Annotated in this window: 44 protein-coding genes, 1 other RNA gene and 1 pseudogene; 6 read left to right on the plus strand and 40 right to left on the minus strand. The window is 45.9% G+C overall.

Annotation, left to right across the window (positions count from 1 at the left end; all coding sequences use genetic code 11):
- Window positions 1-432: 432 nt before the first annotated feature.
- From rnpB to rsgA, 26 genes are all read right to left on the minus strand, one after another.
- Window positions 433-850: RNase P RNA component class A (gene rnpB, locus ASG93_RS17800), an RNA gene on the minus strand.
- Between the two features lie 101 nt (window positions 851-951).
- Window positions 952-2,061, minus strand: coding sequence for a Nif3-like dinuclear metal center hexameric protein (locus tag ASG93_RS17550; protein ID WP_056833847.1), 1,110 nt, complete (start codon window positions 2,059-2,061; stop codon window positions 952-954).
- The gene (locus ASG93_RS17555) at window positions 2,037-2,801 is read right to left on the minus strand and encodes a tRNA (adenine(22)-N(1))-methyltransferase (protein WP_056833848.1); all 765 of its coding nucleotides are present in this window, start codon (window positions 2,799-2,801) and stop codon (window positions 2,037-2,039) included. The genes ASG93_RS17550 and ASG93_RS17555 overlap by 25 nt, the downstream gene beginning before the upstream one ends.
- Before the next feature lie 3 nt (window positions 2,802-2,804).
- Window positions 2,805-3,635: a hypothetical protein gene (locus ASG93_RS17560; protein ID WP_056833849.1), complete on the minus strand. Its 831-nt coding sequence runs from the start codon at window positions 3,633-3,635 to the stop codon at window positions 2,805-2,807.
- Between the two features lie 113 nt (window positions 3,636-3,748).
- On the minus strand, window positions 3,749-4,864 hold the full coding sequence (gene rpoD, locus ASG93_RS17565) for an RNA polymerase sigma factor RpoD (protein WP_028558036.1): 1,116 nt from the start codon (window positions 4,862-4,864) through the stop codon (window positions 3,749-3,751).
- 37 nt (window positions 4,865-4,901) lie between these two features.
- The gene (gene dnaG, locus ASG93_RS17570) at window positions 4,902-6,749 is read right to left on the minus strand and encodes a DNA primase (protein WP_056833850.1); all 1,848 of its coding nucleotides are present in this window, start codon (window positions 6,747-6,749) and stop codon (window positions 4,902-4,904) included.
- Window positions 6,750-6,798: 49 nt separating this feature from the next.
- The gene (locus ASG93_RS17575) at window positions 6,799-7,263 is read right to left on the minus strand and encodes a YaiI/YqxD family protein (protein ID WP_056833851.1); all 465 of its coding nucleotides are present in this window, start codon (window positions 7,261-7,263) and stop codon (window positions 6,799-6,801) included.
- A gap of 89 nt (window positions 7,264-7,352) precedes the next feature.
- Entirely contained in the window at window positions 7,353-8,168 is an 816-nt protein-coding gene (locus ASG93_RS17580) for a pyruvate, water dikinase regulatory protein (RefSeq protein WP_056833852.1), read from the minus strand.
- Window positions 8,169-8,346: 178 nt separating this feature from the next.
- Window positions 8,347-9,096, minus strand: coding sequence for a DNA repair protein RecO (recO, locus tag ASG93_RS17585; RefSeq protein ID WP_056833853.1), 750 nt, complete (start codon window positions 9,094-9,096; stop codon window positions 8,347-8,349).
- Window positions 9,097-9,148: 52 nt separating this feature from the next.
- Window positions 9,149-9,301, minus strand: coding sequence for a YqzL family protein (locus tag ASG93_RS34220; protein ID WP_082562144.1), 153 nt, complete (start codon window positions 9,299-9,301; stop codon window positions 9,149-9,151).
- Window positions 9,302-9,397: 96 nt separating this feature from the next.
- The gene (era, locus tag ASG93_RS17590; protein WP_056833854.1) at window positions 9,398-10,297 is read right to left on the minus strand and encodes a GTPase Era; all 900 of its coding nucleotides are present in this window, start codon (window positions 10,295-10,297) and stop codon (window positions 9,398-9,400) included.
- A 6-nt stretch (window positions 10,298-10,303) separates the two neighbouring features.
- Complete coding sequence (gene cdd / locus ASG93_RS17595; RefSeq protein ID WP_056833855.1) at window positions 10,304-10,717, minus strand: cytidine deaminase; 414 nt, start codon at window positions 10,715-10,717, stop codon at window positions 10,304-10,306.
- Between the two features lie 32 nt (window positions 10,718-10,749).
- Complete coding sequence (locus ASG93_RS17600) at window positions 10,750-11,454, minus strand: diacylglycerol kinase (protein ID WP_056833856.1); 705 nt, start codon at window positions 11,452-11,454, stop codon at window positions 10,750-10,752.
- A complete protein-coding gene (gene ybeY / locus ASG93_RS17605) occupies window positions 11,454-11,981 on the minus strand; it encodes an rRNA maturation RNase YbeY (RefSeq protein WP_056833884.1) in 528 nt (175 codons plus the stop codon). Before ybeY ends, ASG93_RS17600 begins: the two co-directional genes overlap by 1 nt.
- Before the next feature lie 42 nt (window positions 11,982-12,023).
- Complete coding sequence (locus ASG93_RS17610) at window positions 12,024-14,234, minus strand: HD family phosphohydrolase (RefSeq protein WP_056833885.1); 2,211 nt, start codon at window positions 14,232-14,234, stop codon at window positions 12,024-12,026.
- 58 nt (window positions 14,235-14,292) lie between these two features.
- Window positions 14,293-15,258: a PhoH family protein gene (locus ASG93_RS17615; RefSeq protein ID WP_414858875.1), complete on the minus strand. Its 966-nt coding sequence runs from the start codon at window positions 15,256-15,258 to the stop codon at window positions 14,293-14,295.
- Window positions 15,259-15,263: 5 nt separating this feature from the next.
- Window positions 15,264-16,457: a sporulation protein YqfD gene (yqfD, locus tag ASG93_RS17620; protein WP_056833858.1), complete on the minus strand. Its 1,194-nt coding sequence runs from the start codon at window positions 16,455-16,457 to the stop codon at window positions 15,264-15,266.
- 34 nt (window positions 16,458-16,491) lie between these two features.
- Window positions 16,492-16,770, minus strand: a complete 279-nt coding sequence (yqfC, locus tag ASG93_RS17625; protein WP_056833859.1) for a sporulation protein YqfC — start codon at window positions 16,768-16,770, stop codon at window positions 16,492-16,494.
- Between the two features lie 154 nt (window positions 16,771-16,924).
- Window positions 16,925-17,386 (minus strand): hypothetical protein, encoded by a 462-nt coding sequence (locus tag ASG93_RS17630; RefSeq protein ID WP_056833860.1) that lies wholly within the window; start codon window positions 17,384-17,386, stop codon window positions 16,925-16,927.
- Window positions 17,387-17,407: 21 nt separating this feature from the next.
- Window positions 17,408-18,397, minus strand: a complete 990-nt coding sequence (gene floA / locus ASG93_RS17635; protein WP_321166689.1) for a flotillin-like protein FloA — start codon at window positions 18,395-18,397, stop codon at window positions 17,408-17,410.
- Between the two features lie 73 nt (window positions 18,398-18,470).
- Window positions 18,471-19,130: an NfeD family protein gene (locus ASG93_RS17640; protein WP_082614945.1), complete on the minus strand. Its 660-nt coding sequence runs from the start codon at window positions 19,128-19,130 to the stop codon at window positions 18,471-18,473.
- Window positions 19,131-19,642: 512 nt separating this feature from the next.
- A complete protein-coding gene (locus tag ASG93_RS17645; protein WP_029195881.1) occupies window positions 19,643-20,086 on the minus strand; it encodes a GatB/YqeY domain-containing protein in 444 nt (147 codons plus the stop codon).
- An 8-nt stretch (window positions 20,087-20,094) separates the two neighbouring features.
- On the minus strand, window positions 20,095-20,268 hold the full coding sequence (gene rpsU, locus ASG93_RS17650; protein WP_029195880.1) for a 30S ribosomal protein S21: 174 nt from the start codon (window positions 20,266-20,268) through the stop codon (window positions 20,095-20,097).
- 114 nt (window positions 20,269-20,382) lie between these two features.
- Entirely contained in the window at window positions 20,383-20,733 is a 351-nt protein-coding gene (locus tag ASG93_RS17655; protein WP_056833862.1) for a histidine triad nucleotide-binding protein, read from the minus strand.
- 159 nt (window positions 20,734-20,892) lie between these two features.
- Window positions 20,893-21,195, minus strand: a complete 303-nt coding sequence (locus ASG93_RS17660; RefSeq protein WP_056833863.1) for a hypothetical protein — start codon at window positions 21,193-21,195, stop codon at window positions 20,893-20,895.
- A gap of 88 nt (window positions 21,196-21,283) precedes the next feature.
- Entirely contained in the window at window positions 21,284-22,345 is a 1,062-nt protein-coding gene (gene rsgA, locus ASG93_RS17665) for a ribosome small subunit-dependent GTPase A (protein WP_056833864.1), read from the minus strand.
- A 192-nt stretch (window positions 22,346-22,537) separates the two neighbouring features.
- Here rsgA and ASG93_RS17670 point away from each other — a divergent pair, with 192 nt between their 5' ends.
- Entirely contained in the window at window positions 22,538-24,460 is a 1,923-nt protein-coding gene (locus tag ASG93_RS17670) for an FAD-dependent oxidoreductase (RefSeq protein ID WP_056833887.1), read from the plus strand.
- Between the two features lie 165 nt (window positions 24,461-24,625).
- Here the strand turns inward: ASG93_RS17670 and ASG93_RS17675 are convergent, their stop codons facing one another.
- The 10 genes and pseudogenes from ASG93_RS17675 to ASG93_RS36405 form a co-directional block, all read right to left on the minus strand.
- A complete protein-coding gene (locus tag ASG93_RS17675) occupies window positions 24,626-28,480 on the minus strand; it encodes a TIM-barrel domain-containing protein (RefSeq protein ID WP_056833865.1) in 3,855 nt (1,284 codons plus the stop codon).
- 55 nt (window positions 28,481-28,535) lie between these two features.
- Window positions 28,536-31,817: a TIM-barrel domain-containing protein gene (locus ASG93_RS17680; protein ID WP_056833866.1), complete on the minus strand. Its 3,282-nt coding sequence runs from the start codon at window positions 31,815-31,817 to the stop codon at window positions 28,536-28,538.
- A gap of 156 nt (window positions 31,818-31,973) precedes the next feature.
- Complete coding sequence (locus ASG93_RS17685) at window positions 31,974-32,600, minus strand: thioesterase II family protein (RefSeq protein WP_056833867.1); 627 nt, start codon at window positions 32,598-32,600, stop codon at window positions 31,974-31,976.
- Complete coding sequence (locus ASG93_RS17690; protein ID WP_056833868.1) at window positions 32,597-36,310, minus strand: TIM-barrel domain-containing protein; 3,714 nt, start codon at window positions 36,308-36,310, stop codon at window positions 32,597-32,599. The genes ASG93_RS17685 and ASG93_RS17690 overlap by 4 nt, the downstream gene beginning before the upstream one ends.
- 92 nt (window positions 36,311-36,402) lie before the next feature.
- Window positions 36,403-37,752 (minus strand): ABC transporter substrate-binding protein, encoded by a 1,350-nt coding sequence (locus ASG93_RS17695; protein ID WP_056833869.1) that lies wholly within the window; start codon window positions 37,750-37,752, stop codon window positions 36,403-36,405.
- A gap of 100 nt (window positions 37,753-37,852) precedes the next feature.
- Window positions 37,853-38,683, minus strand: a complete 831-nt coding sequence (locus ASG93_RS17700; RefSeq protein WP_056833870.1) for a carbohydrate ABC transporter permease — start codon at window positions 38,681-38,683, stop codon at window positions 37,853-37,855.
- Entirely contained in the window at window positions 38,673-39,557 is an 885-nt protein-coding gene (locus ASG93_RS17705; RefSeq protein WP_056833871.1) for a carbohydrate ABC transporter permease, read from the minus strand. The genes ASG93_RS17700 and ASG93_RS17705 overlap by 11 nt, the downstream gene beginning before the upstream one ends.
- Window positions 39,558-39,589: 32 nt before the next feature.
- Complete coding sequence (locus ASG93_RS17710; RefSeq protein WP_056833872.1) at window positions 39,590-40,615, minus strand: LacI family DNA-binding transcriptional regulator; 1,026 nt, start codon at window positions 40,613-40,615, stop codon at window positions 39,590-39,592.
- Between the two features lie 1,124 nt (window positions 40,616-41,739).
- On the minus strand, window positions 41,740-42,873 hold the full coding sequence (locus tag ASG93_RS36400) for an aldose epimerase family protein (protein WP_082614949.1): 1,134 nt from the start codon (window positions 42,871-42,873) through the stop codon (window positions 41,740-41,742).
- Window positions 42,853-43,605 (minus strand): annotated as a pseudogene (locus ASG93_RS36405) (ThuA domain-containing protein); the annotation flags it as partial. The gene ASG93_RS36400 and the pseudogene ASG93_RS36405, both read right to left, overlap by 21 nt.
- Before the next feature lie 131 nt (window positions 43,606-43,736).
- On the opposite strand from ASG93_RS36405, the gene ASG93_RS17725 reads away from it, so the two are divergent.
- A complete protein-coding gene (locus ASG93_RS17725) occupies window positions 43,737-45,404 on the plus strand; it encodes a GMC family oxidoreductase (RefSeq protein ID WP_321166690.1) in 1,668 nt (555 codons plus the stop codon).
- A 6-nt stretch (window positions 45,405-45,410) separates the two neighbouring features.
- Here the strand turns inward: ASG93_RS17725 and ASG93_RS17730 are convergent, their stop codons facing one another.
- Window positions 45,411-46,301, minus strand: a complete 891-nt coding sequence (locus ASG93_RS17730; protein ID WP_056833873.1) for an SDR family oxidoreductase — start codon at window positions 46,299-46,301, stop codon at window positions 45,411-45,413.
- Between the two features lie 152 nt (window positions 46,302-46,453).
- Between ASG93_RS17730 and ASG93_RS17735 the strand changes: the two genes are divergently transcribed.
- Genes ASG93_RS17735 through ASG93_RS17750 form a run of 4 tightly spaced genes read left to right on the plus strand, consistent with a single transcriptional unit; the run spans window position 46,454 to window position 50,648 of the window.
- Complete coding sequence (locus tag ASG93_RS17735; RefSeq protein WP_082614947.1) at window positions 46,454-48,052, plus strand: spore germination protein; 1,599 nt, start codon at window positions 46,454-46,456, stop codon at window positions 48,050-48,052.
- A 27-nt stretch (window positions 48,053-48,079) separates the two neighbouring features.
- Window positions 48,080-49,246 carry a Ger(x)C family spore germination protein gene (locus ASG93_RS17740; RefSeq protein ID WP_056833874.1) on the plus strand — a complete coding sequence of 389 codons (1,167 nt, stop codon included), beginning with the start codon at window positions 48,080-48,082 and terminating at the stop codon, window positions 49,244-49,246.
- Between the two features lie 17 nt (window positions 49,247-49,263).
- Window positions 49,264-49,503, plus strand: a complete 240-nt coding sequence (locus tag ASG93_RS17745) for a hypothetical protein (protein WP_056833875.1) — start codon at window positions 49,264-49,266, stop codon at window positions 49,501-49,503.
- Window positions 49,504-49,538: 35 nt separating this feature from the next.
- Complete coding sequence (locus tag ASG93_RS17750) at window positions 49,539-50,648, plus strand: GerAB/ArcD/ProY family transporter (protein ID WP_056833876.1); 1,110 nt, start codon at window positions 49,539-49,541, stop codon at window positions 50,646-50,648.
- Window positions 50,649-50,736: 88 nt separating this feature from the next.
- Here ASG93_RS17750 and ASG93_RS17755 read toward each other — a convergent pair whose 3' ends face one another.
- From ASG93_RS17755 to ASG93_RS17765, 3 genes are all read right to left on the minus strand, one after another.
- Window positions 50,737-52,683 carry a stalk domain-containing protein gene (locus ASG93_RS17755; RefSeq protein ID WP_056833877.1) on the minus strand — a complete coding sequence of 649 codons (1,947 nt, stop codon included), beginning with the start codon at window positions 52,681-52,683 and terminating at the stop codon, window positions 50,737-50,739.
- Window positions 52,684-52,841: 158 nt separating this feature from the next.
- The gene (locus ASG93_RS17760) at window positions 52,842-53,939 is read right to left on the minus strand and encodes a hypothetical protein (protein WP_063891901.1); all 1,098 of its coding nucleotides are present in this window, start codon (window positions 53,937-53,939) and stop codon (window positions 52,842-52,844) included.
- Between the two features lie 209 nt (window positions 53,940-54,148).
- Window positions 54,149-57,637, minus strand: a complete 3,489-nt coding sequence (locus tag ASG93_RS17765) for an AAA family ATPase (protein ID WP_056833878.1) — start codon at window positions 57,635-57,637, stop codon at window positions 54,149-54,151.
- Between the last annotated feature and the right edge of the window lie 34 nt (window positions 57,638-57,671).

Consider the following 57,671-nt stretch of genomic DNA (forward strand, 5'->3'; position numbering starts at 1 on the left):
AGTGCAGGTATTTTATTAAAATCTCGTTTCAGAAGTGGAAAACCCTGCCATTATGCAGGAATCTTCCGCCTGTAAAGAAGAACGCTTGACAGGCTCACTTTGGTGATGCCGAAATAAGGAACTCCGTGCTAGGAGTTGCAGGTTTCGTTCATATCAGCGCACTGACGTTCCATTCTTAGGAACAAATAGGAGTCTTTAAGGACTCTTATTCCGCCATTTTAGCCACTTTCTGTGGAAATAGGAGCTTCTGGAGACTCTTATTTGCACGAATTTATCTAAAAGCTGGGATGGGTAATAATAGAAGTCTTTATGGGACTCTTATTCCGCTTCTTTACCCACTTTTTATGGGAATAGAAGCTTCCAAAAGCTCTTATTTTTCTTCCAGAAAAATTAAATACCCGCAAGGCCTAAGCCTTGCGGGTAACCGACAGTATGGAAAGTTTGCCGTAAGCCGGGTTCTGTACTTCCAGTGGTCGTAGCGGGCGTCTGTCCCCTGCCACCATTGAAGTGACAATCATCTATCTAGGCCATACATTGCTGCACAGCTCAAGCGACCAACCCGAACGCGTCTCAGGCTAAGACTGCCGCCTCGAAAGCGGCTTGCGTTCCTCTAGGTCTTGCTCCAAGTGGGGTTTACCAGGATCTATGTCACCATAGAACCTCGTGGTCTCTTACACCACGGTTCCACCCTTGCCTGTGAATCCCTTGCGGGAAACCATCGGCGGTCCATTTCTGTGGCCCTATCCTTCAACTCGCGTTGACTGGACGTTATCCAGCACCCTGCCTTATGGAGCCCGGACTTTCCTCTCGCTGTGGCTTACCCACAGCCAGCGATTGTCTGTCAAACTTTCCGTTGCATTTGCTAGTATACTAGGAATGCCTTCGAATTACAACTGCTGTTCGTTTCCTCAATTCCCAGTTGCAAATCAGCAAGTAATCAATCATCCATCCCTACAGGAACTGGAATGGTTCTGTATTTACCTCGGATGCCAACACCTGCGTGTCCGTCTTAATCAACTGCGCGGCGAGATAATCGGCCACGCCGCGCTTCATGACCTTCTCTACGTTATGTCCAACGTCGATCAAAGTTAGCCCCGCCGCAAGCGCATCGTGCGCGGTGTGATAGTCGATGTCGCCGGTGACCAGCACATCGGCACCGGCAAACAAGGCGTGCCGCATGTAGCGGCCGCCAGAGCCCCCTAGAACGGCCACCTTGCGGATGGGCCGTTCCAAATCGCCGACGACGCGCACCGCCGGCACGTCGAACACCTGCTTCGCGAGCTCCGTCAGCTCGCGAAGCGTCGTGGCCGCGGGCAGTTTGCCCACGCGGCCCAGACCGAACACTCTACCCTTGAGGTCCATCGGGTAGAGATCATAGGCCACCGCCTCGTAGGGGTGGGCCTTCAATAGAGCCTGAACCGCCTTGCGCTGAACGCTGGCGGTTACGATCGTCTCTACGCGTACTTCCTGTATGCGTTCAAGCTTGCCTGCTTCCCCGATAAACGGGTGAGTCCCTTCCTGCGGCAGGAACGTCCCCGTTCCGGGGATGTTGAAGCTGCAGTGGCTGTACTGCCCGATTCCCCCCGCTCCAGCGGTGAAAAGGGCATCCAGCACAGCCTGATGATGCGTCTCAGGGACGAAAACAACCAGCTTTTGCAGCTTCTCCGTGTGCACATCCTCTAGATGAGTAAGCTCCGTCAAACCGAGCTTATCCGCCATCATATCGTTCACGCCGCCCTCAGCCACATCCAAATTCGTATGAGCGATATAAACAGCGATATCGTGCTTAATTAATTTTTCATATAAACGGCCTGCAGGCGTATCTGTTTGCAGATGAGCGAGCGGTCTGAAAATAATCGCATGATGAGCAATAATAAGATTAACACCTTGCTGAATCGCTTCATCAACCACTTCATCGGTGACATCCAAGGCAACAAGGACCTTCTTAATTTCCTTCTGCAAAGACCCTAGCTGTAAACCTATTTTATCATCAGGCATCGCATAATGCTTCGGCGCCAGCTGTTCAAACAGCTGGATTACGGTTTGACCTTTTGCAAACAAGCGAGTACCTCCTTTATTTCCTTCATTTCTTGATCAACCTGCTCCGCCTTCGCCATAGAAGCTTCAGCTGAAGATAGTTGGAGTTGCCCTTTAATCATGGCAAGCTTTTTCAGCTCGCTTTCCCACTTGGTGAACCAAACTTCTGGAGCCTCGCTTAGGAGGTATGGCCCCATTTGAAGCAAACGTTCCTTCGAAACCCTTACCCCACCTGGCAGTAGACGTTCAGCGTAGAGAACCTCCAAAGTCTGTTTTTCCTCATCTGGCACAGCTATGGCTGTCAAGATCTCATAGATCTTGCCGTCTTCCTCAAGAATCGTTTCGGATTCCAGCTTCCAGCCTTGCTCAAGCAACCAGCGCCGCACATGATCTTCACCGACATTAGGCTGCAATATGAGATGAGTGACGCCTTGAAGCTTATGCTTTCCGGCTTCCAAAATACTCGCCATCAAACTTCCGCCCATTCCGGCGATCGTAATAACATTCACTTCTCCTGCCTCAATAACGGCGAGTCCATCACCGGATCTTACACTGATTTTCTTAGACAATCCGCTTTCAAGAACCTGCCTTGTTGCGGCTTCAAAAGGCCCTGGATTGACTTCTCCAGCTACAGCAAACAAAATAATACCCTGTTGAGCCAAATTCGTTGGCAATAGGGCATGATCAGAACCTATGTCCGCTAACTTTGATCCTACAGGAACACGATCTGCAATCATTTGCAGTCTTTTCGATAATTTCACCATATGTTACATTACCCACTCTACCCATTTTTTACGCAGCAAAAATAATGCCACGCCTGCAGAAACTAACTTGCCTGTAAACGATAATTGAATGACACGGAAGCTCATATCGACATCTGTTAGAAATGTCATTGCCTCAGGAGCAAACCAAATGATAGTCCCAACTAACAGAAGCACACCAGCAGCTTGCTTATTCGTATGATGCGCAAGCCAAGCCATCCATATAAGTACAATACTAACCGGAATCCAACTAATTTCAAGTGAGAACCATCCAAGGCTGCTCAGCTTATGCAACAAGAGCCACCCATATGTACCGACTAGCCCCAGCCACCCACATATTTGGAAAATAACCATGCGGCCAACTAACCCATTGAACAGCCATACACTGCTGCAAAAGGCTAAATAACCAACATATGCATTAGCAAAACCCACAGCGTATAAATCTAATAAATACAAACCAACAAAGAGTAAAGCAATCGAAGAAATACCACAGAGCAAATAAGAAATAACAGGTGCTTTCTTATATTGCCGATACGCAAATCCATAACAAATGATGACAAAAAGCGCGGAAATTCCAATTTGCATTGGCAATCCAAAAGAGTTAAAATTAAGAGCAGATAAGGCCAGAACGGCAATAACTGCCATGATGGCCAACCATATTTTCCAATTACTGTTTGCTACCGAGGATGCGGATACTCCCATTAATGAAGCAGGTTGAGGCGTTGATTCATCTACATACAAATTCATTAGGAAATCGCAATAATGCTCAGGAAGCAATTTGCTTCTGCGCCAATGATGGATTTCCCTTACAATCAATTTTCGTTTCTCTGCATCCATTTATTCGCTCACCTTCCTAGCTACTTTATCGGTGAATTCGTCCTCTGGTTTTAGTGGTAGTTTTAAAATGAAAAAGACCCCGCCGAATTTGGCAGGGCCCTCTCACAGCGTCTTTATTCCAAGAAATCCTTTAATCGTTTGCTGCGGCTAGGGTGTCTTAACTTCCGCAAAGCTTTAGCTTCGATCTGACGAATCCGTTCACGTGTAACACCGAATACTTTACCTACTTCTTCTAGCGTACGTGTACGTCCATCATCCAAACCAAACCGCAAGCGAAGTACATTCTCTTCTCTTTCCGTCAACGTATCTAGAACGTCCTCAAGCTGTTCCTTCAGAAGCTCATACGCGGCAGCATCAGCTGGAGCCAACGCTTCTTGATCCTCAATGAAATCTCCCAAGTGGGAATCGTCTTCCTCACCAATCGGTGTTTCTAACGACACAGGCTCTTGTGCAATCTTCATGATTTCACGTACTTTATCTGTGCTCAAATCCATCTCTTTGGCAATTTCTTCTGGCGTAGGTTCACGCCCCAATTCTTGCAGCAATTGACGGGAAACACGAATTAGTTTATTAATCGTTTCGACCATATGTACCGGGATACGTATCGTTCTCGCTTGGTCAGCAATGGCACGAGTAATTGCTTGACGAATCCACCAAGTCGCATACGTACTAAACTTATATCCTTTGGTATGGTCAAACTTTTCCACAGCCTTAATAAGCCCCATATTACCTTCTTGAATCAAATCTAGGAACAGCATGCCGCGGCCTACATATCTTTTGGCAATACTGACAACGAGTCTAAGGTTAGCTTCTGCTAAACGTCTCTTCGCTTCTTCGTCCCCATTTTCGATCCGTTTGGCTAACCCTACTTCATCTTCCGCGGAAAGAAGCGGTACTCGACCAATTTCCTTCAAATACATCCGAACTGGATCATTAATCTTAATCCCTGGCGGTAAGGCCAGATCATCATCGAAGTTAAATTCATCGCGCTCATTTTCTTCTGGATTCATGGAATCCTCATCGGATTCGTTCCCTACGTCGATTCCTTGCTCCGAAAGCTGTTCGAAAAATTCATCGATTTGTTCAGGATCCTGATCAAAGGGAGCTAATTTCTCCATAATATCCTTGTAAGTTAGTGAGGACCGCTTTTTCCCCTGCTCAATAAGCTGGTCTTTCACCTGGTCCAGGGTCAATTCTGTCTCTAGTTCTGTACGCTGATCATTCGCCATGGTACGGACTCCCTCCTCCCTAGTCATTGCAGTAATTCTAAGTTGACTTCAATCGTTTTTCTAGGGCAATAATTTCAATAGCAATTTGTGCAGCTCTAAGATGGTCGCCCGCGCGTTCAGCGCGAACTCGTTCTTCTTTCTTACGTTCAACTTCTTCTTGCATTGGAACTTTGCGAATTTGGCGAATATAGTCGTCAATCACTTGTTCGTTCATTCCATGACCAGCACCCATCATAACAATGGAACTAGCCAAGCTCTCCAGCTGTTCGTCTTGCAGCATGGCAATGTATCGGCTTGCATCCGGCTCAGCATTCTGAGCGTAGTAAGCATATAAATAAGCAGCTAAGACTGCGTGAGCTTCAACATTGAATTGATCACCTAATTGTGCTTCCACTTGTGTGCAGACCTCGCGGTCATGCATCATTACCGCCAGTATTAACCGTTCTGCATTATGATAGGCAGGCAATAGCGAAGGTGTTTTTTTGAGTGTTCGTTCCGCTGTTCTCCCATTATTCATAACATTATTCCACAGAATTGGTTTATTATCCCCCTCTGGCCGGTTTTTTTCCGATTGCAGCAAGATTTCGTGAAGGTCTAACTTCATCGCTTCATACGAAGATTCCGGGAATTCAGAAGCCAACTGTTTCAAATAATGTTCACGTTCAATCGGAGATTGAAGTTGACTGATTAATTTCACAGCGGATTGCAGATAACGAAGTCTGTCACCGTCCTCATGCAACTTAAAATTTTTGCGGATGTACAATAGCTTATATTTCATCGATGGTACGGCTGGCTCAATAATCTCCCGTACGAATCGGTCAAAACCATAGTTTCTTACATAATCATCTGGATCCTTGCCGTCTGGCAGCATGGCTACCGTGACTCGGCTACCTGTCTCTTCTAGAATAGGGATACTTTTGAAAGCAGCCGATTGTCCTGCGTTATCCCCATCGTAACAAACAACAATTTGGTCGGCGTTTCGGTTGAGCAGAGCGGCATGTTCCTTCGTTAATGCTGTCCCCATTGTGGCGACACCATTACTGATTCCCGCTTCCCATGCTTTAATGACATCCACATAGCCTTCAAAGAGAACGGCTTGTTGAAGCTTACGCATATTAGGTCTAGCCAGATGTAGGTTGTACATCGTCCGACTTTTATTAAAAAGAATGGTTTCCGGACTATTTAAATATTTGGGCTGCACATCGCCCATTGATCTGCCTCCGAATGCGATAACTTTGCCAGTAGAGTCGCAAATAGGGAACATGATGCGTTCCCGGAATTTATCCACATAGCCGTTACCTTCATGTTTGGCAGAGATTAAACCGCCCTTCTCCATCAGGGCTAAGTCAAACTCTCGTTTATCTAGCTGTTGAACGAGTGTGTCCCACATGGCCGGTGCATAACCAATTTGGAAGGTATCGATGAGCTTATCCGATATCCCTCTTGAGGCCAAATAACCTTTAGCCACTTTCCCTTGTTCCGTGTTGCCAAGTATATAATTATACAATTTTGCTGTAAAATCATAAGCTTTTAACAAGGTTGCTTTCTCTTGCTGCTGCTCATTTTGCTCTTCGGATGCTTCTTCCCAAGTGATTGGGATATCCGCTTCTTCAGCCAATTTGCTAACGGCCTCGGAGAAACTAAGTCCTTCGATTTCCATTACGAATCGAATCAAATTCCCACCCACATTACAACCAAAGCAACGATAAATTTGTTTTTCTGGTGTGACAGTGAAAGAAGGACTTTTCTCAGAATGGAACGGGCATAGCCCCTTCATATAATGCCCTTGCTTGCTCAAATGTACGTGCCTACCAATGACATCAACAATGTCATGGCGCTTAAGTACAGCCTCAATGACCTCTTCAGGTATGCGTCCGTACCTCATTTTTGTTCCACCTACAATTCAGGTCGCTTTTCCGACTAATTACTATTCGCTACTTGTTTTCGATTTCCTGCAATTTTTTTAAAAGTTTTGTCAAACCATGTAGAAAATTTTGACGATCTGCCTCTGTAAAAGGTTTTGGCCCCTTCGAATGCTTTCCGCTTCTCCGCATTTTCGCCGATACGTGGCGACGATCCAATAGGAAATCAATCGAACTATCGGTATATTCCTGCCCTCGATTCGTTAAGCAGATAGATCCCTTAGCCAATCCTAAGGCGGCGAGTCCAAAATCCTGTGTCACCAAAATATCACCTTGCTGAATCTGATTGGCAATATATAAATCGACAGATTGATCGGAACGGTCCACTTGAACGACCTTGACGCCAGGGTTCTCCTTCATCCGATGATCGAAAGAAGCAACTAGCACAACTTGTACACCAAACTGCCTACCTGCTTGCTCAATTTCAGATTTTACCGGACAAGCATCAGCATCAACGATAATACTTCTCGCTCGCATACAGTCAGCCCTGCTCTCTAGACGAAATCTCACCGTACTATTATATACGATGAACTTGCAAAAAATCCTGCAAGGGATAACATAAAACCTTATTGGACTCGTTCGATATGGTCCATGATTAAACTTGCTGTCTCCTCAACGGCACGGTTGGAAACATCAAAGATGACACAACCGATTTTGCTCATAATTTTGTCAGCAAAAGCCAGTTCTATTTTAATACGTTCTACATTGGCATAGGTTGCATTTTCTGCAAGCCCAAGTGTCCGCAGCCGTTCTTGGCGTATAACATTTAGTTTATCCGGGTCGATCCGCAGTCCAATGATCTTATCCTTTGGAACGGTATAAATCGCAGCAGGCGGCTGCATTTCGGGTACTAATGGTACATTAGCGACTTTAAATCTTTTATGCGCCAAGTACATCGATAAAGGTGTTTTGGACGTACGAGAGACACCCAACAAGATGATATCCGCTTTTTGTATGCCGCTAAAATCTCTACCGTCATCATATTTGACCGCGAATTCAACTGCTTCAACTTTCTTGAAATAATCCTCATCGAGCGGATGAATCATTCCAGGTTGTCTACGAGGCTCTTGGTGTAATGCTTGCCCTAAGGTAGCAACAACCGGCCCAAGTAAGTCAATATGGGGGATATCATATTCCTTCGCCTTGGCAATCAGATCATCTCGCAATTCAGGAATAACCAAAGTAAACACAACAATGCCGCCATGTATTCTAATCGCATTGATGACTTTATCTATTCCTTCAAAATCATGGATAAATGGAGCTCTCATAATTTCAACGGGTACAGGATGAAACTGCATCGCAGCGGCACGCACGACAGATTCTCCCGTTTCCCCAACAGAATCCGAAACAACATATACGCGAGTAGGTAGTGAGTGGTCCATTTCCCTTAGCTCCTTTCAGCAGGGACGAGGCCCTACATTAGTCATTTGTATGTAAAGTAGACGAGAACAGAACGAAAGCATGAGAAAAACCTCACCGATATGCGGACAGCACAAGGGCGAGGTGATTTCCACCACATCATATCAAAGCCGAAATCACATGTCAAATTAGACATCAACTCTATATATTGTATTTTTCCATCTGTTCAATAAAGCCTCTGGATTTCCACTGAACACCAACATGGATGTCCATGTAAGCCCGCATACAAGTTTTTAGCTGCGCTTTCGTTTCATCCTTTACCTGAACGGCACCAAGTCTGCGCATATCCATGCGAGGGAATATTTTCAGAAGCTTTAGCGCTCCTTCACCGATAGGAATAGCCGCAGCATCTTTATATCGGCAGCGAGCACATAAAGTCCCGCCCATTGCAGGACTAAAGGTGGTAATCCCCGAGGTTTCTCCACAAGCAACACAAGCATTTGTCACTGGGAGATAACCGGCTAGATCAAACATTTTCATTTCATAGAGGTGAACGACAATCTGCATGTCCTTACCCTCTTCAATGGCCATTAGTCCAGCTTTCAGTTGCTCAAATATATATGTGCTGCCCTCTTCGTCACCAAGCATCCGATCCGTCATCTCTACCAAATAGGAAGCATGCGCAGACATATGTAAATCTTTTCGTAAAGCATGATGGGCTTCGATAATCTCCGCACTATTCAGAGATCCCATCTGACCCCTTTGTTTGAAAAAAACAAAATCGCCGTACGTAAAAAGCTGCGTAACGGCGGCATGTCGACTTTTCACTTTCTTCGCACCCCGAGCCATGACACCAACCTTACCCAACTCGGGGGTGAATAGACTAATGATCTTGTTACCCTCTCCATAGTCCATACTACGGAGTACAATTCCCTGTACGCTGCGCAGCAATTGACTTCCCCCATGAATGCCGCTCTGAACTTATGAGCTTATGAATATGAATTTACATATTCAGACCTTCGAGCGGCTCTTCGTTACTTTGATCCTCTTCCTGTACATCAGTGTCCATACCCGGTTCTCCGGAAACTTGTTTATACAGCAGATAGGCATCTACATCACCGGTCTTTGAAAAATACGTCCACGAAAAATCTTTCATGTTCAGCATCCTCCCCATTGAACGTGATATTCTTAGGATGCGCAGAGGAAGCTACTCTATGCGGTATAAAAACTGGAACTGTTAGGGAAAAATCGATTACTCGTGACGGAAGCCAAGATCACGCAGAACTCTTTCTTGATTTCTCCAGTCTTTTTTCACTTTAACCCACAGCTCCAAGAAAGTTTTGGAACCAAGCAGCGTCTCGATATCACGTCGAGCCTGCCTTCCGATTTCTTTCAGTAAACTTCCTTGTTTGCCAATGACGATACCTTTTTGCGAATCTCGCTCAACAAATATGACCGCTGAAATATGAACCACACCATTGGGCTCGACACGCATATCTTCAATCTGGACAGCAATGGAATGCGGAATTTCTTCCCGCGTCAAATGCAAGATTTTTTCACGAACAAGTTCAGCACATACGAATTGTTCCGGATGATCTGTAATTTGGTCGGCTGGGTAGTACTGCGGACCTTCTGGCAAATAGCGAACAATTTGTTCCAACAATGTTGTTACATTGTTACCCTTGAGAGCAGAAACCGGTACGATTTCAGCAAAGTTATACAAATCTTTGTAATTTGTAATAATCGCCAGAAGGGCTTCAGGCTGAACAAGGTCAATTTTGTTTAACACCAATATAACAGGCGTTTCAATATGCTTTAGCTGCTCGATAATATAACGGTCGCCGCCGCCAATCCCCTCGGCAACATCCACCAAAAACAGGACCGCATCCACTTCCCCAAGCGTCCCATGCGCTACTTTGCTCATGTAATCGCCTAATTTGGAAGTCGGTTTATGAATACCTGGCGTATCCAGGAAAACAATTTGGCCGTTATTGGATGTATAAACCCCATGGATTTTGTTTCTTGTTGTCTGAGGCTTATCTGACATGATAGCAATTTTTTGCCCGATAATTTGGTTCATTAGCGTTGATTTCCCAACGTTGGGGCGTCCGATGATCGCGACAAAGCCTGATTTAAATTCTTTTTTAGCCACTTCTAGTTATCCTCCATTTGCATGCAAATCTTTCGTTGTGAAAGCACCCGGCAATAAGGCAGACACGGTCGTTTCTGCAAAGTCGCCTTTCATATTGCCAAGGTAAACTGGCATATCCGGTTCACATAGTTCCACCATTACTTGGCGGCACACACCACATGGGGAAATTGGACCTTCTGTGTCCCCCATAACCGCTATAGCTTGAAACGAGCCTGCCTTATGACCATCCGCAATTGCGCGGAATAAAGCAGTACGCTCAGCGCAGTTGGTCGGTCCGTATGCGGCATTTTCTACGTTACAGCCATAATGTACATGACCGTTCGCATCCAGCAGCGCCGCACCTACTTGAAAATTCGAATAAGGCGTATAGGCTCTTTTCATCGCTTCCTTCGCGTGTTGAATGAGCTCTTGTTGATTCATAGCCAGCAACCTACTTTCATTTTATATTAACGTTATAGCATGTTAAGGCAGGAAAAAGCGAGGATTGTGACCATGGTGCCAATGAGTGCTCCAAGAATTAGTGCTGAAAACGGTCGCTCTTTTTTGTCATACAGCATAATAAAAATAAGTGCAGAGAGCGTATATGCAAGTAGGGCAACTATCGTTTGTGAGACGAAAATCGTAATAACCGTAGCAATTGCGAAGGCAATAGCCGTCAACAAGCTGGGGCGAACCAATTTCCCTTTATCTGAGAAACGAGTCTCAATCACGATAACCGTCAAAACAACAAGGGCAATCAGGACCCATATCGTTCCCGCGGATACAGGATTATCCTGCATTCTTGAATTTCGCAGCAAGTGGTCGATCGGCTCATAGAATACAATCATGCCTACAATCACTGCAAAAACAGCAGACACCAATACGGACGCCGCGGCGACGTCCTTCGCAATTTTGGCCAACGGATGGCGATCTGGCATAGCCAAATCCACTGTTTTCTCCACAGCCGTATTGATGAGCTCCGTAACAATCATAAGCGTTACTGCCAGCAGAATAAAAAGAATGTCCGTTTTGGGCAGATGAAGAAAAAGCGCTGCTAACAAAACAAGAAAAGCAACGCAAAAATGGAATTTCATATTGCGCTGCGTATCTAGAGCATATTTGATTCCTTCATAGGCATAACGGAAGCTCCTGCGCCATTTACGGAAGCCGTCCGACATTAGCGTGTCAAACCTGCCTTCTGCAAAATGTCCTCCTGCTTAGCAAACATAATCTTCTCTTCCTCTTCACTTTGGTGATCATAGCCGATCAAGTGAAGGAACCCATGAACGAATAGAAATCCAAGCTCACGCTCAACGGAATGTCCATAGTCTTCGGCCTGAGCGATGGCACGGGGAACCGAAATGATAATATCGCCTAAAGGCTCAATGAACCCTTCAGACACCGTCTCACCGTCTTGCAGCTCATCTAGGAGGCCATCCGTATCATCCTCGTAGTTGATCTGAATCTCATCCTCTCCGAACTCGCTCATCGCAAATGAGAGGACATCCGTCGGTTTATCTAAGTCACGGTACTGTTTATTAAGTTCTTGAATCGTTTCATCGTCTACGAATGTAAGGGCAACTTCCCCTTCCTTAACGCCTTCAAGCTCGCCTGCTAAGCGCAGCAGCTCTTCAAGCTTTTCGATAAAAGCAGACGTGATTTCTTTCACTTCCTGCTCACTGCTCCACTCTAACGTTAAATCCATACTTGCCATGCTGTGCCCTCCTTCAATTTGTCGTTGATCTCTTTAAGTCCCTGACTTCTTGGGAGCAAGTTCACTTGGATATTCTATCCTTGAGTGAAAGATCCCTAATAGGGTTTCGTTTAATGTTTTGGCAATCTTATCGAGTTCTTTGAGCGTGAGATCGCACTCATTAAATTGGCCGTCGTCCAATCGGGACTTAATAATTTTGTGCACCATCGAATCGATTTGTTCAAGCGTCGGATTACGCAGTGATCGAACAGCAGCTTCCACACTATCCGCTATACCCACAATTGCTGCTTCTTTGGATTGTGCTTTGGGCCCTGGGTAACGAAAATCCTCTTCGCGGATTTCTTTCTCACTGCCCTCATCTTCGGCTTGTTTCACCGCTTTATGATAGAAATAATGCAGAAGCGTCGTCCCATGATGCTGCTCAGCAATGTCTCGCAGCGGCTTGGGCATTTTGAAATCCTTAAGCATTTCAACACCATCACGTGCGTGCGCAATGATGATAGACTTACTTAAATTGGGATCAATTCGATCATGCGGATTCTCAATATTCGTTTGATTTTCAATAAAGTAGCTTGGGCGCTTTGTCTTACCAATATCATGATAATAAGAACCAACTCGGCACAGCAGCCCGTCGGCTCCGATTGATTCAGCCGCGGCCTCCGACAAATTACCCACCATGACACTGTGATGATAAGTTCCCGGTGTCTCCGTAAGCAGTTTACGCAGTAGAGGATGATTCGGATTAGAGAGCTCCACCAATTTGAGCGGTGATAGAATACCGAATGCAACCTCGAAAAAAGGCAGCAGCCCAATTACGAACACAACCGTTAATAATCCGCCTGCTGCCGCAAATGAAAGCGATAGAAGGGCTTCTTTCTTCTGAAAATGATCTTCCATCAACAGCATCGATGCAATCGTTAGCATGGAGAAGAAGGCAATCATGAGACCAGCTTTTAGAATGGTAGCCCGTTGGCTTGCCCTTTGAATCGTAAACACTGCACTAAAACAAATAGCCAAGCTAACTAGTCCGAAACGGTAGTCAAAAAGTAACACGTGCTCTGTGTTAAAGATAATACTAGCCATTAAGGAGAATAAGACCGATGCAATGAACGCTAGCGGAGCATCCAGTAAAATAGCAATCAGGATACTTCCTAAGGCGGTCGGAGCCAGATAACCAATATAAGGATAATCTAGATTTTGCACGAGAGAGATCAATTTCATTCCAATAACATTGATAAGAAATATAAGAATGAGCATCACGAGCTGAGAATTATTATATTTGATCGGCAATGCGCTTTGTCGAACAAACATATAAATGGCGAATGACAAGAGAGCCGAAAGAATACTGAGACCTAATTGCGGTAAATAATTCGCTTTATCCTTCAATAGCTCTAGTTTATCCAGCCTAGCGTATATCTCTTCCGTTATGACATCCCCAACTTTAACGAGAACATCATTCTTATTGATGTATACCGGTTTCACGCTCTCTCTAGCTTGACCTTTGGCATCCTCGGTGCCCTTTTGATCAAAAAATTTATTCGGCGTTATGAGGGCCCTGGAGATTTCGGTAACCATTTCACGGGATGTATTCTTCGTAAGGTTCGATGTATTCACCAGCTCAGCGACTTTAGCTCTGGCCGTCTGCGCATCTAGGATTTGATCATTCATCAATTTGTTAACGATGTCTTTCGTCACAGGACGCATGGCCGCTAAATCATCCTTGGTCAACCTTGGAAGCTTAAAATAAGTTTCCTCCGGCAGCGGGTAATTCTGTTCGGCAAGCCCCTGCTCAATCTGTTCAAGCAATGAATCGTTATATTGACCGCTGATACGAAGTGATTTGATAGATTGATTTTGCGTATCGCTGATCAGCTGCGGAATAACACGGCGATAAATGCTGACTTTATCATCAAATTTCACTTCTTCATCCGCATTGATTTGCAATAATTTATCATAAATAACATCAATAAGCGTATCATTTTTGAGATTCACAATGCGATAAACAGGTTGGACGCGCTTAGCAGCGTCTTCTTTCGCTTGTTCAGTAGCAATTGCGTTTTCAATTTGTCTAGGCGCATAAATGGTTTTTTCACTCGTCGTTCCTAACACAATATCATAAACTTGAGGCACCAGCTTGACGTAAAGGGACATATAAAAAATTAAAGCCAGCAAGAGAAACAACAATATCCGTATACCCGTACTGTATTTCCATCCGTTTAGCTGGTAATGAAATTTGCCTTTCATTTGCACTTCATTTCTCTTCACGGAAGGTCATTCCTCTCTGCCTAACAACCCTGCTCAGTTATTTATCATTTTCGGCATTGTACGCAACAATGATTTTCTGAACAAGTGAATGTCGAACCACATCCTGCTCATCAAAATAAATAAAACCAAGTTCCTCGATACCGCCGAGAATGCGGTTTGCTTCTACTAAACCAGACGATTTGCCACGCGGCAAATCAATTTGCGTAACATCCCCGGTAATCACCATTTTGGAGCCGAAACCAAGTCTTGTCAGAAACATTTTCATTTGTTCTGGCGTTGTATTTTGGGCTTCATCCAGAATGATGAAAGAATCGTCTAACGTTCTCCCGCGCATATAAGCCAGTGGTGCAATCTCAATAAGTCCTCGTTCTAATGACTTGGCAACCTGCTCAGGTCCCAGGACATCATTAAGAGCATCATACAATGGGCGTAAATAAGGGTCAACTTTTTCCTGCAAGTCCCCCGGCAGAAAGCCCAGACTTTCCCCAGCCTCAACAGCAGGGCGCGTTAATACAATCCTTTTGACAGCCCCTTCTTTAAGTCTCGTCACCGCAAGCACAACCGCTAAATAGGTTTTACCTGTACCTGCTGGTCCAATTCCGAAGACGATATCTTTCTTCTTAATCGTCTCGACATACTTCCGTTGTCCGATCGTTTTGACACGTATAGGCTTGCCCTTATGAGTTGTCGTAATTTCACCTTTGAACAAATCAAGCAATTGGTCGGTTTTCATTTGCTTCGCAAGTTCAATCGCATACAAAACATCCCGCTCTGTCAACGTATAATTATTACGGATAAGCTGTAGGAGAACCTCAAAAAGCTGCTGAAGTGAGTTCACTTCCGCAGCAGCCCCTTGTATCGTTATTTCAGCTTCACGCGTATAGATTTGGGCAGGAATCTCCCGTTCGATGACATGCAGAAATTTATCCTGCGGTCCGAACAAGGCTAGTCCTTCAACCGGATTTTTCAATGTAATTTTCACAGATTGCGCGTATTCTACCAAAAGCCTCATTCTCCTCGTATCACAATTGGTTGTTCTTCGGCGATATTTTCTTCGACTTCAAAATGCACGTCTATATAAATTTTACCATTCTCTGTTTTTTCATGCAAAATTTTTTCGCCGACAATTCTAGCATCTGCTCCTTCGGTTCCAAGTAATTTAGCTTTAGCCTGCTCTATGCCTGCCTTTTTAGCACTCGATGGATCAATAGGCTCCTCAACAATTTGAACTTCCATCACCTTTTCATGAAGCCAACCGAGAGGAAGTGAAAAAGACCGCCAAGCCAGCGTTTTACGCTCTGGAATCGTTTCGAAATGTTCGAATTTCTGCTTGCCATATCCGCTTACTTGCAGTGCTCTTGTCCCAAACACAAGATAATTGCGAGTCGTAGTTTCACCTGAATAAACTCTATATGTTTTTGTGAGCGGAGTTTCGATTCGGGAAGTATACCAAACGATGCCCTTTACTTTACCACTTGCAACCACCACTTGACTATTTTGTTCATCGCCAATGGTTCCAGAGATAAGCAAGTCCCCTTTTCGCACATACGTATTCGGCTTCACCATAGGTTTGCCTTTAACTGATAAAATCTCGGTAACGAGCGCGTTTTTGGCAGCAACCAAATTCCGAGGATTCATAAGCGGTCCCTTATCAGGAATCGTTGCCTCGACAACCTTGATCGTGATATGGGTACCTCGAATTTCCACACCAACCCAAGCTGCATTCGGCAGCATGCCTTGAATCTCGCGCGATAAATCCGCTTCTTTCTTCAATTTAAATTTCCATTGGAACGTATGTATGCCCTGTTTGGATGCAGCTTGCAAAATCTCCGACTCAGAGATACGATCATTCCCTTCCACACTAACTTGCCATACGAGCGAAGTCAATAAGTATAGACCTATGATGAAAGCAGCCATTCCTGCAAAAAAAACCTTTCTATGGCCCAGTCTGTCCATAAAAAAAGGCAGCCCATGCCTTTCCGTAACATGCACCCGGCAGCCTGTCCGTTTCAGGAGCGGTCTAAGTCTGAAAAAGTCTTTGATCAGGATATAAAGTTCAAGCTTCCCGTTATCTCCAGCTTGAATATCCCATATGGAGAAGCCCTTCTCCATCATGGGATTAATTAATCTCTCACAACCTTCACCTCGTATTTGAATGCGCACATAACCTCGCAAACGAGCAATGAAAAGGGATTGTTTCATGACTCAGCCTCCTGTTCTCAGTCCATTCTTTCATCTATGGTTCATATTTCACATGATCGATCAAGCCTTCAATAAATACTTCTTCTGAAAGAATAGCTCGAATAACTAATTGCTTCCCGAACACTTCTAGCGTTCCTTTCGTTAATTCGAGCTTCAAATTTTCACTGGAGAAATGAAGTACACCCCGATGATTCTCTACATAAAGCTGTACGTTGCCGATCATCGTAATTCGCGGCAAGTCCTGTACCACATCCTGAGGAAGATCAAGGATTTTGGCCGTGAACAGATTCCATTTGCGGGTCAAGCGACGCATAGCTGGGAGTACCCCCTCTAACTAGATGATCATGAATACAGAAAAAGCGCAGAGACTTTCTACCAAATTATGCGGAGAAAGCCAGTTATATGTGAAAAACCTGTAAAACAAAGAACGCCCTCTCGATCCATCGAGAGGGCGTTCTTACATGCTATTATCTGCGATAAGGCTTCTTCGATCTAGGCGGTCCGAGAACTTCAGCCCATACAATTCCTTGCAGGAGCTGATCTTGGTTCGGTTGTTCTGGAAACGGACTCTGCGTAGAAATCGCATCTGTATATACAGACGAGCTTTCAGTAATAATCTGTGTAGGTGAGCTGAATGGAGAAGCTTTCTGAGCGGGCATCGTCGAGACTGCCTTAGCTTTGTTAGGACGGCCATAATCGTCTTTCACGCGTCCCGATTGCAAGGTCGATCCTAACCCCTTCTGGTCGGATTTCTTCGCTTCTACTGGTCGCGTAGCGCCATTAGGAGCATCACCAAAGGAAGGCATCTCCGGCCTCGCCTTGGTTTCCTGATTCGCTCGCCGGCTCTTACTTCTTATTTGATAAAAAAGGGCGAATGCAATAATAACCAGATACCAGTTCTTTAAAACAATTCCAATGAGCTGTTCCATCTGATCACCTCTTCAAAACTACTATTCTTTCTCATTCTTACCATCATTTATTTTGCCAAGTGAAGACCGCATTTGTGTATCTGCATCAATATTTTTTAGATTCATATAGTCCATGACACCCAGTTTACCATTTCGAAGCGCTTCAGCCATCGCAAGCGGCACCTGTGACTCCGATTCGACAACCTTCGCACGCATTTCTACAACTCTGGCTTTCATTTCTTGCTCGGCAGCAACAGCCATCGCACGTCTTTCCTCAGCTTTAGCCTGAGCGATTCGCTTATCGGCTTCCGCCTGTTCCGTTTGTAAATGGGCGCCAATATTTTTACCAACATCCACATCCGCGATATCAATCGATAAGATTTCAAAAGCTGTTCCGGCATCTAACCCTTTACCCAGAACCGTTCGAGAAATCAAATCCGGATTTTCTAATACATCTTTGTGAGAGTCACTGGAACCAACTGTAGTAACAATCCCCTCACCTACACGTGCGATAATTGTTTCCTCGCCCGCGCCCCCTACAAGCCGGTCAATGTTGGCTCGAACTGTAACCCTGGCAATAACCTTTACTTCAATGCCGTTCTTAGCCACTGCTGAAACATTAGGTGTTTCAATGACACGTGGATTTACACTCATTTGAACGGCTAACAACACATCCCGCCCTGCGAGATCGATAGCCGCTGCACGCTCAAACTCCAAGTGAATCTTCGCGCGGTGAGCAGCAATTAAAGCATTGACAACCCGATCAACGTTACCTCCTGCAAGAAAGTGGCTTTCCAGCTGATTGACACTTAGATCAATACCCGCTTTAGTAGCCTTAATCATCGGATTGACGATCCTGCTCGGAGTCACGCGGCGAAGTCTCATGGCAATTAAAGTAATAATGCTAATTCTTACTCCGGAAGCTAGTGCCGAAATCCAAAGCATGACAGGCACAATGCTAAGCAATACCGAAAGTGCAATAATAATGATAGCCGCAACCAACACCAAATATAATCCTGGTTCTATATTCATTTATGTTCCTCCTAATATAGGGATCTTTGAGCGTAGCTCAAAGTCTCTCTGCTTTGGAATCTTTGAGCGTAGCTCAAAGTCTCTCCGCTTCTCGTACTACAACGCGTACTCCTTCTACTTCCACAACGACTATATTCCTTCCAGTGGCAATAAAGCCGCCATTCGTCACCACATCAACACGTTCACCATGAATAATTGCAGTCCCTGCCGGGCGAAGTGGAGTAATCGATTCTCCCGTCATTCCAATCAAGTAGGATCGATCTGGGCTTGATGTAAATCCTTTGTTCGTCGTTAGCTGCTCCTTCAGAATAAAACGGTTCCAAATACCGCGGTGCTTAAAGGTTTTGATCGCGAAGGAAATCGCAACGATTGCCAACAATAACGCGATACCAAGCATTACCGCTGCCTGAGTGGGATCTGAAGAGGCCATCAGAACCCCGCCAAAGAGGCATATTGCGCCTAACACACTTAGAATCCCAAAACTCGGAACGACCAATTCTAGGATAAGTAGAAGTAACCCGATTCCGAAAACAGCTATGTCACCAAAACCAGCAAAACCGGCTAAATAAAACCCAAGAAAATAGAGTGCAAAACCAGCTACCCCTGCTAAGGCGAACAATCCGCTGCTGAAAAAAAGCAGCTCCAATGCGATTCCAATGATCCCAACCACTAATAATACCGTCGCTGTAACGGGATGAGTCAGAAAGGCAGATAAGTTTTCTACAAACATCATCTTTCACTCCTTTCCCTGATCTTCCTTATCACTAATATGTACGTTGCAACACACAAACTGTTTCGTTTTAGTTGAAATGAACTGAAAAAACCTCAGGCTTTTGCCATAGGAGCTTGGGGGTATAAGGAGTTTAGCGTTCCCAGCAGTTCAATCCTCTTAGGGTTTCACCAACTTACAAGGAGACCGATTATCTTCAACGGTCCAAAATAACTGCGAAAGTGCAGGTATTCTTGCTAAAACTCGTTTAATTAAGAGGAAATGCCTGCTATTGTACAGTAATTTTTAACTTTTCCATCCAAAACGTAAAAAAGTTCACAAAAGCCTGCACCATTGCAGGAATATACGAATCTGAGTTATTCAAAGAAAAAAAGCCTACACTATTGCAGGTTTACCACAACCGAGGTCACTCCTTTTCGTTAAAGTTCGCTCCAACCCTTAACTGGAACTTTCTGTTTGATATACAAAAGACCGAGAGGACTTGGTCCACTCGGTCTTGTCTAACATATTTGTTATTAACCTAATAATTGTTGAACTAACTGATTGATAAGTTTACCATCAGCGCGTCCTTTGACCTGAGGCATCAATGCCGTCATCACTTTGCCCATATCCGCTTTGGAAGAAGCACCAATTTGCTGGATGGTCTGCTGTACAATGGCTTTCACTTCTTCCTCAGAAAGCTGTTGCGGCATGTACTCAGCTAGAATAACAAGTTCTGCCTTCAGGCTCTCGGCCAAATCATCTCTGCCGGCCTTCGTAAATTCTTGGAGGGAATCCTTACGCTGTTTGATTTCACGAGTTAGAACGTCAAGCACTTCATTGTCATCTAAGGCTCTTTTCAGATCAATCTCTGAATTCTTGATGGTAGATCTTACCATTCGAATTACGGAGAGTTTGAACTTGTCCTGACTCTTCATCGCTTGCTTCATATCTTCGTTCAATCGATCGCTTAAGCTCATATTGCCTCCTAGAACTTTCTCTTACGAGCAGCCTCAGATTTAAGCTTACGCTTAACGCTAGGCTTGTCATAATGTTTACGTTTTTTAACTTCTGCAAGAATGCCATCCTTAGCGATGGAACGCTTAAAGCGACGAAGTGCAGCATCTATAGTTTCGTTCTTACGAACTCGAGTTTCTGACAACAGTTTTCCCTCCCTCCGAACAGACCATCTAAGACAAAACGGTTCATCAAATCCCATTATAGGTCATAGTAATTAGGGTGTCAATCGCAAACCTTTCGTTTCGTGAAAGGAAGCTTAATTGTGTACGCCTAAAGGCGATAAACGTGCCCCAGCCATAAGATGATAATGAAGATGGTGAACGATTTGCCCCGCGTTAGCTCCAATATTCGTTATAACCCGATAACCAGACTCTTCCACTTCTAGTTCTCTAGCAATTTGTGCAGCCACACGCTGAATTTGCCCGATCATGTTCCAATCTTCTTCTCCCGCATCGGCTAGTGAAGCAAGATGCTTCTTAGGAATGATAAGGGCATGAATGGGCGAAGCTGGTTGAATATCATGGAAAGCAACAATTTGTTCGTCCTCATACACTTTCTTAGAGGGAAGTTCCCCCGCAATAATTTTACAGAAAATACAATCACTCATTGTTCGGCTTGTCCCCCACTTTCGTAAAAGCTACTACTTTTAATTTTATCGGAAAAGAACTAAAAAATCCAATCTAATCTACATTTAAAAATGGAATAATCGCAAAAAAAGAAACACCTCATCGACTATAAGATGTTTCTAGATTGAATGGGTTTCATTCTAATAATAATACGGTAGTAAGGATAAGGCTAGTAATCCAGCTAGTGGTAGGATTTGTCTTACAAAACGCCGTCTTGGATAGCCGTAGTATGGGTATGGATAGCCGTAGTAGGGATACGGATAGGCATAGGGTAAGAAAGCTCTCGTTTGGTCATGGTCCATCCCGCCAATCGGAACGGCTAAGTATAGATTTTCATCATCCACATCTTCCACAATACCGTCATAAACCGCACCGCTAGTCATCGTGACGCTCACATAACGGTACATATGCTTTTTACATATCTCATGTGCTTCCTGATGCATTGGCTCATCACACTCCTTTTTACCAACAGCATATTCAGCTATAGGCAAAAGGCTACTCTTTGATCGTATTTTCAGCTCATCTAAAATTTTAACGATAATGCTGACTTTTTAAGGACTGGCGCAGCTTTTTCCATTTTGCTTTCTCAGCTGCTTGTAGCCCTTTATCTTCTTTGCGCGCCAAATAAGCGAGTTCCTTTTGTAATTTTACGTAGTTATTAAATCGTTCAACAACCAAAGTCCCTTCATTTAATGCATGATTCACTGCGCAATTCGGTTCATTTTCATGCTTACAATCCTGAAAGTAGCACATTTCTGCAAGCTCTTCGATATCTTGAAATGACGTGCTTAGACCCTCCGAAACGTCCCATAATTGGAGTTCACGCATACCTGGCGTATCAATCAATATGCCTCCTCCAGGCAGCGCGATGAGCTCGCGGTGGGTCGTCGTATGCTTCCCTTTGTCATCCCCCGAACGAATATCCCCTGTGTCCAGAATATCCTTCCCATAAATGCGATTCACCAAGGTTGATTTACCAACACCGGACGAGCCAAGAAGCGCGACTGTTTGACCTGGAGTCATATAAGCAGCAAGCTCATCTAGTCCGCGGTTTTCAGCTGAGCTGATAATATGAATGGGCACACCAACCGCAACAGCCGCGACCTCTGCAGCCAATGCTTCGGGATCCTCACATAAATCCGCTTTACTTAGAACAATAACCGGATTCGCTCCGCTCTCCCAAGCTAATACCATATAACGCTCAATACGGCGTACATTAAAATCTAGATTTAGCGCTGTGAACAGAAAAACTGTGTCTACATTCGAGGCAACAATTTGCTCTTCATTGACTTGACCAGCTACTTTACGGGAAAACTTACTTTTACGTGGCAATACAGCATGGATTGTTGCTCGCTGTTCTTCTCCCCTTATGGACAGTACAACCCAATCGCCTACAGCTGGGTAGTCTTCACGCCGGAAAGCAAGATGCCGCATTTTACCCGATACCTCTGCTAGTGCTTCCCCGACTTCCGTCTGAACACGATACATATGTTTATGCTCCAAGGACACCCGGCCAACCTGATATCCCTCGTTTAGGTAAGGTTCGAATGCTTTTTCAAAAAAGGAATTCCATCCTAAATCTTCATTTTTCAAGTATTTATTTCATCCTCTCATGCGGTTCTATTCTGAAGTATAGACCGCTGGTAGCAACATCACACGGGAAACAATGATTTAGATTATTTTTTCCTTCTTCAAATTTTATGCAGATGGTCAATTAAAATGTAGACTGTTAGTCTACTTTTGCATATAATAGGAGTAAATCGATGGTTGGAATGGAGTGAGCGGATGAGCCAATTCATGAGAGCCTCCACCCGCAAAAAGCGTGATGTGATGATGGAAGTCGCTTTAACCATGTTTATGGAAAAAGGCTATGAGAATGTGTCCGTAGACGATATTATCGAGGCAACGAGATCATCGAAGGGCACCTTTTATCATTATTTTAAAAGCAAAGATGCTATTATTTCAGCCCTTTACAGCAAACAAATTCAATTGATTCAAGAATGGGTGAAACAGCCTCCCTCCAAGGTCCAATCCCTTGAAGGACATATTAATCGCTTATTCTTAGACTTAGCGTCCAACATTCATTCCTCACCACGACTAGTCCGAAGCTTACAAGCTTTATCCTTGCAAAATGAAACCGTAAAAACGGAAGAACAGCAGCAATTAAACGTACTATCGGAAAGTTTATTACATTGGCTGCCTGAACCTAGAAAAATTGAGCTTCTTGTTTGCATGTATGCGGGAACACTCCGCACTTGGTGCAATCAAGATGACGCCGATTTACTCTCCATGATGAAAAACAACTTAGCCTGGCTGTGGGTAGGTTTGCGCTCCAGCGAACCCTACGCATCTCTGCAGGTAGAACCAGTCCCCAAGGAGGAAAACAAAATGAAAGTAGCAATTATTGGCGGAGGCTTGGCAGGCTTAACAGCAGCCGCTTATTTATCTGAGAATCCACATGTCGAAGGTATCCTTTTCGAACGCAGTCCGCAGCTTGGGGGACGTGCTTTTACTTACGAAAAAGCAGGATTTACACTCAACTATGGGGCACATGCTATCTATGGAATTGATCGTCATACGTTAACAAACATGGAACGTGATCTTGGACTCTCTTTTTCTTCCAAGCAAGTAGATAAGCGCAAAGTTTTTTATGCGAAACATAATCAGCTTACACCAGCACCGCTCGACGCGATTAACCTCTTAAAAACGGATCTGCTCAGCACCATGCAAAAAGTAAGATTCGTCGGTGAAATTACCGCCATCATTGCGAATATTCACAACTTAAAAAACTACGCAACTCTTGCTGATTATTTGGCAGAGTCCAATGCGGATGAGGATGTTAAAGAGTTATGGGAGCATTTGGTTTGCTCCAACTTCTTCATTACGCCTGAGGATGCTCGCAACGTATCCGGAGCTGTAATCAGCGAATACTATCACAACTTGTTCCTCTCCTCGAAGCCCGTCAATTATATATTGGGAAGCTGGGCGGTTATTACGAACCAACTTAAGCAAAAGCTGACAACGTCCGGCAAATGGGAAATCGCCCTTCAAGAAGGCGTGGAGACCCTCCGGTATGCGGATCGCAAGTTCGTATTGCAAACCAAAAACCGTGAAATGGCTTTTGACAAAGTGATTTTCGCTATGCCGGTTCAGCAAGTCGTCAAACTTCTGAAAGGTACAGCATGGGAGCCGTTCCTAGCTCCGTATGAAACCAATACCGCAACCGAAGTCATGGTGTATGACGTTGGGTTAAGCCGTGTTGTTGCGAGACCTTTCAGCTACATCAGCGACATGGATAACAAGCTATTCATCAGCGATGTTTCCGCGACAGATCATACACTTGTACCGGAAGGCGGACAGCTGCTTCAAGGTATCGCATACTTAAGCGACCGCTTTGATAACGAGGAGCAGCGCAAAGCGTATCTCGAAGAAAAGAACCTCCAAATGGAAGCCCTATTTGATAAGCATTATCCAGGCTGGCGTGATGTCACAGCCGTGAAACGAGTTTCGAAGAAAGCGATGGTTTCGAGCGTGAAAAACATTGCTTCCAATAATCTACTGCCGATACGCGTGGAAAACGTGCCTTTCTACTTCTGTGGAGACGGCTGTACAGGTAAGGGCGAGCTTGCGGAACGCGCATTCTCTAGTGCCCGCACCGCGGCGTTATCCATTGTGCAAGAAGTTCAGCAAGCTCTTCAAAATGTTTAATCCTCTCCACATGGATGGATTATCGTAACCAAGGATAAACGACTCCGTCGTCCTTCAAGGACGAGCGCGTTTGTCAAGGTAGATGCGAAGCAAAAGTATAAAACTTATATTTTTCTACGAACAAACAACCAGCCCTCCCATTACCGGGAGAGCTGGTTGTTTTATTTATTGTTTGGTCACGCGCACATCATCAAGGTGAAGCGTAGTTCCACCAGGTGAATCCACATAAAATCCAACATCGATCTGGCCATTGGTCACCATAATATCACTTACACTGATATATTTCCAAACACCGCTGTTACTGATGTTCGCATAAATGGCAGATCCGCCATAGTTTTGAATTTCGGCTCTGGCCGTTGTCGGCGCTGTGTTCTTCATGCGGACCCAGGCTTCGAATTTGTATTTTACATTATTAACAGGAACACTAATGGTTTGATGGATGCTTTGTTGATAAGCGCCAGCTGCAAAGAAGTAAGCCCGCTTATCACCCGTCCACGGGGATTCCGGCGGATTGGTGGTTGAGCCGCTATCAACACCATAAGCAACAGCTTGCGTACTTGGATGCCACTCCACCCAGTTATCGCTTTGACTCGTGTCACGCTCGAAACCAGGATTGTCTAGCAGATTCTGCTCAGAAACCGGCGTTCCCGCTGCCGAAGTTGAAAGTAGCAGACGATCTAAGTTGATATTCCCACTGTCAGCGGCATCGTATTTAAACGCAATCGTGTTTGCCCCTGCATTTAACGTCACCGTTTGCACATTATCCTGCCAGACGTTCCAATTCGTACCAGGACTCGTGAAACTGGTTTGTCCTAGCTTGGATCCATTGATATAAGTACTCAATGTTTTCGTTGCTGCACTGCCATTCGCATATCGCAGCGCTACCTGATAGCTCCCAGCGCTAGGGACATACACGTTGTATTGCACCTGCGCGCCTGCCGCACTCAATCCGTCTACAAAACCCGTACCACTATAGCACCAATGGTTCGTGTTCAATGCACTGCCACCAGAAAGCTCAGCGCTCTCTGCTTCATACTTGCCGACGATTGGAGCAAAAGGTACCGTGATGTTGTCGATGTTGGCATTGCCCGTATCGCCAGCATCGGAGTAATACTTATAGGTCACGACATTCTCTCCAGCCGTCAGCGGCAGTGTCTCGGATTGCGTAGACCAAGTGTCCCAATTCGCAAGATTAGCGAGTGAAGTGGACTTCACTCTTTTTCCATTAACAAAAATACTGACAGATTTGGCTGAGCCTGAAGCATTCGCATAACGCAGGGAGACATTATAGTCACCGCCAATTTTTACCTTTGGATAAAAAGTGACACCCGCGCCATCATTGCCCAAACCATCTACAAATCCAGTCCCTGTATATCCTGTATGATTGGTATTAATGGAAGCCTTTGTAGCAACCGTATTGCCAGAAAGCGATGCATCCTCACCTTCGTATTGCATAGAAGTTGCACTCACTGCAGCAGCACCTGTAACTGCAATAGATTTAGAAGAAGCTGCAGCTGCTGTCACTTTCACATAGGTGACATCCCCGTAGATGTCCTTCCCAGTTGCCCAACCTTCCCCCGAAGCAGCTTTTAATGCCTCTAAGCTTGCATAGGACGTCATAGCTATGCTGTTATTCGTTACAGAAGTTCCGGCAGAACCGTGCAGCTTAACGATATAGGATTGAAGAGCTGGCGTGTAACTGCCACTCTTTGCATCTAATGTAAAACTTAGCGAACCTGCACCATTATCCTGCGCAGTCATATTTTGCTTAAAGTAAGTACCGCCTTCGTAATTATAACTGGAACCATCATCATCGTAATACGTGAAACTTGACTGTGTCGTATCCGGAAACACATCCACGTCAACGGAAGTGACGGAAGCCTGCCCAACGTAATCCTGCACTTTCTGCGTAGGAATAATGGCACCTTTTTTAATAAAGAGAGGCATGTCTGTTAATGTGTCCGGATTAACCGAATATCGGATGGTTTGACCGCCAGTTATTGCATGACCTCGCGCATAGTCAATCCATGAACCAGATGGCAAATAGATATCTTTACTTGTCTGCTGTTTATCCACCACAGGCGCAGCTAGCAGCCAGTCACCGAACATCCAAGCATCCGTGTAATTTTTGACGGACGCATCTGTCGGATATGCTTGCATCAATGGTTGAACGAGCCCATTCCCATTCTCGTAAGCACTTCTCTCATAAGCATACATATAAGGGATCAGGGAGTACCTCAGCTGAATAGCTTCTTTGGAAGCCTCCTCTGCCGTCGATCCGAAGTACCATGGCTGACGCTGCTGATGATTGTTCCCATGCACACGGAAAACAGGTGTTAAAGCGCTGAATTGCATCCACCGTGCATATAAATCGGGATTCGGGTTGTTCGTCGTGCCATCCTGCTGATTAAATCCGCCGGTATCCATGCCCCATTTCACTTGACCATTGTTCACGGAAGATAGCATAACTGCCCTTTGTTCCTGCATCCCGGCAGCCCAGTTAATCCGTTCGCCTTTATTGTATTGAATGCCAATATCGCCAGACCAAAGCGTTGTCGCATACCGCTGGTCACCTGGGTAGAAAGTTCTAGCTGTTTGCCAAACACGCTGCGCTCCACTCGTGTAAGCACGCTGACCCTCGTACATAGTCTGAGACATGTGGCCTGTTGTGAAGTTGCCAAACCAATACGAAGCTCCACCCGATGATACTTTATCCGTCTCGTCATTCCACCAACCAACGATCCCTTTATCGAGTGCATCTTTGGAATGATTCCAGAACCAGGTGCGTTCGCTAGCATTATAAGGGTCGATACTTCGCACAGTTACAGGGATGAAATAATCCTGATACTCGTTATGGCCCGGATAAAAGTAACCACCTTTTGTCGCATCCGTTCCTTGGGTCGTCACATTCGCAGAAGCATCCTTCGTAACGATGCGGGGTTTCGTAATTCCGATCATTTTGATGCCTTTAGCATCCATTGTTGTCTTTAGAGAAGTCGTCGAAGCAGAAGGGAAATTAGTCGTATTCCACGCAAATTCTCCATAGTTGGTTTCCCCGTACTTTTTCCAGTCATAGTCAAAGGCGTAAGCATCTATGGGGATATTTTTGGCACGATACGTATCTACATTATTCGTAAATTCCGTTTGATTCGTATCCCACTCAAAGTTCATGAATCCAAGCGACCACTTAGGAAGCATCGGTGGTTTCCCTGTGATTTCCCCAACGCCGGTCATAATTTCCTTCGGGGTTCCGAGCATAATATAATACTCTACGTTTTGTTTCGCATAACGACGTCCCTCAGGAGGAGTCCCGCCATAATAAAACTCCATTTGGCCAGTTGTGCTATCTGTATAGGGGTAACCACCATCGCTATCGACTAATAAGCCATAACCCGCTGTACTCCAAATAAGCGGACCACCGGAATCTCCCTGTTCACCTGCATGGGCGGCATGATTGGATGAGTTCCGGAGCAGGTCGCCCCCGCTATCAAAAGCATTGAAGCTCCGGATGCCATACATATTATCCCCTGTGGCATGAACGAAGCGCACACCGTCTGAGAATACCCCTCCACCGGATGGTTCCCAGAATAGCGTAGTGCCGTCAGCCTTTTTCACCGTCATTCGAACCGGATTTTTGGTAATCTCAATCTTCATATCGGAGGTCGTGATGGTCATTGGATTGGTTGCTGTGTTGATAGTAGCTCCTACAGCTGACCAAGTTTTGTTTGGATCCAGCATCGGCGTCTTCTCACTTGGCGCTATGCTATTCGGACGATAATCCACCTTCAAGATACCGTTTTGCACCGCTTGTACAATCAAGAGGTCATCACTCGGCTCTGCACCATTATCAACGGTTAGCGTCAAGGTATCCCCGGTGACACTCGAAGAAATGAGATTCCCAAGGCTGCTGACATAAGCCTGTGCAGGAGAAGCAGGAAGCAAGGTAAGGGGTGAACCAAACAACGTAAACGCTGTAAAAAAAGCAAGGATACGTGGAATTTCTTTGTTTGGTGGACTCATCAATGATACTCCCTTTCGATTAGAAATGAAGGGAGGGACATGCCCTCCCTGCTATTTATTGCTCTACAATCGCGATGTTATCGAGATTAATGCCGAGTGAACTGGTACCATCATAGCTGACTTTCACCGTGTTAAGACCTGCACTCAGCGAGATGTTGACGGTAGCTGTCCCCCACGTATCCCAGTTCGTAGTTTGCGGTAAGGCAAGGTCCGTCACCTTGGTGTTATTCACATAGATGGCTCTTGAGCCATTACCTGCACCAGAGGAATACCGAACCTTCATCGTATAAGTACCTGCGGCTTTGACGGAAACATCAAAAGTTACATTGTCTCCAAGGGTCTCAAAGCCGTCCACAAACCCTGTACCGGTATAACCCGTATGGTTCGTGTTCGTAGAAACACCGCTTTGCGTGCCGAATTCAGCCTCGTATTCCACCTTGTTGATGCCATCTAGCACAACGGATTGGGCAGATGCACTTGAGCTAAGCTTGACGTAAGTGAATTTCTGTACCGCGTCGTAGTACCAGCCTGTCGATGCTCCTGTTAGGGCGGTTAAAGTATTGTACTCTGTCATCCCAGAACCCCCTACTGTTACTGAAGAAGGCTTAGTCGTAAACACTTGCAATGTCTTCGTAGAATTAATAGCTGGAACAGTCACTGTTTCTTTATTCAACCCATATTGCTCTGTAGACGTTATAGTTTTCACTGAACCGCCAATATCATCATTCCAGTCATACGTTGTTGTCCCAAGCGGATAAATGCGGAATGCGAGATTGGTGTAGCTCGTCAAGCTGTTGCCAATAGTCCCACCCACTTGATATTGCGCGTTCAGATTCATCGGAAGAATGCTGCCTGACTTGACAAAAACCGGTAGATCATCTATGCCGGCATTGTAGCTGATTGTACGACCGCCAGGACGCTGAGCACCGAACCAGAAATCAATCCAATCCCCCTGCGGAAGATAAATACTCTTGTTTGTTTCCCCTTGATTCATGACAGGAGCAACAAGTAAATTACCCCCGAACATATACTGCTGCGTCAAACCGTACGTGTTCGTGTCCGACGGATACTCAAGCGCCATGGCGCGCATCATCGGAACGCCAGTATCACTTGCTTTCTTTGCTTCGCTATAAATATAAGGAAGCAAATTCATGCGCGTATTCGTATATTTGGCAAAATGGCTAATGATCGTATTGTCGCCCGTACGCGCCTGCGCGTTCCACGGCGAACGCTCCTCGTTAATGCCGGAGCTGCCGTTAGACTCGGAATGAAACTGCATAACCGGTGCAAAAGCGGCCATTTCAGTAGCTCGTTTATACAACTCAGCCGTTGGATAAGTGCCTGTGAAGCCTGCCATATCCCAGCTCCAATAAGGAACTCCAGACATACTTGCCGTGAGCCCTGCATTCACAGCTTGTTGAAAAGCACCAAATGTTGACTCCTGGTCACCGGACCAGAAAATCTGATTCGCCTGTGCACCTTGTGTGCCAGAACGGCTGAAGGAGACTGCATCAGCCTTCTTTGATCGCGCGTACTCGTTATATGCCTTCACATACTCATTTGGGTATTGATTGCGCATTTCATCGCCCTTCTTACCGTTTGAGAAGGTATTCGAGCGGCCCCATACCATTTCACCGCCATCTGTTTTGAAGCCGTCGATACCGACACCATCAAACAGATAAGCGCGTTTAGACATCCACCAGTTTTTGGCGGCCGTATTCGTAAAATCAAGCAGCAAGCTGTTCTCGAACCATTGTCCTGTTGGTATCCGGTATTGGCCTCCACTGCCGTTACCCACGGCATAATTCTGAGCAGTCATATAGGCTTCATCATTATCTTTCTGGGTATAAGGCGTTGAAGTCCATTTTTGAATAGGGACCTGCCAGAGCACCAGCTTCATCCCATTGTTATGCACATTGTCTGCCATCGCTTTTGGATCCGTCCATTTCCCAGTTGTTGGGAAAGTGAAATCGGTATAGGCATGCGCAGCGCTGCCCGTTTTTGGGGTATATGTGGCATCATTGAAAATGTAAAATGTATTCTCATCACTCCACTGTTCAAGCACAACTGCCGTTGCCGGAATATTGTTGGTGTTCGCGTTATTAATAGCCGTATTCACTTTGCTTTGACGATCCCACTCGTTAGCTGACATCCATAACCCGAAAGCCCATTTCGGCAGCGCTGTTGGCTTACCGGTAATGTTAGCATAGTTGCCCACCACATTTTTCAAATCATTTCCGTAAATGAAATAATAATCCAGTGTCGAGGCAGCACTACCCCCTGTATCAGCCGTAAAGCTGAACATATCAGTGCGTTCGGTTGCCAACCGGAATTTGGAATAATACGTGGAATTTACGAAGATGCCATATCCGCTGCTGTTTAGCATAAAAGGGATTGCCATATAGGTGCGGTCATTTTGATTCTTATACTGATTGAACACGTAGGTGTCTACATCATTTCCGCGTTTACGGAAGTTGTTGTAATGCTCGCCAAAGCCAAAAAACTCCTCGGAAGCCGGCGAATAAAAATGATCTTCTACCTTGTCAATGACGGTACTGCCATTGGTTAACCAGGCAATGTTACGATTCGTGGTGCTGTCATATTGACTGGCAATCAAGGTCGTTCCATCAGGCTTATACACACTAAGTTTGAAAGGATTCTTATCCACCTTCACCTTCAGCTTGGAGGTTGTAAGCCATGTGGTTGAGGCAGTATCCGAAACCGTGTAATTACTAAGCCCACTGCTTAACGTTCCTGTTCCCGTTGGAGAAACCTGTACACGAAGCACATCATCCGCTGAAAAAGAAAGGTTGATCTTCGGCGTCAAAGTGCCGGTATTCGGTACTGCATTCAGCACAACACGATTCGTATTATTCGTAATGGAGCTGACACTGCTAACGGACTCCCATCCAGTTACTGTAAAAGTAAAAGGTCCGATCATCTTCTCATTCGCGCCATCTTTGTTGCCATGAACGGTATAACTGATCACATCGCCTTTAGCAAAAGAGCCAAGGTTCGCTTCCCAGTAAGTGTTGTTGCCGCTGTTGTATTTGTAAGCTGCTCCGACAGCAGCTTGATTGACACCATTTTTCGTCCAGGTTACCCAAGCCGTTTGTCCAGATTCAATGGGCCACGTCGTAATTTTGATATACACGGTGTCGCCTGCAACGGGATCTCTTGGACTACGCTCCGTCGCCTGAATCTCGTATAGATCATCGATTCCGTTTGGCGCATGATAAACACCGTCAATGGCATAAATAGAGGGGACGAAGAGACTGAAGCAGAGCAAAAAAGAGAGAGAAAATCGGAATGGTACAGATAATTTCCTTACATACATAAACGTTTCCCCTTTCGTACCGAAATTTGTTTGCTAAACACAAACGACTTAGAATGCTCCAACAACTGTTATTCCTCGCCATGTGCTATGTTCCAAGCATCCCCCCTTTCAATATTTGACGGCCACGATCCTTATTCAATCGCGACCGCCGCATGATTACATCAGATATTCCCTTTCCACAATCGTTTGTGCGAGCTGCAGCCATTTGTTTGAATCCGATTGCCAGTATCGATGGTCGCCTTCGCAAACGTGCACATCGCATATTTTCGCGGTATAACGGCTCCACTCTGACAAATGATCAACTAGCGCATGTTCATCCTTCTTACCTGTAAAAACACTGAACCTAGCACGAAGCGGTTCTCGATTGACCTGACCGCGATATTCCTCCAAAGGCAGGCAACCAATCTCAGATGCATCCCCCTTCATGCCATTCAGTACACCGCGGGGCCTGAGAAGATGCGGGGCGCTGCAGCCAGATAGAAATAAGTGCCGTGGCTCCACAATGCCTTCTGCTTTCAAGCGATGACTGGCCTCAAAGGCAAGCAAGCTGCCCCAGCAGTGGCCGATAAACACATATTCTTCACCAGGCATAACCTGCTGCTTGACGTATTGACAGGTCTCGTTCAGAGCATGCTCCCACAGCTCAGAGGAAACCTCGCGCATGGATAATCGGGCTTGACTCAGTTCAATATGTTGGAACCTAACACGAGCGGGTAATCCTCTGCTCCAAGCAAGGTACGACTTTGTGTGATCTCCACAGTGAGGGAACCCGAACAAAATCACTGCGCTATCACCAGACTTCCTGCCGATTCCTGGACAGTAATGAGCAGATTCTTTTGGCTATTCAAAAAATGACCCGGAAGCAGTTGTTCCACATGATCGACTGGTGAGAATTCCGTTTCTGAATTCGAAACGAAGGATACGCCATCTGGTTGATGTAAAATAAAGGTTATTGGTTGATTATGGCTAAGACTGCCTGACCAGTGCAAGTGAATCTGACCACTGACTCTTTTTGCTGAAATGATCACACGATTGCCTAGGTCATCCTCAAACTCTGCCTGCAGCTCACCCGCAACATAAACCCTGAAACATAAATGCTCATAGCCGTTTACGCTATTGCCCACATGATCGCCAAGTGAATAATTCTCAGCTAGATTGAGCGCAATGACACTATCCTGTTTCTGAAAAACAGGGATCGTTTCCAAAGGTGCAGCAACTTTCATCAGGCAAGGACCTTGGACCTCATCTTGATCGAACAAAGATAACCATGACCCTTCCGGGAAATAAATCTCCTTAGCACCATGACCTTCTTCCGTAACGGGAGCAACCAATAAGCTTTCTCCGAACATATACTCACTAATCATTTCGGTACAATGTGGATCAGCAGGGAATTGAAGGGACATGGCACGCATCATAGGCAGCCCCGTTCGGCTGGTACGAATCGCTTGATCATAGATGTAAGGCAATAAGTTCATCCGAATGTCCGCGTACCTTTTGTATAAATCGATAACAATCGGCTGATTGGTTCGTTCAGCGATGTTCCACGGCGTTCGATCTTGATTGAACTCGCCTTTCGTTTCGGCATGATACTGCATCACTGGGCAAAAAGCGGCCATTTGGGTGGATCTTATAAACAGCTCCGCTGCCGGAATGTCCCCATGAAAGCCACCCAGATCCCAACCCCAGAATGGAATGCCCGACATACTGCTGGATAAACCGGCAATCATCGAAGAGCGGAAGGCTTGGAAGGTCGAACGCTCGTCGCCAGCCCAGTGCATCGGGTACCGCTGCGCTCCGGTGTAGCCCGCCCGGCTAAAGGTAATGCCACCGTCTTTGGCATACTGCTGAATGAAATCATAATAGCTGCCCACATACAAATTCGGATACAAATTGCGCATTTCGCGGCCTGTAGAACCATCATAGAACTGCAGATCGTGACCGAAGACGAATTCGCCGCCATCTGTTTTGAAGCCATCCACACCGATTTCATCTGCGAGATATTGGCGCTTATTAAACCACCATTTCGCTGCTTCCGGGTTCGTAAAGTCAATGATATGACAATCCTTAAACCAGTTATAAGGCAATGTATACGGCTCCCCATCCGCCGTTTTCACACAGTAACCTTGCTCTAACAGAGTAATTTCATCCTGATCGCGCTGGCCGTGAGCCACGCCATACATATGTTTATGAATCGGAATTTGCCATAACAGCACCTTCAAACCCTGCTCATGAAGCTCTTCGACCATCCCCTTCGGATTCGGCCAACGCCCCCATTCAGGGAACTGGAATTCATCATAGTGAAACGGTTGATTACCGTCTTTGACATTGTACTGCGCATCGTTAAAAATATAGAACGTCGCCTCGTCACTCCATTGCTCAATAACTAGCACGGTAGACGGGATCTGATACTTCGCTGTTAACTCAGCCTGTTTCAAAACCTCTGCCTGGGAATCCCAGTTATTGCTGGACATCCAAGGTCCAAACGACCACTTCGGCGGCAATACAGGTTTACCCGATAGATGTGTAAACTGTCCAACCATCGTAAGCGGCTCTTCCGCAAATAAATACGCAACCAACTGTTGACTCACAGGAGATACGTCCGCTTCCACTTCAACAAGATCAGATAAGCGAGTATGAAAGCGGAAAGTTGAATACAGTGCCGTGTCCACGAAGATCGCATACCCGCCGGAAGATATAGCAAAAGGAACCGGCATGTAAGTCTTCAAACCTTGATCCCGGTACTGATTGTACACATATTGGTCGACTTCCTGACCCGAGTACTCATAATGGGAAAAACGTTCCCCCATGCCGAACCAGCGTTGCTCCGGCTTTGTTTTCAAGTTCAAGCGAAGCTTATGCAGGCATCCCGAGCCATCGGTTAAAGCCTCAATAAGCGGCTTCCCTTCGGCGGCGAAGCCTTCCATCAGCACGCCCTCCGCGCTGCGCAGCGCGAGCGCAAGCTTGCCTCCGCGCACCTCAGCTTCCAGCCGTGCGCGTCCAACCGCCAGCGCCGCCCGCTGCGCCGGCGCGCCCTGCAAGCGTTCGACGTCTGCGGCGAACGTCAGCTTAATCGCGCCGCTCTTGTCGGCGCGGAAAGACAGCTGTGCGGTGCGGGTGTCCTCCGCACCGTAAGCCAATTCGACGACGAAGCCATCCGTCGTCTCGTACAGCCCATGGACGCGCTCCAGCGCCGTCCATGTCCGCACTTGAAAGCTGTAAGTCGCTGAATTCAGCGACTTGCTTCCGCTCTGAAGCGCAAAAGCATAGCTGACCTCGTCGCCTGCGAGGTAAGGGCCCAGCTGCGCTTCCCAGACCTTTTCCCCGCCGTCCGTCACTTTCATAACGGCGCTCACGGCTTCGGCCGCCGGAATGCCATTAACGGCGGCCCGCACGGTCACAACCTGACTCACCTGAAAAGGCTGAGTCAGGAGGCGCACAAGCACCGAATCCCCCGCTTCAGGATGACGGGGAAACCGCTCGTAAGGCAGGATAACGTAAGGGTCATCGCAACCCGTCGGTTGATGCACCAGATTGACGCTGTCCAAGCTGTCACTACGGACATCACCTGATACAAGCGCAGCCTGTGAAAGCTCCAACAGTACGCCCCCCCATGTACTGACAGGTGGTTCCCCTGCGTGTTCACGCCAATAAGTAAGCAGTAAAGGCTCTTTGGCTGTAGAAGCATCTACCTCATACAGCTTCGAATCTTCCTTCTGAAGCGTCTCCACATGAGCGAGCAGTTTTTTCGCCCGAACCGTGTCCCCTTTTTTAGCGTAATACCATGCCAACAAGCAGGTCAGGTCAGCTCGCTCACAGCCTCCATAAAAGGTGTCGCTAGCCTTGAATCTTACACCTTTACTAACAAGTGTTTCTTCCAGTTTATACAACGCTTCGATCAAAATACGGTCTTCAATACCCAACATACCGAAAGGAATCGCTGCCGTGATGATATCTCCATGAATCGCTGTATCACCCAATTCGCTAACAACTCGGCCCTCTTTAATGAAACTCGCAAAGACAAGATCTCGAATCGCCTTCAGTAAACGCACACCCCGTTCGCCAACTCCGTTCTGAATATTCGCTTGAACGGCAGCGAAGTACATCGCCAAATGGCTCAAATAAATACCTTCGTTCCCCTGCTGCAGCCAATGAGGCTGCGGTTTCTGCCAATTGCTATCTAGAAGCAAGGTAGTTTCTTCGATAATCCCTTCTATCTCCAATTTGAAATCTTGATCTTCCGTTACCTTGAGATATTCACCGAAAGTCCATATCCGGAGCGCTAGATCCGTTAATGCCAATTCTCCCTTAAATTGATCGCTATTCATCAAACGCAGCACAGGCAATACACGCTCCGCCTCACCACGCTGAATAAGCGCATAACTCAAAAAGGCCATATCTCGAAAAGTGGCAAGCTGCCCTGAGATCGTAATCTGACCTGTTTGTTCATCTAAAAAGTATTTAACATTCTGATTTAAATCTATTGTTTGCACCATAAATCCTCCTACTCCATCCCATGTGTATGAATGAGAAAGGGGCCGTTGCCGCAACAATGCCCCTTCCCTGCCGACTCTATGTCCGCACTACGTTATTTGGTTACTAGTTTTTCAACCTTAGCTTGCGCTTCATTAAGCGCTTTTTCCGCTGTATAATCGGATTTCAATTTCGCTTTATCCAGCTCGTCGCCGATCGCTTTAGTTAAATCGTTCCATTTGTCCGGAATCGGACCAACTGGCGTCAGTACAAGTGAATTCAATGCTTCAAGTACGATTTTCTTCGAAGCTGGCGGCGTTTGCTTGAAATAAGCCTCCATGACTTTTTCATCCGAAACAGCCGGTACACTCCAGCCCTTCTCAATCCGTTTGCTGACAACAGATGGATCGGAGGACATGAATTTGATAAATTTCCAAGCCGCTTCCGCATTTTTCGTTTTATCAGAAACAACAAGGCCATCCGCAAAGAAATGATGCGCTTTTTTCGTATTACCAGGCTCTAATGCAATATCCCATTTGAACGGGGCATCCGCAAAGCGGCCAAAGTTCCAAATTCCGCCACGCAGCATAGCAATCTTACCTGCTTTAAATGCGTTTAAGTCAGCATCTGGCTGGTTGAAAGTATCATCGTTAAGCGCTGGAGACACTTTATACTTTTTCGCTTTATCCAACATCCAGTTCAAGGCTTCAATATTTTCTTTACTGTTTACAGTAGGTTTGCCATCTGCGCTCCAGATGCCTCCGCCGTTCTGAGCAATTGTTTTGTAAAACTCATAGAATTGAATTGGCGAGTAGGTTCCCCATACTCCGCTTTTGGCGTCAGTGAGCTTTTGAGCCGCTTCCAGCTCCTGCTTCCACGTCCAATCCGCCTTCGGATACTCAACTTGCTTTTTGTCAAACAAGTCCTTATTATAGAAAAGAACTACGTCTGAAAAGGACTCTACGACTCCGTATTGCTTCCCGCTATACTTGAAAGAGTCATAGGCAAGACCTTTGTAGATTTCCGGCTTGAACGTCGTGTCCTTCGCAATGATCGGCGTCAAGTCTTTCAGTGTATTTTTGGCTGCATAAGAGACGAAGTTTTCGTAACCAACCTCAAATACGTCAGGTGCATCCCCCGATGCGAGCTGTGTATTGAGCTTCGTATAATAGTTATTGTAGTCGACGATATCCACTTTGACTTTCACGTCTGGGTTGGCCGACTCGAATGCTTTCACCATATCGCCGAGCGTCTGTTCTTGCGAACCGCTTGCGGTATACTGCATGAACTTGAGGGTAACTGGTTCTTTCTTCGTCTCTGGTGTTGCTGCTGCCGTTGCAGCTGCCGTCGGTTCTTGTTTCGGCGTTGACGTAGTTTCTTTTTTCGTATCCGTTCCACACCCCGCAGCTGCAAGAGAAACAACCACACTTAACGCAACGACCCAACCCGTTTTTTTAGTAACCATCTTTAAACCCTCTCTTCTTTTGAATTTTCTTCAGTTAACTTACCATTGTCGTTTCCAATTCAATCACATACGTCCCAAACGACCTCCATCACCCCTCTCATTATCCTTTAACGCCACTCATGGTCATTCCCTTAATGAAGTATTTCGATGCGAACAAAAACACAATGAAAATCGGTATAAAGCTGATCACATTACCCGCCATCAAAATGTTCCACTCCGTCGCCCATCTGCCCTGCAGCTTGCTTAGTCCAATCGGAAGTGTCATCAACTCCTTATCGCTCGTAATAATTAGCGGCCATAAAAAATTGTTCCACGAAGCCATGAAAGCAAAAATGGCTAGTGTTGCAAGAGCAGGTTTACTAAGCGGAAGAATGATGCTCACAAACACCCTCACATAAGTAGCTCCATCCATTCTTGCCGCCTCAATCAACGGATCAGGAATGGTCATGATGTGTTGTCGAAGCAGGAAAGTCCCGTAAGCACTGAAGATTCCTGGCAAAATGAGACCGAGATATGTATTCGTCAGGTGCAGTTTTTGAAACACGATAAAGAGCGGCGTCATCGTCACCTGCATAGGAATCATCATCGTGATCAAATAGAGAACGAAAAGAGTTTCCCTGCCTCGAAACGGTATTTTAGCAAAAACAAATGCAGCCATCGCACACACAACGATCTGAGCTGCCGTCGTCACTAAAGAAACGCCTACACTGTTGCCCAAAAAGCGATAAATCGGAAAGTATTTCGTAATCTCGACGTAGTTGCTGAATCTAAACGTATCGGGAATTAAATTCGGCGGCATTCTGACGACTTCCAAGTTATCCTTAAAGGAACCCGACAGCATCCAGACGAAAGGAAACATGAGAATGATAGCCGCCACAATCAATATGAAATGTGAAAGCAAGTTCCGATACGGCATATATTTATCTGTCATAGGTAACCCACCTTTTCTGGAGCTGCTGCTGAACGATGGTGACGGCGAAAATAATGACGAATAAGATCCATGACTGCGCAGAGGCAAAGCCCATTTTATAGCTTTGAAAAGCATTCCCATAAATTTGCTGCACAAGTGTGCTCGTTTGCCCTGCCGGACCGCCGCCTGTCATAACTAGCACTTGATCAAAAAGCTGGAAGCCATTAATGAGTGATATGACAAGTACGAAAAAGATACTAGGCGTAAGCAGTGGCAGCGTTACACGGAAAAACTGCCCAAACCCTCCTGCGCCATCAATCGTCGCCGCTTCGTAATAATCGTCCGAAATATCCTGCAGCCCCGCAAGAAGTATGACGGTCACATAGCCAATATCCTTCCATACACTAACCGCGATAATGGAGGGCATCGCCCATACAAAATCCTGCAGCCATACAGGTCCTTGAATTCCAATTAGTGACAGCAAGTAATTAATGAGTCCGCTCTGACCATTCAGCAGCCAGCGCCATACGATGGAAACAGCTACCCACGAGGTGATGACTGGTACAAAGATGAAGATCCGATAAAGCTTAATACCTCTTAGCTTCCTATTCAGTAAAACCGCGAACAATAAACCAAAAGCAAGAACAGAGGGCAAGTAACCAAGAATGTACTGAAGAATGTTCATCAATGATGTAAGCGTTTTCTCGTCCTGCAAAGCTTCGGTGTAATTATCCAGCCCAACGAACTTCGCCGGGGTTAACAAATCCCAATTCGTAAAGGAGATGACCGCAGATGAAAGCATCGGGATGAGTTGGAACAGAAACAAACCCGCTAAACTTGGTAATAAAAATCCGATAATAACAACTGCTTTGGAAAATCTCTTTTGTCCGACCATGACGTTCTCCTTTTCCGGTTTCTACGAGTTAATTATTCCTTGGCTTTAACTGTTGCTCTCTCCACAATCGTTAGCGGCAGCATAATTTCATTCGCTTCTTGCTCCACACCGCCTTGAATCATGTTGATGAGATGTTCGGCCGCAATAGCGCCTTTTTCAGTTATATTTTGCCGGATTGTTGTGAGTGGCGGGATAAACATCTTCGACATCGTGATATCATCAAAGCCAATGACGGAGATGTCTTCCGGAACTCTTTTCCCCAAGTCCACCAAGCTCCGAATCGCCCCAAATGCAACCATATCCCCCGTAGCAAATACAGCTGTGATCTCGGGAAACTTGTTTGCGATGAGCTGTCCTGCAGCCATACCATGCTCATAACTCATGGAATCTTCAAACACATAGTCCGGATTATAAAAGAAATTCGCTTCACGAATCGCACGTTTGTAGCCCAGAAAACGCTTCTCGACAACACCGTCTTTACGAATCGCTCCAGTCACAAGTCCAATGCTGGAGTGGCCTTTATCAATCAGATACTTCGTAGCCAAATATCCGCCGTATTCGTCATCAATGCCGATTCGCTTGAAGTAGCTATCGTTAATGTAACTATCAATAAGGACAATCGGAATATTAATTTTCTTAAAACCGTCATAAAACTGTTCCGGATAAATACCCATCATAATGGCACCATCCAGATTACGTTGAACGGATAAATCCAGATAACTTTCCCCTTGGTTAACGCCAGATAACAAGAGGTGGTACCCATACTCACGAAGCTTGCCCTCAATGCCGCTTATCATTTCGCTGTAGAAAGGGTTTTCAAGGATAAGCTGCTTGTGGGATTCTGTCTGTGGAATCACGATGCCAATCAGCTTGGATTGGTTTTTGACTAAACTTCTCGCCGAGAAATCAGGTATGTAGTTTAAGGTTTCAATAATTTTCTTTATGCGCTCGATCGTCTCATTGGAGACTTTATCCGTTCTGCCGTTTAATGCATAGGACACTGCGGCTGCTGAAACACCTGCGACTTTAGCCACATCTTTAATTGTTGGTTTCTTCATTCCTCAACCCTCTTTAGTTACACGTTTAACTAGATTATAAGATACAATTGCCCATATTACAATATGATAGCGCTATCTTTTTACAATTAAATTGATTTATCAGTTATGCGTTTAACTAAATTATTTTTGATGTCTATTTTGAAATAGGTTACCAAGGAACACGGCTTTCGCCGTCTTCGGGAGAGAGTTTTTATAAATGTTGATGCAAAGTAGGCTACAACACGCGAGACCATATGCTTTTGCTTGTCCGCGTGTTGTTGCACTTTGTGCTACATTCACTAACGAAGCATCATGTCACTATCCTTTATTTCACTCAGCATTAGCAAAGTCTATAGCAATCCATATAAAATAAGGAGTAAGCTCAAGCCCCCTAACCCAAATAAATTAACTTTCTTAAATAAAGCTAAAAAATAGCCGTATGCTCCGGAAATGAATTTTCAGAGAATGCGGCGTGTACTTCACAACCTGATAAATGGATAATTCACTTAAAGTTAAGCAAAATTACAATAGGATTTTTTGAAAGAAGCACTACCTTGTGCGCTAGCGCTCTGTGGCGACAGATCCGACGACCTTGAGCACAATTTTTGTGCGCTAGCGTCCGGTGGCGACAGATCCGACAACCTTGAGCACAATTTTTGTACGCTAGCGTCTGGTAGCGACGGATCCGAAGACCTTGAGCACAATTTTTGTGCGCTAGCGTCTGGTAGCGACGGATCCGACAACCTTGAGCACAATTTTTGTACGCTAGCGTCCGGTGGCGACAGATCCGACGACCTTGAGCACAATTTTTGTGCGCTAGTATTCCTTCTCTCCATATTACCAAACCAAATAAATTAGAAAAGGAGTATCCTCATGCTCTACCTCGAAACTTATACTTTACAAGGATGAACGACTCCGTCGTCCTTCAGGGACGAGCGCGTTTGTCAAGACTGATGACGCGAAGAGTAATAAAGCTTATACTTTCTGCCCTGAAGATTAATATTTTCATTCATCAGCGGTGCCGCAACGCGGCATGGAAGTCTTATCTACTGACAAATGAAAAATACATCTATTTACAATAAATCAAATAAAAGGGCACAAAAAAGACCCCAATCCTACTATAATTGTAGAATTGGAGGCCTCTGCTACATGATAGAAAATTTGTAGATGGATGTCTCCCTGTAAATTTGACCTGGAAGCAATTCGGTGCTAGGGAAATTTGGATGATTCGGAGAATCAGGGTAATGTTGAGTCTCCAGACAGAGCCCACCGTACTTTTTATATACGCTCCCTCCTTTTCCGATATCACTTCCATCTAGGTTATTACCTGAATAAAACTGAATGGCGGGCTGCGTTGTATAAACCTCCATCATGCGGCCTGAATTCGGTTCATACACCCTCGCTGCCAACCCCATTGAAGTTCCGGTCTGATTCAAAACATAATTGAAATCATAACCATTTCTTGCATATTTCATTTGCGGGTCTTGGCTATGAATCCGGGCGCCGATAGTCATTGGATTACGAAAGTCGAGCGGTGTACCTGCGACACTCCTCACTTCGCCTGTCGGGATGAGACCTTCCTTGATCGGAGTAAACCGGTCTGCATTAATCATAACGATATGACCAAGAATATCCCCGTTACCTGCGCCTGCTAGGTTGTAGTAGTTATGCTGGGAAAGGTTCACAACAGTCCTTTTATCCGTCGTGGCCGTGTAATCCATCCTCAATTCATTATCGTTCGTCAGGGTATATACAAGTTTTACCGCAAGATTTCCCGGAAACCCTTCTTCTCCATCTTTACTCACATAATACATAGCGAGTCCGACAGAGTCATCATGATAGACTTCCTCCGCTGCCCAAACTTTTTTGTTAAATCCCTTTTTCCCGCCGTGAAGTGTATTGTGATCTTCATTTACGGATAGCTGATAGCTCACACCGTCAAGTGTGAAGCGGCCGTTTGCGATGCGATTGGCGTACCGGCCGAGGGCAGTCCCGAAATAGGGCTTATTTCCTGTACGTATAAAATCTTCCAGCGTCCCATAGCCAAGAAGGACATCTTCCAGATTTCCATTTCGATCCGGTACCTTGAGGGTCAGCATAATAGCACCGTAATTCATAATTGCGGCTTGCATGCCGTTCTTATTCGTTAAGGTGTACAGATAAATGGGCTCGCCTTCTGGAGTTTTGCCGAAATATTGACTAGAGATACTGCCGGGAGCCGCTTTCCCTTGATCGGGCAAGGGAAACTCTCCTCTGTTTATTTTCTCAAGCGGCAGCATGTGTCCATAAACAGGTTCAGCTCCGTGAGGCGACGCTGCCCAACGTACAGCGTTCGCTATAACTCTCAAAACGTCTTTGTTATGGTACGTTGGATACTCTTCGTGTCCTGGTCGGAAGTAAAAAATTTTCCCTAGTCCGCGTTGATACCCACATCCGCTGCGGAATACTTCCCCGCCCTGAAACCAACTGATGAAAATAAGTTCTTCCGGTGCTGGGATATCAAAAAATTCACCGTACATCTCTTCCGTTTGCAGTTCGATATATTCGCCGATTCCTTCGGTTATCGGATGAGAAGGGTCGACAACCCACAGTCTTTCCCGCTCGGCATCTGTTCGCCACTTCAGATCACACGTAGTCCCCATCAATTTCTTGAAAATTTTCGATCGATGTGCGGAATGAAGGACGATGAGCCCCATGCCTTGCAGCACTCTTGCCTGAATCCTCTCGACAATCTCATCGGCCACCTGCTCATGTGCAACGTGCCCCCACCAGATCAAAACGTCTGTATGTTTAAGCACCTCTTTCGATAGTCCATGCTCCGGTTGATCCAATGTTGCCGTTCGAATTTGGAATCCGTACGGTCCAATGCCTGCAGCAATTTGTTGATGAATGCCATTAGGATAAATGCGTGTTACTTGCGGGTCCGCTCGCTCATGAATAAATTCATTCCAAATCGTTACCTGTATGGGTTTCATCTCGAATGTCGGACCGCTTCCTATCCTTACTTTCATCGATTGATCCCTCCATTCTAATAAGAAATATTGGTGACTCTTATGCAAAAACGACTTATCCCGATCATTCATTCATAGAGGCAACGTCATTAACATAGTTATGTTGAGCATATATTTGATTTAAAAGGGAAGTGATTCTATTGAGAATATACGTTGCCGATCAGGAAGATACCCTTCTTACCATTTCACATAAATATCAGATCGGATTATTGCATATGATGTCAGCGAATCCGCAGATTGACCATCCTGATAAGATCATCGCGGGAGAGCGCGTCAATCTTCCTTCCCCAACCATGGCGGAAGCCGAAAACAGAATCTTTGGTGAATTTTGCCCGCCTGTACCTGAACCGGATTTTCTTCGCGATTGGATTCCACACATTTCCGCTGAACAGATGGCGGAAACGGAGTACGATGTGCTCATTGTTGGCACAGGAGCGGGAGGAGGAGCTGCTCTCTGGCGATTGGCCGAACAGTGGGGGAACAATGGTAAACGGATTGGGATCATCGAACGAGGAGAAATTTACTCGCCTACCCATGTAGCAAATATAGCTACAATAAATGGAGATAACTTTAGAATTTTGAGACCTTATCAAATAACCGATCCGATTGGAGATAAACTCCCGCAATTTCCCGGTGCGAAGCTGATTTATGCTTTAGGGGGAAGAACCTTGCTTTGGGGAGCGATCACCCCCCGAATGCCTGCTCACGTAATAGCAAAATGGCCTGTTTCCGTTCAAGAGATGGAATTGTATTACAGTATTGCCGAAGAAATTATGAGTGTTACGCGTTCCTATGCTAAGGATTCATCAATTACCCAAATTCTTCTGAGAAGGCTTCAGGAAAACGGATACTACGATGCAGACTATATTCCAGTCGCCGCTGATCTGGATCAAACCCGTTTCGGAAAAATTCATTCGAACGTTTTTTTCAGTACGATTCTTTTACTGGCCCGGGCATTGGCCCTTCGTCCTTTTGACCTTGCCGTTAATACCTATGCCGCAGAAGTCGTTACGGATGGCGGAAAAGCAGCCGGAGTTCGTGTGATGACCCCGGATAAGAAATCCTATTTTATTAGGGCCAAAACAGTCGTCCTATCGGCAAGCTCCTTACAAACCCCGCGAATCTTGCTCAACTCAAGGATTCCTGGAAAAGCAATCGGCCATTATTTGGTTAATCACTCGTACATGATCGCCACCGCAAGCGTGAATACCAAAGGTTTCTCCGAGCCATTAGGCGTATTGGGAATACTCATTCCGGAGCATATGGGTCACCCCTATCAGCTGCAGCTTCAAGGTCCTGAGCAATTTTTTGACTATCAGTACGAAAAAAAGCCGATCAAGGACGAATGGAAAATCAGCTTTTACGGCGCTTCCGGCGAGGTAGAATCGCGTTACGAAAACAGAGTCTTTATTGATCCTAAGAGGGTCGATTACTACGGGATGCCAGAGTTGCAAGTCGTTTTCTCGTATAGCGAAAAGGATGAAGCAATTATTAGGCAGATGTCTGCCGCCTTACTGCAGGCTTCCTCAGCTATGCACGTAGACATAGCCACGATGAACGGTGCTCCCGCCCTTTGCTTAATGCCGATCGGAACAGATAATCACGAGTCTGGAACATGCCGGATGGGCGATGACCCGAACACTTCGGCAACGAATCGGTATGGACAAATTCATGGTGTACCTGGCCTATATATTGCCGATGCCAGCGTCATCCCCATTATTGGAGCGACCAATCCTACCTTGACAACCGCTGCTCTGGCAATCCGGACGGCAGATTATATCATCAAACAGCTTGAATAATCGTGATCAAAACGCTAAATACTCTCCACCATTGACATGAAGGGTTATCCCCACGGCATAGCTGGAATCATCGGATGCCAGGTATAAATAGGCCGGCGCAAGTTCAAATGTCTGACACGGCCTTGCGATGGGATTATCGCTGCCAAACGTCATATACATCTCTGGAGGAAGTGATGCAGGAATGAGTGGGGTCCATGTTCTACCGGGAGCGACAGCGTTAACTCGGATTCCTCTTTTGAGAAGAGATAACGCTAGCGACCGGGTAAAGGCACTAACCGCTCCCTTGGTCGCTGAATAATCGATTAATTGTTCAAAGCCAACCATTGACGTAACAGAGCTTGTGTTTATTATCGTGCTTCCCGGCCTTAAGTAGGGAACGACTGCTTTGGCAAAATAAACGAATGAGAAGAAATTAGTTCGAAATGTACGCTCCAGCTGCTCGGCAGTAATATGTTCAATACTGCTCTGAACATGCTGTTCGGCTGCATTATTGATCAAAATATCAATGCGCCCGAATTCGGATATAGCCCTCCCCACGGCCTCGCGGCAAAAGTCTTCATAACCGATATCCCCTGCAATCGTCAAACACCTTCGGCCTATCTGCTCGACTCTGGCTTTCGTTTCCGCGGCATCTCCATGCTCATTGAGATAGACGACGACGATATCCGCGCCCTCCTTGGCAAACAAATAGACGATTGCACGCCCTATGCCGCTATCCCCGACTGTAATAATGGCCACTTTGCCCTGCAACTTTCCGGTTCCGATATGATTGATATTCTCAGAAATGGGTCTTGGAATCATAATGGATTCAATTCCTGGCTGCTGAGGTTGATATTGTAAAGGAGCCTGAATGGGTAAATCCTCAAACTTCGTTACTTTACCGTAGTTTGAAAACATGATCGTTCCTCCATCTTTTGTTACTTTCAAAGTATTCTACGGAACACAAATAGGTGATTGCCCAAAAGATTTTAACTGTCATTACCTTTCCTGAGAATTACTTTTCAATATTATGGCAAAAATAATACAATCATCAGGGAAGGGTGGCTCCTATGAACTTTTTCAGACGGCTTGTTCAAAGTCGTAATCGCGACAAGATCATTGAGCAAAACGACTCCTACGATCTTTTGTCCAAATCGCGAACCTCGAATCAAGATGAATCTCCCAACTTGGGTGTCTCAACGATATCTACTCATTTGCCGGACAACCTGCAGAAGATAAAGGATGTCTTCGAGAATTGCAGCGACTTTAGCATCATTCAATGGCAGTATGGTCCCGAGTTGAGTAATTCCGCATTTTCCATTTATTTCGATTCGCTCCTTCAAAAAAAAGATCATAATTACTTCAGAGAAGCGCTTCAAGACCAAGTTATGCACTTGCTTGGACCCGGAACGACGGTTATGCCAGAGGATGTGATCTTCTTTTTCAACAACAAAGGCGCCTCTTCCGACTCCGCTCTGCTGATCAAAGATTTCGATGAGGTGGTAAAAAATGTACTTAAAGGCAATATTGTCATCTTCTTCGACCAGTGGAACACAGCGCTCGGTTTCAAGGCTATTGGCCTGGAAACCAGACAAGTCACGGAATCAGTCACCGAACCGGTCGTTCAAGGACCCCGTGAAAGCACCGTTGAAAATTTATCAAAAAATTTAGGGATGCTCCGTTTACGTTTAAAGACAGCAAATTTAAAAATAATATCCTTGCCAACGACAGGACAAACGCAAACGAACGTTGCATACGGTTATTTGGAGGGCACCGTCAATCCCGAAATGTTAGCCGAATTTCAAAGAAGAGTGGCAAAGCTTCAGAACAAAGAGATATTGGAAACCTCATACATCGAAGAAGTCATTGAGGATTCCGCGTACTCTCCTTTTCCTCAATACCGTTACACCGAAAGAACGGATGTCGCTGTTGCTTCCTTACTGGAAGGAAAAATTGTCGTTTTGGTTGACGGTACAGGATCCATCCTGATCTGCCCAGGTTTGTTAGTCGAGCTCCTTCAATCGAGCGAAGATTATTATCAAAGAACAGTTGTTGCAAGCCTTATCCGTATCTTGCGCATGTTTGCCTTGTTTATTGCCGTTGGCCTGCCCAGCGTATATATTGCTTTTTCCACTTATCATCCGGAATTAATTCCTACCGTTCTCCTGCTTGCCGTCGTCAATTCCCGTGAAGGGATTCCATTCCCTGCTGTCATTGAAGCATTCATCATGGAATTTTTTTTCGAACTGCTTCGGGAGGCCGGGATTCGTCTGCCGCGTCCAGTCGGTTCTGCGGTGAGCATCGTCGGAGCGCTTGTTATCGGTGAAGCGGCCATCAATGCTGGCATCGCATCACCAATCATGGTGATCATCGTTGCATTAACCGGCATTGCATCCTTTGCCATACCCCAATACAACTTTGCCATTTCGCTGCGTATTATCAGATTTCCAGTCATGCTGTTCGCAGCTGTTATGGGCATATTCGGTATCTTGATCGCTTTCATGCTTATTTGGCTGCATTTGGCGAATTTACGTTCTTTAGGTCAGCCTTATTTAAGCCCTCTTGGGCCTTTTTTACCACGACAAATGAAGGATGTAGTAATACGCGCGCCACTAGGCATTTTAATGCGCTCACCGAAAAATCGCCATGCACGTAAGCCTTCGAAATAAAATGCAATAATCAGGAGAGAACAGATCATGTTCAGACAGATGAGGATGAGCTTAAGCTTATCGGCACTTTTCGTATTGACGGGATGCTGGGATCGGGCCGAGCTTCCAGAAAAAGGTTTTGTTATGGGAATTGCCATAGATCAAGCCAAAGGCGGGAAAATTTCACTGACTACACAAGTATTCAAGCCAACCCAAGGGGTCGGTTCAATAGGCGGCAAATCACCCACTGTATCATTCGCCAATATTACGACAATCGACAGTACACTTCCCAGGGCCATTCGCGATATTCCCATTAATCTCGGTCGTAAAACCCAATGGAGCCACACCCGCCTGATTATAATTGGAGAAAAGCTGGCTCGCGAACGGGAGATATTCAGTTTGCTCGAAATTTTTTTTCGAGATCACGAACCTCGTCTAACGATTTCCATCATGATTGCGGAGGGAAGAGCGGACAAATATTTGAGTATGAAACCTTACATCGAAAATACGATAAGCCAACAATTATTTCAAAGCGAAAAAGCGTCTGCTTCCAATAGCGCAAAAACAATAGATACCAATCTACTGAAAATGGGTAAGCAAATGAAAAGCGAGGTTGGCAATGCCATGATTCCCTATCTGTATTTATCCAAAGATAAAACGACGGTCACGAATGTAGCCGGAGTCGCCTTGCTTAAAGCTGGGAAATTAACAGGAACAATGGAACCAGCAAAGGTTGAAAGCTTACAAATGCTGTTGAACACATATAAAAGCGGAATTCTTGACATTCCTTGTAATAATCCATCCAAGCAAAATCAGAAGGTTGAAGCTGTAGAAATAGTATCCTTAAAAAGCAAATGGCAACCTGCCTCACTCGAAAAGCTTCCTCTGAAAGTTCGTGCAAAGCTCAACATACAAGTAGCTCTCATGGAATTAAGCTGCTCCAAGTTGGAAACGGTAGATGAAGAAAAAAAGTTCGCCCAAAAAGTTGCAGCGACGATTAAACAGCGAATTACAGAAACAACCAATTGGTTAAAAAAAAACAAATTCGATGCCTTGGGATTGGGCAACAAAGTGTATAAGAAAAATCCGCAATTGTGGAAGCAATGGAAACCAAAATGGGATGACCGATTTGCAGAAAGTGAGTTCGATATCGAGGTTGATGTCAAGGTCATTAACAGTGGAACCACAGTCGGTAAACCTATTTTCAAAAAATAGAGGGGACCGAAAAAAAGATGGGAAAATTGTTAGTACTGTTGGTGATTTATACGCTCATTTCGATCGCGGACATGCCGAGACTAAAAAAGCTGGATCGCCGCGAGATCTTTGCTTACTCGGCCATGCTGATGCTTTCGGCTTATCTAGGTATCACTTATTCATTTAACCTGAGTTGGCCGTTTCTTGAGGACTTCGCTGCAGCACTCATCGGTGAGCCTGCTCGTCGCATCATCGAGTTCTTAAAAGTTCCCTCTTAATCAATCGAGAATCCGTAGTCATGGGGGTGCAATAGATGAAAGTTAAGGAGCAAATCAGCTCATCGCAAATGTCCGTTATATTTTTTTCATTCATGACGGGATCAGCCATCGTAAACATCCCAGGACCGTTAATCGGTTACGCCAAAAACGGAGCATGGATTTCCCTTTTACTGTCCATGTCTGTTGGCATACTCCTCCTATCCTGCATCCTGTATTTGCATCGGCAATTTCCCGACCTGACTTTCATTGAATACAGCAGGACTTTGCTTGGGAATTGGGTTACGATTCTTTTAGCTATTCCTTTCATTTCGTTTCAATTTCACATGTCCTCCGGAATCGTCCTGGATATCGGTTTATTTATGACCAGTTCAATGATGCGGCAAACTCCGTTGTATCTGTTTGAATTCTCGGTATTTGTGGTTATTGCTCTTACGGTACGTTCAGGGATAGAAACGATAGCTCGCATGATCTTTGCTCCTATGATTGCCGTCCTCTTCTTCGTCATTCTCATTCTTATATTGTCTATCAACAATTATGAGATAGATAGTTTATTTCCCATCATGCCGGACGGCATCAAACCAGTGCTTCTTGGCGCTTATTTCTCATACGGGTTTCCCTATGTCGAGCTTACACTAATGGCTATGATTCTTCCTTACGTTCGCAAGGACGAGCAAACACATCTAAAGAAAGGCATGTTTCTTGCCTTGCTTTTAAACGGTTTTTTTTTAATCGCCGTGACGGTCGCCACGATTATGGTGTTTGGTCCAATGGCTGGTGAGCGAAAGTATTCAATGTTTGAGGTTGCACGAATCATCGACCTGCTGGAAGTCATTCAAAGGATAGAATCCATCATTGGGATCTCTTTGATTATGACCGGTTTTTTGAAGGCTACGATTACGTTGTTTATTTTGAATTTAACATTTACAAAATTGTTCAAGCTTCAGGACGATCGTATCTTGGTATTTCCTCTCGCGTTGAGCTGCTACCTTTTTTCTCTGCTTCAAATTAATAAAGGATCAGCCCATTGGATTTATGCCGTATCGGTCATTCATCCGTTATGGGCCACTTATGCTTACTTACTGCCTTTGCTTTTAGTTACTACGGTTGCAGTCATAAGGAAAAAACAATTAAATAAGACTAACTGACATCTTTCAAATGTTGAAAAAGCTGTTCGAGCACTCTGACTATCCTGTCAGGCGATCGAACAGCTTTTTTTTATAAAAAGACACATTTCTATTTGGTAGTAATGGTAACCGTTCTGCTACTGCCATCCCATGCTACTTTGCCGCCAAAGGTCTCCCCGACGAATCGAGCGGGTGCGAGTGTATAACCGTTCACCAACTGAGCAGGCTCATCTAACTGCACCGCTTGGCCGTTTACATACACCGTTTTCTGATCAAGAGTTAGGCGCAATGTTGTACTTCCTTTTTTGGCTGTAACTGTTCTCGTTGCTGCCTCATAATCCACCGTTGCACCCATCGCTTCGAAAATCGCACGCAGCGGCGTGAATGTTGATCCCTTTACAATGGCAGGCGCTTGCTCAAATTTCTGCTCTTTCCCATCAATTTCAACAGATACTTCTGAGGATAAATTGAAGGTGCGTAAAGCTGTTTGTTTACCTGATTTATTATAAACTCTAATCTGTATGACGGAGCCCTCCGGAACATCACCAGCTCGCAGCTCCAGACCATAAGGCAAATCAGTTTGGGAGGCAATCACTTGTCCGTTTAGTATGTACTCTACTTTGCCAATGTAAACGTCAGGTATTTTAACAAAGGGTATTAACTTGGTTTGTTTCGTAAAAGCTTGGTGATTCGCATCTACGGGGACATAACCTATGCCATCAGTTGGTTTAGCTGCATCTGTTACCTTGGATAGCAAATACGGATTAGCAATTAACTTGCTATAGTAATTCTGGATATCAGCCGAAGTGGAGAGTGAATAGTCGTTTTTCGCGTTCTCCATCTTTTGATCGACATTAAAGTAAGTGATAGCCTTCAATCTTGGATATTTATAAGGCATGATCTCATATAAACGCTGCAGATTAAGCTTCGCCCATTCCGTGAAATCTTCATCCGCTGAGTGAGCGTAATGCGGGACACCCGTTTCACTTAGCATTAACGGCTTACGGTCCGAATAGGTGTTGTAAAGCCTCGTTAACCTCTCTACACTGCTTGTAGAAATCATGGAAGGCAGAGACGGATTCCCGTTTTCATAGGGCTCAATATACAGGCTCACCCCAACCCAATCTACATAAGCATCTCCCGGATAGTAAGGGTCAATATCATTCGCTGGCACATCACCAGGACTCCAAACCATCGCGACATTCGGAGCATCATCCGCGAATACATCGTGCAGCATACGGAATTTCGCAATATATTGGGCAGGGTTTCCGTGCCATTTGACCCAAGCCCCATTCATCTCTCCTGCAAAACGCAAAAAGATCGGTATGCCTGCTGCTTTGGCATCTTGTGCCCATTTACGCAAATAGGTGCCGTCTGTAACCGGATCTAAGCCATCGTCAGGTTCCCACGCAATTTGTAAAGCGCCGCCTGCATCTTTAGCTCTCTTCGCATACGTAGCAGGGAATCCTTGACCCCAGTGTGCATAAGCCAAATAAATCGCATGCTTTTTACCATAAACCGTTTCCATCTTCGTAAAAATATTACCTACTTTGGGATCCTGTTCAGAGTACACCCCAAGATAAGTGCCGTATGCAGGTTCAAACTTGGCCAATTGAGTGTTCTTCGGCAGGGATAATTGCTGTACCGTCGTCTCATTACGATCCTGTCTATACAATTCAACCGTTGTTCGAATTTGATCGGCTCGCTGCAGCTTAACTGCTCCCCAATCCTTCCCTGCTTTCACCCAATATTCGTTTTCTGATTCGTAAAAGCTGATCGCTTGGTCGTAATCACCGATCGCATCGTAGTATGCGGCCAAATTTCCATAGAATAGAGCTGCGTTCTCCCATTCACCGGCGCTTGCATAGTGATTAGCCAGGAATTTCCAATGGGGCACAGCCTCATCTTTATTCCCGCTTGCGCGAAGCGACTCTGCTTGCTGCCAGTGGTCCCATACGATGTCGGCACGAGCTGGCGCTGGTGCACTTGCTAGGCTAGCTGCGAGAATTCCAACTGCCAACGACATAATTCCGATTCTTTTTTTCGTGATTTTCAAGATAAGATGACTCCCTTCGACCCTGTTGTAAGTTTTTATGCCCATAACTAATACGTTTTAAATGGAATAAAGTAGCATTTTGTCGAAAAATAAATAAAAAAAGCAAAAAACCAATGAGACTTAACTCATTGGTCTTCGGATGAAATGACAGTATTTATTTACTTAGAGGACCTAACTAGTACAGCGCGTGTACGTTTGCGTTGTTCATCAGTTAAAGGCTGAACGTAAGAATGGTTGCCTCGCGGAGCTATGCCTTTAATCGCGCCAGCTTTAAACGTTCCACCGGGGGCAGGAATGGCAATGCGTAACCCATACGTGGCCATTACAAAACCAATTGGATTACTAATCGAGCGTCTACCATCCGCAGTACCAGCGAAATTGAGCGCCGCTGCAAAGCGATCTTTTGCTCGGAGCCATACGGAACCGGAATCACCTGGGAGTGAAACAGCGCCGGTATTCCCACGAATAACCGATTGATTTCGGAATAATAGTGTCCCTAACGTTCCTCCGTAGGATACACGTACATCCACATTATTGGATTCTACGGTTCCTCTGACAAACCCCGTTGTACGACCCGATTTAAACACTTGAAGACCGACAGGATAGCTTAACAAGTGACCAGGAACTGTAACCAGTTGGCCAGATGAACTGACTAAGTATCTTGGGTTCAATAAACTATTTGAAAACGGCAGTGCAATCGCTGAATCTTGGAAATTGACTTGCCCAGGGCGCAATCTGACGAATTGAAAGGCTCTTCCTATCGTATTACCGGCAAGCGCTGCATCTGCTGGACCTGGTTGCACGGTTGCTGAGAAGGCAGTTGAGTTGTTTTTAATAAGAACATGGTTGTTGCTCAGAATATACAGTTGGTTGTTTTTGATTACAATCACACCTGCCGTTCCTGTAGCAAACGGATCTGGTTTACCAATGCTTACACCGCCTGGCACGGGACGAAATCTATTGCGAAACAATGTTGGCCTTATGGCTTTAGGTTTTGCAGCAGATGCATGCGTTTTAAACATCCCTGAAGGAACAAAACGAACGGGAACGGTTGTGCCTGCTTTAGCAACCATTCCTCTCAGGCTGTTCAGACTGGAGGGAACGGTTTTTTGATGCGTGTAAACAATAACGCCTGCACCGAGTGCCGGTTTATTCGGATCAGCATAGCCAACACCAACAGCAAAGACCTCCGCTCTTTTTAGTAAAACGTGGGAAATTCTGTTTTTATGTTTTAGCGCCTCATGAAATGTAGCCATTCACATTCTCCTCTACTCTAAAGATGTTGCAGTGTATGCCAACTTGTACGAGTCGGCTTGATGACTTCACCTAAAGATAATTTGGAGGATATAAAAAAAGGCTAACGAATTGGAGCGTCGTTAGCCTTGGATAGGGATATTGATTTGTGATATTCCTTATTCATTATTTCGTTATTTTCTGGCAGCGAGATCAAATAATAAAAACCAAGCTACAGTTCCTCAACGACAATGCGGCTCCCGCGCCCAGATGGCTCTGCTGGGAGAACGATTAATTTACGAGCTAGACGAGCACGGAGCTCTGGAACGTGGGAAATAACACCCACGGCTAGACTATCCGTATGAAGCTTCTCAAGCGCACCGATAACCATATCCAGCAGCTCTTGGTCCAGCGTACCGAAGCCTTCATCTAGGAAGAAGAATTCCAGCGGATATTCCCCCTTCAGCTGGATCTGTGCCGAAAGCGCAAGTGCTAACGCCAGCGAGGTTAAGAACGTTTCACCGCCCGACAACGTGCTTACCGGGCGCTTCACCCCGCCGTTGGCATCATCACGGATGACGAAGCCTCCTCCAGAGTCGACCTCAATCGCATAGCGCCGACGCGTCAATTCACCTAGCCGTTCCGAAGCCGCGCGGCTAACTTGAATGAGCTGCTCTTCGGCGAGGTATTCGACGAAAGCATTGGCCTTAAGCACGGCTTGCAGCTTGCCAAGCCGTTCCAACTGCGTCGCCTGTTCGGCACGCCGCGCCTCAAGCTCGCACCACCGCGCATGCCGCGTAGCGAGCTCACTCGCGCCCTGCGCCGCCTTGGCCCTCGTCTCGAGCGCGACCTCGGCAGCCGCTTTCGCGGCGCTCAGCTGCGCCTGCGACTGCGCCCATTCGTCCGCGCTCAGCACGCGGCCCTGCAGCTTCGCTGCCAGCTGCGCCAGCTGGGCGCGCAGCGCCTGCTCGCGCTCGCGGTGCTCCGCCGCGAGCTGGGCCCACTGGCGGCGCTGCTCGGGCGCCAGCACCGCGGCTTCTGCAGCTTCGCCGGGCGCGAAGCCGTTATCCGTGAGCGCGCCGTGCAGCGCGCGCTCGGTCTGCGCCAGCTGCCGCGCGGCGGCGGCAGCGGCTTCGGCGGCGGCGCTATAGCGCTGCGCCGCCAGGAGCTGCTCGCGCTGCGCAGCAGCGTGCGCGAGCTTGGTCATCTGCGCGAGCTGCCGCAGCTGCTCTAGCGCGGAGGTCGCCTCCGCGATGAGCTGCGGCACAGCCGCGCCGGGCGCGCGCAAAGCGAGCTGCCGCGACTTGTCGGCGGCGAGCTGCGCCAAGCCCTGCAGCCTTTCATGCAGCTGCAGGGCAGTACGATCCTGCTCCAGTGCGGCGCGCTGGAGCTCGTCGATCTTCCCGTTTAGCTCGTCAAGAAACGGGATACTCTTCTCAATTCGGCCACGGAGTTCCTCGGCTAATCGCTCATTGGCAAGAAGCTGTTCAAGCTGCTTGTCCACATCTATCCAAGAAAGCTCCGCATAACGCTCCTGCCAACCTTTTAACTGCTCGTCTAGCGTTGTTGTTATGGAAGCTAACCTGTTATCCGCTTCCGTCAATAAACTCCCGGCCGCTTCGATCTGAGCACCTGCTTGCACAAATTGTTGCACATGAAGTGCATGCTCTTTCTGCAGGCTTTGGAAAGCATTTTCAAGTTTTTCTGACTGGGAAATACAGGAATTCAGAGTCGTTTGTACCCCATTCCATTCCTCAAGCAAAGCCTCAAAATTTATATCCTCATGAAGCTCCTCAAGATGGGCAGTTGCTCCTTCTTCTTTCCCAGCAGCTGCCTCCCCCCATACTATAGAGTACTGTTCGGTGGTCAATTCAACTTGTTCCTGACCGTATGCAGCTAGAACTGCTGCCAAATCAACTGCCTGCCGGTGGACAGCAGCCAATCTGCGCAGCAACTGCTGCCCCGTGAATTGACGCTCTTTTGCTAGCTGGAGCAGCTCTTCTACTTGTCGAAGCAATTCCTCATTTGCCTCAAGATCATAGGCAGTTTCAGCTGGTACTCCGCCATGCAGCTTTAACGGATGCTCTGTCGCACCACATACTGGGCAGTGATCCCCATCCACAAGCTCACTGGCAAGAATCGCCGCCAAAGCATGACGCTCTCGCATTTTCCAACTCAACTTCTGTCTCTCTTTGTAAGCTTGTAAAGCAGGAACGAACTTGGTAATTGCTGCACTTTGCAAGTTAACATTTACACCAGTTTCCTGCAACTCTTTCAGCCATCCTGACAATTTAACCTGAAAAGCTTGTTGCTTGGCTGCCAATTGCAATTGACTTTGTTCCACTGCCGAGTAAGCGCCAGCTTTTTCTTCTCTTGCTTTCTTAGCATCAAGCTCTTGAGCTTGGAGTAGTTCAATTGCCTTCTTTTCTTGAACCGCGGATTGTAAAAGCTGTCGAGATACAGATTTGGTTTCCACCAACTTCAGTTGATCTTTAAGCTCGGTTTGTTTAAGGATCGCTTTTTGTTTAGTTTCTATGTTTTTACTCACTTCAGCCTGCAAATGTGTAAAAGTCGCTTTGACTTCTGCTTCTTGATGCTGAGCGGTTTGGATTTGGCTTTGAACTTGTTCAAGCTCCTGCTGAATAACGAGAGCTTGCTGCAGCTGGTCCAACCGCAATAAAAGCGGCCCCTCCCGTGAAGCCAGCTCTTGCTGCGCATGTTCAAATTTCTGAACAGCTTGTTGATAAGTTATTTCCGCTGTTTGTTGGGAAGCTGCTGCAATTTCAAGCTGAGTCTCCCCTGCTAACACATCTTTGGACGCCAAAGCATGCTGCTCCAGATAGGGTCTCACCTTTTCGGCCTGCTCTGCTTTTTGAAGAAGCAGCTCCTTCTCGAGGATTAGCGGTTCTTGTTCCTGCTGCTTTTGTGTTTCTTGTTCCAGCGCTTCTTTCTCAATCTGCCACTGAAACACCTGCTTATGCTCGTCATAAGACTTCTCCTGTTGTTCCAAATGAAGACGACTTCGAACCGCTTCTTGTTCTGCTTCCAGAAGTCTGGCATTGGCTTCTTCTAGCGCTCTCTCTGAAGCATCACCAAGCCCCTGCTGCTCTGCTGCTAGCTGCTTAACTGTGCTGTCCGTTTCTTTCACTTTTGAACTAACCTTCGCGCTCAAATGGTCCCCATACTGTTCAAGATGAAATAGCCTCTGCAGCATCTGCCTACGATCCTTGCCAGTCAAAGTCAGAAATTCTGCGAATTTCCCTTGCGGGAGCACAACAGCTCTCGTAAAGTCCTGCATAGACAGACCCAGAATGTGCTGTACCTGCTGATTCACCTCACCCGCTTTATCCGCAAGTACGATGGTCTCAGTCCCTTTAATATGTAAAAGCCGAGTAATGGTCCCGTTTATGGACATCTCCGCTCCGCGCTTGAATTGCCGCTCGACTCGATAGCGCTCAGTACCAGCCGCATTCGTCAGCTCAAACGTAAAAGAAACGAACAGCGTCTGCTCCGCATGATTCATAATCGCTTGCGTACCTCCGCTTGCTCTTTCCACTTTGCCATATAACGATAGCGTAATTGCATCTAAAATCGATGATTTCCCACTGCCGGTTGGTCCAAATATACCGAACACGCCCGCATCCACTAATTGGCTAAAATCGATCGTCTGCATTTCCCGATAACTCTGAAGCCCTGACATTTGCAACTGAATTGGACGCATGCCAAATCCTCCTTTCATAAAAACGCTCGAATCT

The organism is Paenibacillus sp. Soil787, from assembly GCF_001429545.1.
In the GTDB taxonomy this organism is placed as follows: domain Bacteria; phylum Bacillota; class Bacilli; order Paenibacillales; family NBRC-103111; genus Paenibacillus_E.

What these genes read in the sequence shown, in the direction of transcription:
- ASG93_RS17555 (WP_056833848.1), bottom strand. Translation starts at nt 2,801, where the DNA reads ATGGTGAAATTATCGAAAAGACTGCAAATGATTGCAGATCGTGTTCCT.
- ASG93_RS17560 (WP_056833849.1), bottom strand. Translation starts at nt 3,635, where the DNA reads ATGGATGCAGAGAAACGAAAATTGATTGTAAGGGAAATCCATCATTGG.
- rpoD (WP_028558036.1), bottom strand. Translation starts at nt 4,864, where the DNA reads ATGGCGAATGATCAGCGTACAGAACTAGAGACAGAATTGACCCTGGAC.
- dnaG (WP_056833850.1), bottom strand. Translation starts at nt 6,749, where the DNA reads ATGAGGTACGGACGCATACCTGAAGAGGTCATTGAGGCTGTACTTAAG.
- ASG93_RS17575 (WP_056833851.1), bottom strand. Translation starts at nt 7,263, where the DNA reads ATGCGAGCGAGAAGTATTATCGTTGATGCTGATGCTTGTCCGGTAAAA.
- ASG93_RS17580 (WP_056833852.1), bottom strand. Translation starts at nt 8,168, where the DNA reads ATGGACCACTCACTACCTACTCGCGTATATGTTGTTTCGGATTCTGTT.
- ASG93_RS34220 (WP_082562144.1), bottom strand. Translation starts at nt 9,301, where the DNA reads ATGAAAGATTTTTCGTGGACGTATTTTTCAAAGACCGGTGATGTAGAT.
- cdd (WP_056833855.1), bottom strand. Translation starts at nt 10,717, where the DNA reads ATGAATCAACAAGAGCTCATTCAACACGCGAAGGAAGCGATGAAAAGA.
- ASG93_RS17600 (WP_056833856.1), bottom strand. Translation starts at nt 11,454, where the DNA reads ATGTCGGACGGCTTCCGTAAATGGCGCAGGAGCTTCCGTTATGCCTAT.
- ybeY (WP_056833884.1), bottom strand. Translation starts at nt 11,981, where the DNA reads ATGGATTTAACGTTAGAGTGGAGCAGTGAGCAGGAAGTGAAAGAAATC.
- ASG93_RS17610 (WP_056833885.1), bottom strand. Translation starts at nt 14,234, where the DNA reads ATGAAAGGCAAATTTCATTACCAGCTAAACGGATGGAAATACAGTACG.
- yqfD (WP_056833858.1), bottom strand. Translation starts at nt 16,457, where the DNA reads ATGAAACAATCCCTTTTCATTGCTCGTTTGCGAGGTTATGTGCGCATT.
- yqfC (WP_056833859.1), bottom strand. Translation starts at nt 16,770, where the DNA reads ATGCGTCGCTTGACCCGCAAATGGAATCTGTTCACGGCCAAAATCCTT.
- ASG93_RS17630 (WP_056833860.1), bottom strand. Translation starts at nt 17,386, where the DNA reads ATGGAACAGCTCATTGGAATTGTTTTAAAGAACTGGTATCTGGTTATT.
- floA (WP_321166689.1), bottom strand. Translation starts at nt 18,397, where the DNA reads ATGAATATAGAACCAGGATTATATTTGGTGTTGGTTGCGGCTATCATT.
- ASG93_RS17640 (WP_082614945.1), bottom strand. Translation starts at nt 19,130, where the DNA reads ATGATGTTTGTAGAAAACTTATCTGCCTTTCTGACTCATCCCGTTACA.
- ASG93_RS17645 (WP_029195881.1), bottom strand. Translation starts at nt 20,086, where the DNA reads ATGAGCTTAAGCGATCGATTGAACGAAGATATGAAGCAAGCGATGAAG.
- ASG93_RS17655 (WP_056833862.1), bottom strand. Translation starts at nt 20,733, where the DNA reads ATGAGTGATTGTATTTTCTGTAAAATTATTGCGGGGGAACTTCCCTCT.
- ASG93_RS17660 (WP_056833863.1), bottom strand. Translation starts at nt 21,195, where the DNA reads ATGCATCAGGAAGCACATGAGATATGTAAAAAGCATATGTACCGTTAT.
- ASG93_RS17670 (WP_056833887.1), top strand. Translation starts at nt 22,538, where the DNA reads ATGAGCCAATTCATGAGAGCCTCCACCCGCAAAAAGCGTGATGTGATG.
- ASG93_RS17675 (WP_056833865.1), bottom strand. Translation starts at nt 28,480, where the DNA reads ATGAGTCCACCAAACAAAGAAATTCCACGTATCCTTGCTTTTTTTACA.
- ASG93_RS17680 (WP_056833866.1), bottom strand. Translation starts at nt 31,817, where the DNA reads ATGTATGTAAGGAAATTATCTGTACCATTCCGATTTTCTCTCTCTTTT.
- ASG93_RS17690 (WP_056833868.1), bottom strand. Translation starts at nt 36,310, where the DNA reads ATGGTGCAAACAATAGATTTAAATCAGAATGTTAAATACTTTTTAGAT.
- ASG93_RS17695 (WP_056833869.1), bottom strand. Translation starts at nt 37,752, where the DNA reads ATGGTTACTAAAAAAACGGGTTGGGTCGTTGCGTTAAGTGTGGTTGTT.
- ASG93_RS17700 (WP_056833870.1), bottom strand. Translation starts at nt 38,683, where the DNA reads ATGACAGATAAATATATGCCGTATCGGAACTTGCTTTCACATTTCATA.
- ASG93_RS17705 (WP_056833871.1), bottom strand. Translation starts at nt 39,557, where the DNA reads ATGGTCGGACAAAAGAGATTTTCCAAAGCAGTTGTTATTATCGGATTT.
- ASG93_RS17710 (WP_056833872.1), bottom strand. Translation starts at nt 40,615, where the DNA reads ATGAAGAAACCAACAATTAAAGATGTGGCTAAAGTCGCAGGTGTTTCA.
- ASG93_RS36400 (WP_082614949.1), bottom strand. Translation starts at nt 42,873, where the DNA reads ATGCTGCCGCTTGAGAAAATAAACAGAGGAGAGTTTCCCTTGCCCGAT.
- ASG93_RS17730 (WP_056833873.1), bottom strand. Translation starts at nt 46,301, where the DNA reads ATGTTTTCAAACTACGGTAAAGTAACGAAGTTTGAGGATTTACCCATT.
- ASG93_RS17735 (WP_082614947.1), top strand. Translation starts at nt 46,454, where the DNA reads ATGAACTTTTTCAGACGGCTTGTTCAAAGTCGTAATCGCGACAAGATC.
- ASG93_RS17740 (WP_056833874.1), top strand. Translation starts at nt 48,080, where the DNA reads ATGTTCAGACAGATGAGGATGAGCTTAAGCTTATCGGCACTTTTCGTA.
- ASG93_RS17745 (WP_056833875.1), top strand. Translation starts at nt 49,264, where the DNA reads ATGGGAAAATTGTTAGTACTGTTGGTGATTTATACGCTCATTTCGATC.
- ASG93_RS17750 (WP_056833876.1), top strand. Translation starts at nt 49,539, where the DNA reads ATGAAAGTTAAGGAGCAAATCAGCTCATCGCAAATGTCCGTTATATTT.
- ASG93_RS17760 (WP_063891901.1), bottom strand. Translation starts at nt 53,939, where the DNA reads ATGGCTACATTTCATGAGGCGCTAAAACATAAAAACAGAATTTCCCAC.
- ASG93_RS17765 (WP_056833878.1), bottom strand. Translation starts at nt 57,637, where the DNA reads ATGCGTCCAATTCAGTTGCAAATGTCAGGGCTTCAGAGTTATCGGGAA.